Annotated in this window: 50 protein-coding genes (2 of these 50 cut by a window edge); 22 read left to right on the forward strand and 28 right to left on the reverse strand. The window is 40.7% G+C overall.

Annotated features, from left to right (window positions below; genetic code table 11):
- The 3 genes from WAE64_RS10605 to hemN all read left to right on the forward strand — a co-directional run.
- On the forward strand, positions 1–1,118 hold the 3' portion of the coding sequence (locus WAE64_RS10605) for a PAS domain-containing sensor histidine kinase (protein ID WP_340236346.1). It extends 118 nt beyond the left edge of the window; the window shows 1,118 of its 1,236 coding nt (coding positions 119–1,236); its start codon lies off the left edge, out of view; its stop codon occupies positions 1,116–1,118.
- Between the two features lie 12 nt (positions 1,119–1,130).
- On the forward strand, positions 1,131–2,171 hold the full coding sequence (locus WAE64_RS10610; RefSeq protein WP_340236347.1) for a response regulator: 1,041 nt from the start codon (positions 1,131–1,133) through the stop codon (positions 2,169–2,171).
- 67 nt (positions 2,172–2,238) lie between these two features.
- On the forward strand, positions 2,239–3,588 hold the full coding sequence (gene hemN / locus WAE64_RS10615) for an oxygen-independent coproporphyrinogen III oxidase (protein WP_340236348.1): 1,350 nt from the start codon (positions 2,239–2,241) through the stop codon (positions 3,586–3,588).
- A gap of 307 nt (positions 3,589–3,895) precedes the next feature.
- Here hemN and WAE64_RS10620 read toward each other — a convergent pair whose 3' ends face one another.
- The 8 genes from WAE64_RS10620 to WAE64_RS10655 all read right to left on the reverse strand — a co-directional run bounded on the left by WAE64_RS10620 (position 3,896) and on the right by WAE64_RS10655 (position 12,661).
- Positions 3,896–6,127, reverse strand: a complete 2,232-nt coding sequence (locus WAE64_RS10620; RefSeq protein WP_340236349.1) for a fibronectin type III domain-containing protein — start codon at positions 6,125–6,127, stop codon at positions 3,896–3,898.
- Positions 6,128–6,335: 208 nt separating this feature from the next.
- Positions 6,336–6,701: a Rid family detoxifying hydrolase gene (locus WAE64_RS10625; RefSeq protein WP_340236350.1), complete on the reverse strand. Its 366-nt coding sequence runs from the start codon at positions 6,699–6,701 to the stop codon at positions 6,336–6,338.
- Positions 6,702–6,715: 14 nt separating this feature from the next.
- On the reverse strand, positions 6,716–7,549 hold the full coding sequence (locus WAE64_RS10630) for a CvfB family protein (protein ID WP_340236351.1): 834 nt from the start codon (positions 7,547–7,549) through the stop codon (positions 6,716–6,718).
- A gap of 203 nt (positions 7,550–7,752) precedes the next feature.
- Positions 7,753–8,448 (reverse strand): zinc metalloprotease, encoded by a 696-nt coding sequence (locus WAE64_RS10635; protein WP_340236352.1) that lies wholly within the window; start codon positions 8,446–8,448, stop codon positions 7,753–7,755.
- A 3-nt stretch (positions 8,449–8,451) separates the two neighbouring features.
- Positions 8,452–8,736: a PH domain-containing protein gene (locus WAE64_RS10640; protein ID WP_340236353.1), complete on the reverse strand. Its 285-nt coding sequence runs from the start codon at positions 8,734–8,736 to the stop codon at positions 8,452–8,454.
- 49 nt (positions 8,737–8,785) lie between these two features.
- Complete coding sequence (gene rsmG, locus WAE64_RS10645) at positions 8,786–9,418, reverse strand: 16S rRNA (guanine(527)-N(7))-methyltransferase RsmG (protein ID WP_340236768.1); 633 nt, start codon at positions 9,416–9,418, stop codon at positions 8,786–8,788.
- A gap of 17 nt (positions 9,419–9,435) precedes the next feature.
- Entirely contained in the window at positions 9,436–10,650 is a 1,215-nt protein-coding gene (locus WAE64_RS10650) for a glycosyltransferase (RefSeq protein ID WP_340236354.1), read from the reverse strand.
- A 163-nt stretch (positions 10,651–10,813) separates the two neighbouring features.
- Complete coding sequence (locus WAE64_RS10655) at positions 10,814–12,661, reverse strand: putative porin (protein WP_340236355.1); 1,848 nt, start codon at positions 12,659–12,661, stop codon at positions 10,814–10,816.
- A 195-nt stretch (positions 12,662–12,856) separates the two neighbouring features.
- Here WAE64_RS10655 and WAE64_RS10660 point away from each other — a divergent pair, with 195 nt between their 5' ends.
- The 3 genes from WAE64_RS10660 to WAE64_RS10670 all read left to right on the forward strand — a co-directional run bounded on the left by WAE64_RS10660 (position 12,857) and on the right by WAE64_RS10670 (position 15,223).
- Positions 12,857–13,960 (forward strand): vWA domain-containing protein, encoded by a 1,104-nt coding sequence (locus WAE64_RS10660; RefSeq protein ID WP_340236356.1) that lies wholly within the window; start codon positions 12,857–12,859, stop codon positions 13,958–13,960.
- A gap of 84 nt (positions 13,961–14,044) precedes the next feature.
- Positions 14,045–14,704: an endonuclease III gene (gene nth, locus WAE64_RS10665; RefSeq protein WP_340236357.1), complete on the forward strand. Its 660-nt coding sequence runs from the start codon at positions 14,045–14,047 to the stop codon at positions 14,702–14,704.
- A 36-nt stretch (positions 14,705–14,740) separates the two neighbouring features.
- Positions 14,741–15,223 (forward strand): MOSC domain-containing protein, encoded by a 483-nt coding sequence (locus WAE64_RS10670; protein WP_340236358.1) that lies wholly within the window; start codon positions 14,741–14,743, stop codon positions 15,221–15,223.
- Between the two features lie 52 nt (positions 15,224–15,275).
- Here the strand turns inward: WAE64_RS10670 and WAE64_RS10675 are convergent, their stop codons facing one another.
- The 9 genes from WAE64_RS10675 to WAE64_RS10715 form a co-directional block, all read right to left on the reverse strand.
- Complete coding sequence (locus WAE64_RS10675; protein ID WP_340236359.1) at positions 15,276–15,716, reverse strand: hypothetical protein; 441 nt, start codon at positions 15,714–15,716, stop codon at positions 15,276–15,278.
- A 33-nt stretch (positions 15,717–15,749) separates the two neighbouring features.
- The gene (locus WAE64_RS10680; protein ID WP_340236360.1) at positions 15,750–16,823 is read right to left on the reverse strand and encodes an efflux RND transporter periplasmic adaptor subunit; all 1,074 of its coding nucleotides are present in this window, start codon (positions 16,821–16,823) and stop codon (positions 15,750–15,752) included.
- Positions 16,824–16,830: 7 nt separating this feature from the next.
- Positions 16,831–20,049 carry an efflux RND transporter permease subunit gene (locus WAE64_RS10685; RefSeq protein WP_340236361.1) on the reverse strand — a complete coding sequence of 1,073 codons (3,219 nt, stop codon included), beginning with the start codon at positions 20,047–20,049 and terminating at the stop codon, positions 16,831–16,833.
- 56 nt (positions 20,050–20,105) lie between these two features.
- Positions 20,106–21,503 carry a TolC family protein gene (locus tag WAE64_RS10690; RefSeq protein WP_340236362.1) on the reverse strand — a complete coding sequence of 466 codons (1,398 nt, stop codon included), beginning with the start codon at positions 21,501–21,503 and terminating at the stop codon, positions 20,106–20,108.
- A gap of 112 nt (positions 21,504–21,615) precedes the next feature.
- Entirely contained in the window at positions 21,616–22,989 is a 1,374-nt protein-coding gene (locus tag WAE64_RS10695) for a sensor histidine kinase (protein ID WP_340236363.1), read from the reverse strand.
- Between the two features lie 144 nt (positions 22,990–23,133).
- Positions 23,134–23,832: a response regulator transcription factor gene (locus tag WAE64_RS10700; RefSeq protein WP_340236771.1), complete on the reverse strand. Its 699-nt coding sequence runs from the start codon at positions 23,830–23,832 to the stop codon at positions 23,134–23,136.
- A 229-nt stretch (positions 23,833–24,061) separates the two neighbouring features.
- Entirely contained in the window at positions 24,062–24,400 is a 339-nt protein-coding gene (locus tag WAE64_RS10705) for a translation initiation factor (protein ID WP_340236364.1), read from the reverse strand.
- Entirely contained in the window at positions 24,397–25,266 is an 870-nt protein-coding gene (locus tag WAE64_RS10710; RefSeq protein WP_340236365.1) for a diacylglycerol/lipid kinase family protein, read from the reverse strand. The genes WAE64_RS10705 and WAE64_RS10710 overlap by 4 nt, the downstream gene beginning before the upstream one ends.
- A gap of 177 nt (positions 25,267–25,443) precedes the next feature.
- Positions 25,444–25,572: a hypothetical protein gene (locus WAE64_RS10715; protein ID WP_340236366.1), complete on the reverse strand. Its 129-nt coding sequence runs from the start codon at positions 25,570–25,572 to the stop codon at positions 25,444–25,446.
- A gap of 339 nt (positions 25,573–25,911) precedes the next feature.
- On the opposite strand from WAE64_RS10715, the gene WAE64_RS10720 reads away from it, so the two are divergent.
- Complete coding sequence (locus WAE64_RS10720) at positions 25,912–26,343, forward strand: YybH family protein (protein ID WP_340236367.1); 432 nt, start codon at positions 25,912–25,914, stop codon at positions 26,341–26,343.
- Here WAE64_RS10720 and WAE64_RS10725 read toward each other — a convergent pair whose 3' ends face one another.
- Both WAE64_RS10725 and WAE64_RS10730 read right to left on the reverse strand, forming a co-directional pair.
- A complete protein-coding gene (locus tag WAE64_RS10725; protein ID WP_340236368.1) occupies positions 26,344–26,694 on the reverse strand; it encodes a LytR/AlgR family response regulator transcription factor in 351 nt (116 codons plus the stop codon).
- Positions 26,695–26,890: 196 nt separating this feature from the next.
- Complete coding sequence (locus WAE64_RS10730; RefSeq protein ID WP_340236369.1) at positions 26,891–29,473, reverse strand: penicillin-binding protein 1A; 2,583 nt, start codon at positions 29,471–29,473, stop codon at positions 26,891–26,893.
- 200 nt (positions 29,474–29,673) lie between these two features.
- Between WAE64_RS10730 and WAE64_RS10735 the strand changes: the two genes are divergently transcribed.
- The 3 genes from WAE64_RS10735 (at position 29,674) to WAE64_RS10745 (ending at position 32,576) form a co-directional block, all read left to right on the forward strand.
- Complete coding sequence (locus WAE64_RS10735) at positions 29,674–30,102, forward strand: hypothetical protein (protein WP_340236370.1); 429 nt, start codon at positions 29,674–29,676, stop codon at positions 30,100–30,102.
- A 180-nt stretch (positions 30,103–30,282) separates the two neighbouring features.
- The gene (locus WAE64_RS10740; RefSeq protein WP_340236371.1) at positions 30,283–31,197 is read left to right on the forward strand and encodes an ABC transporter ATP-binding protein; all 915 of its coding nucleotides are present in this window, start codon (positions 30,283–30,285) and stop codon (positions 31,195–31,197) included.
- Positions 31,198–31,238: 41 nt separating this feature from the next.
- Positions 31,239–32,576, forward strand: coding sequence for an ABC transporter permease (locus WAE64_RS10745; protein ID WP_340236372.1), 1,338 nt, complete (start codon positions 31,239–31,241; stop codon positions 32,574–32,576).
- Positions 32,577–32,697: 121 nt separating this feature from the next.
- Here the strand turns inward: WAE64_RS10745 and WAE64_RS10750 are convergent, their stop codons facing one another.
- Positions 32,698–33,324, reverse strand: a complete 627-nt coding sequence (locus WAE64_RS10750; protein ID WP_340236373.1) for a peptidoglycan DD-metalloendopeptidase family protein — start codon at positions 33,322–33,324, stop codon at positions 32,698–32,700.
- Positions 33,325–33,465: 141 nt separating this feature from the next.
- Between WAE64_RS10750 and WAE64_RS10755 the strand changes: the two genes are divergently transcribed.
- The gene (locus WAE64_RS10755; protein WP_340236374.1) at positions 33,466–35,256 is read left to right on the forward strand and encodes an ABC transporter ATP-binding protein; all 1,791 of its coding nucleotides are present in this window, start codon (positions 33,466–33,468) and stop codon (positions 35,254–35,256) included.
- On the opposite strand, the gene WAE64_RS10760 is transcribed toward WAE64_RS10755, so the two are convergent.
- From WAE64_RS10760 to WAE64_RS10785, 6 genes are all read right to left on the reverse strand, one after another.
- Positions 35,253–37,106, reverse strand: a complete 1,854-nt coding sequence (locus WAE64_RS10760; protein ID WP_340236375.1) for a TonB family protein — start codon at positions 37,104–37,106, stop codon at positions 35,253–35,255. The two genes, WAE64_RS10755 and WAE64_RS10760, sit on opposite strands and share 4 nt — an antisense overlap.
- Positions 37,106–37,516 (reverse strand): energy transducer TonB, encoded by a 411-nt coding sequence (locus WAE64_RS10765; protein ID WP_340236376.1) that lies wholly within the window; start codon positions 37,514–37,516, stop codon positions 37,106–37,108. The genes WAE64_RS10760 and WAE64_RS10765 overlap by 1 nt, the downstream gene beginning before the upstream one ends.
- A 346-nt stretch (positions 37,517–37,862) precedes the next feature.
- Positions 37,863–39,470, reverse strand: coding sequence for a M56 family metallopeptidase (locus WAE64_RS10770; protein WP_340236377.1), 1,608 nt, complete (start codon positions 39,468–39,470; stop codon positions 37,863–37,865).
- Between the two features lie 80 nt (positions 39,471–39,550).
- Positions 39,551–39,922, reverse strand: a complete 372-nt coding sequence (locus WAE64_RS10775; RefSeq protein ID WP_340236378.1) for a BlaI/MecI/CopY family transcriptional regulator — start codon at positions 39,920–39,922, stop codon at positions 39,551–39,553.
- Positions 39,923–40,233: 311 nt separating this feature from the next.
- The gene (locus tag WAE64_RS10780) at positions 40,234–40,746 is read right to left on the reverse strand and encodes a photosynthetic reaction center cytochrome c subunit family protein (protein ID WP_340236379.1); all 513 of its coding nucleotides are present in this window, start codon (positions 40,744–40,746) and stop codon (positions 40,234–40,236) included.
- A gap of 238 nt (positions 40,747–40,984) precedes the next feature.
- Positions 40,985–41,851, reverse strand: a complete 867-nt coding sequence (locus WAE64_RS10785) for a dienelactone hydrolase family protein (RefSeq protein WP_340236380.1) — start codon at positions 41,849–41,851, stop codon at positions 40,985–40,987.
- A 603-nt stretch (positions 41,852–42,454) separates the two neighbouring features.
- Here WAE64_RS10785 and WAE64_RS10790 point away from each other — a divergent pair.
- From WAE64_RS10790 to WAE64_RS10830, 9 genes are all read left to right on the forward strand, one after another.
- Positions 42,455–43,933 carry a peptide MFS transporter gene (locus WAE64_RS10790; RefSeq protein ID WP_340236381.1) on the forward strand — a complete coding sequence of 493 codons (1,479 nt, stop codon included), beginning with the start codon at positions 42,455–42,457 and terminating at the stop codon, positions 43,931–43,933.
- 101 nt (positions 43,934–44,034) lie between these two features.
- The gene (locus tag WAE64_RS10795; protein ID WP_340236382.1) at positions 44,035–44,814 is read left to right on the forward strand and encodes a PASTA domain-containing protein; all 780 of its coding nucleotides are present in this window, start codon (positions 44,035–44,037) and stop codon (positions 44,812–44,814) included.
- Between the two features lie 61 nt (positions 44,815–44,875).
- The gene (locus WAE64_RS10800) at positions 44,876–46,696 is read left to right on the forward strand and encodes a T9SS type A sorting domain-containing protein (RefSeq protein ID WP_340236383.1); all 1,821 of its coding nucleotides are present in this window, start codon (positions 44,876–44,878) and stop codon (positions 46,694–46,696) included.
- Between the two features lie 49 nt (positions 46,697–46,745).
- Complete coding sequence (locus WAE64_RS10805; RefSeq protein WP_340236384.1) at positions 46,746–47,060, forward strand: rhodanese-like domain-containing protein; 315 nt, start codon at positions 46,746–46,748, stop codon at positions 47,058–47,060.
- A 1-nt stretch (position 47,061) separates the two neighbouring features.
- Positions 47,062–47,532 carry an NADH-quinone oxidoreductase subunit A gene (locus WAE64_RS10810; RefSeq protein ID WP_340236385.1) on the forward strand — a complete coding sequence of 157 codons (471 nt, stop codon included), beginning with the start codon at positions 47,062–47,064 and terminating at the stop codon, positions 47,530–47,532.
- Positions 47,529–48,038, forward strand: a complete 510-nt coding sequence (locus tag WAE64_RS10815) for an NADH-quinone oxidoreductase subunit B (protein ID WP_340236386.1) — start codon at positions 47,529–47,531, stop codon at positions 48,036–48,038. Before WAE64_RS10810 ends, WAE64_RS10815 begins: the two co-directional genes overlap by 4 nt.
- A gap of 140 nt (positions 48,039–48,178) precedes the next feature.
- The gene (locus tag WAE64_RS10820) at positions 48,179–49,339 is read left to right on the forward strand and encodes a hypothetical protein (protein WP_340236387.1); all 1,161 of its coding nucleotides are present in this window, start codon (positions 48,179–48,181) and stop codon (positions 49,337–49,339) included.
- Positions 49,340–49,571: 232 nt separating this feature from the next.
- Complete coding sequence (locus tag WAE64_RS10825) at positions 49,572–51,785, forward strand: TonB-dependent receptor (protein ID WP_340236388.1); 2,214 nt, start codon at positions 49,572–49,574, stop codon at positions 51,783–51,785.
- A gap of 309 nt (positions 51,786–52,094) precedes the next feature.
- Positions 52,095–52,964, forward strand: coding sequence for a glycoside hydrolase family 16 protein (locus tag WAE64_RS10830; RefSeq protein ID WP_340236389.1), 870 nt, complete (start codon positions 52,095–52,097; stop codon positions 52,962–52,964).
- Positions 52,965–53,202: 238 nt separating this feature from the next.
- On the opposite strand, the gene rodA is transcribed toward WAE64_RS10830, so the two are convergent.
- Positions 53,203–54,489, reverse strand: a complete 1,287-nt coding sequence (gene rodA, locus WAE64_RS10835) for a rod shape-determining protein RodA (protein WP_340236390.1) — start codon at positions 54,487–54,489, stop codon at positions 53,203–53,205.
- Position 54,490: 1 nt separating this feature from the next.
- Positions 54,491–56,467, reverse strand: a complete 1,977-nt coding sequence (locus WAE64_RS10840) for a penicillin-binding transpeptidase domain-containing protein (protein ID WP_340236391.1) — start codon at positions 56,465–56,467, stop codon at positions 54,491–54,493.
- Positions 56,468–56,678: 211 nt separating this feature from the next.
- Between WAE64_RS10840 and tsaE the strand changes: the two genes are divergently transcribed.
- Positions 56,679–57,083 (forward strand): tRNA (adenosine(37)-N6)-threonylcarbamoyltransferase complex ATPase subunit type 1 TsaE, encoded by a 405-nt coding sequence (gene tsaE, locus WAE64_RS10845; RefSeq protein WP_340236392.1) that lies wholly within the window; start codon positions 56,679–56,681, stop codon positions 57,081–57,083.
- A gap of 31 nt (positions 57,084–57,114) precedes the next feature.
- Positions 57,115–57,671 carry the 5' end (the start) of an alanine dehydrogenase gene (locus tag WAE64_RS10850; RefSeq protein WP_340236393.1) on the forward strand. Its footprint extends 661 nt past the window's final position, so only the first 557 of its 1,218 coding nucleotides appear in the window; it begins with the start codon at positions 57,115–57,117; the stop codon falls past the right edge of the window.

Raw genomic sequence — 57,671 nt, forward strand, 5'->3', positions numbered from 1 at the left:
TCGTGCGAGTGAACCCCAGTGGTGCCGCAATGTTTGGATATGAGCCCGAAGAGCTGCAAAATCTGAAGATAGAGGACCTGATTCCTAACCGCTTTCGACAGGTACATACCGAACATAGAAAAGGCTTTAACACGCACCCCCACGCAAGGTCGATGGGTGGTGGCATGGATTTATATGCGCTTCGTAAAGATAGCTCCGAATTTCCGGTAGAAATCAGCCTTAGCCCTTACCGCAACAGTAAAGGCTCTTATACAATAGCCTTCGTGATTGATATTACTGTAAGGAAAAAGGCTGAAAACCGCCTCGTAAGCTATAAGAATGAACTAGAGGTAGAGGTCGAAGAACGCACCCTGGTGCTTAAAGAAGCCATTCAAAAGCTTGAAAAAACCAAAGACGAACTCGATAGAGCCTTGAAACGTGAGCAGGAACTAAACCTCATGAAGTCAAGATTTATTACTATTGCCTCGCACGAGTTCCGAACACCACTGGCTACGGTTCTATCATCACTTTCGCTGGTCGAAAAATATGCCGACCTCGACGAAGACGAGAAGCGGGACAAGCACATCAACCGCATAAAATCGTCGGTACGAAACCTGACCGAAATTCTGAACGACTTCTTATCGTTGAACAAACTGGAAGAAGGGAAAGTGGTGGTTTCTTCCGAAGCCTTTGAAATAGACGACTTTTTTGACGAAATATGCCAGCAAATGCAGGGAATTACCAAAAAAGGGCAAAAGATTGCATATACCTGCAAAACCTCTGACAACTCTTGTGTAGTACGCCTTGACCCAAAGCTGGTAAAGAACATTATTATCAACCTTATCTCAAATGCAATCAAGTTTTCGCCCGAAAATGCTTCTATCCGAGTTAGTGGCACGCTGACCGATACGCAACTTGAAATACGCATAAAAGATGAAGGTATTGGTATTCCTAAGGCTGAACAAAAACATATGTTCGAGCGGTTCTACCGCATGAGCAATGCTGGCGAAATACAAGGCACAGGCTTAGGTCTCAGCATTGTAAACCAATATGTATTACTATTAAAAGGTAAAATTGAGTTTATAAGCGAAGAAAACCAAGGCACAGAGTTTATTATCACCTTACCTCGACATTTATAAAAAACCACAACAATGAAAAAAATCTTGTTAATTGAAGACAATCCGGAAATCAGAGAAAATACATCAGAAATCCTGGAGCTCGATGGCTATCAAGTACTTACCGCCGAAAACGGAAAAGTTGGCGTAGATATGGCCATCAGAGAACTACCCGACCTCATTATCTGTGATATTATGATGCCTGTCTTAGACGGCTATGGGGTATTACACTTGCTCTCGAAACAAGAAAAAACAGCTTCTATTCCGTTTATATTCTTAACAGCCAAAGCCGAACGCACCGATTTCAGAAAAGGAATGGATATGGGTGCCGATGATTATATAACCAAACCATTTGACGATGTTGAGCTACTGAGCGCCATCGAAAGTCGCCTGCGCAAAAAAGAAGTATCTAAAAAACAATATGCGCAAGACATCAGTGGGCTTGACCAACTGATTGCTGATGCCAACGGCGAACAGGAGTTAAAAAAGCTGACCGAAAACCGTGAAATCAGGTATTTCAAGAAAAAAACAGAAATCTATCGTGAGGGCGATTTCCCGCTCTATTTATATTATGTATTAAAAGGTAAACTAAAGGCTTTCAAGACCAACGACGACGGCAAAGAGTTTATCGTAAACCTATACACCCCCGGCGATTTTGTGGGCTATGTTGATTTAATACAAGAAACCAACTTTACCGATACCACCGAAACACTTGAAGACGCCGAGATTTGCCTGATACCCAAAAAAGACTTCAATAACCTATTGCACCAGAACCCGCAGGTGGCACAGAAATTTATTCAGTTGCTCTCTAAAAACATTAAAGACAACGAAGCAAATCTGCTAAAACTGGCCTATAACTCGGTCAGAAAGAGAGTTTCAGAAGCATTGATACGCTTCTATCAACAAAACCAGTCTTCAATGAAAATAAGCCGTGAAGACCTGGCCAGTGCTGCGGGCACTTCGCTCGAAACAGCCATTCGTACACTGTCTGACTTTAAAGACGAAAAAATGGTTGAAATAGAGTCGGGTCGAATCACAATTATCAATATGGATAAACTAAAAAAGCTAAGAAATTAGTAAATATGACATCCCTCATATTTCTTTTTTTATCGCAATACTACTTTTGATAAAAAATAAAGAGGAGATGACACATTCAGCACTTATTGATAAGTATAATACTTCTGTTCCTAGATATACCAGTTATCCGACTGTTCCATTCTGGGACAACGACAGTTTTACAGAAGCACAATGGAAAGACAGCTTCATAAAAACTTATAAAAAAGAAAAAAAACTTAGTCTTTATATACATCTCCCATTTTGTGAGAGTATGTGTACTTTTTGTGCTTGTCATAAACGCATCACGCTGAATCACCAGTTTGAAGTACCTTATATTGAAGCCGTACTAAGAGAGTGGAACCTGTACCGTAGTTTATTAAGAGAAGTTCCGGTAATTGAAGAAATACATCTAGGTGGCGGAACACCAAGCTTTTTTTCGCCCGAAAACCTTAGAGAATTAATTGAGGGAATTTTGTCAGGCTCAAAAGTAACACCAACGCATGAGTTTGGCTTTGAAGGCCACCCAAATAATACCAGCGAAGCGCACCTGAAAACATTATATGATTTAGGTTTCCGCCGAGTAAGTTTTGGCGTACAAGACTACGACCACACCGTGCAAGTAGCTATTAACCGCCTACAACCATTCGAGAACGTAAAGAAAGTAACCGAGCTAGCCCGTGCTATTGGCTATACTTCTATCAGCCACGATTTAGTTTATGGGTTACCGTTCCAGAATATTGAGCAGTTCGAAAAAACCATCAGAAAAACCATAGAGCTATCGCCCGATAGGCTGTCGCTTTACTCTTATGCGCACGTACCTTGGCTTAAAGGAAACGGCCAGAGAGGTTTTGATGAAAACAACCTGCCAAGTGCTGCTGTAAAAAGACAATTATATGAGCTAGGTAGAATGCTTTTTGAAGAAAGCGGCTATGTTGAAGTAGGTATGGACCACTTTGCTCGCCCGTCTGACTCATTATTTAAAGCCAGCTATAATGGCACACTTAACCGCAATTTTATGGGTTATACAACAACCCAATCGAAGAGCCTGCTTGGCTTGGGGGTTTCGGCTATTAGTGATTCATGGACGGCCTTGTCGCAGAATACAAAGAGTTTAGACGAGTACATACATCTTACCAAAAACCATATCTTCCCATTGTTACGTGGGCACATTCAGTCAGAGGCTGATATTGTGTGGCGGAACTACATTCAGAACCTTATGTGCAGGTTTGAAACTGAGTTCTCATACGATGATGTTACTCAGGAGCAGATTGAGCAATTACAAGCATTGCAGAACGATGGCATAGTGGTGTTGGAAGATAACAAAGTAAGCGTTACAGCAGAGGGGCGTGCATTTATCAGGAATGTTTGTGTTGTTTTTGACAAGTACATTCGTCCGACAGGCAATATGATACAAAATACTTTTTCAAAGGCTATTTGAGCAAAGTATTTTATTATTTAGCAAAAGTTATGTAGATTTTAAAAGGCGTCTCTTTGGGGCGCTTTTTATTTATATGCCTGTTAAAGCATGATTTGTAGCGACTACCTCTAATGAGTTTCCAACCCGACTTTATCAGCCTATCAAAACCAGATATTTGTCTATTTATTTTATCTATCAATTATCCCTTAATTCATCGACCCTTGAAGACGCAGGATAGAGCCTGTACAAAAACGCATTTTATAGACATATAAACAAAATAAGCGCCCTTTAGAGGCGCTTATTTATTATTACTATTTCACTGTTTCAATTAGTATTTGTACACACGCTTAGTGATTTGCTGTGTATTTGTACGGATACTGATAGTATAAGTACCTTCAGAGAAATTACTCAAATCGAAACGGTATTCTGATTGCGTTCCGTTCAGTTTAGTTCTTACAACTTCTCTGTTCATTCTGTCAATGATAGTTACAACACCAACTTCATTTTGCATGCTTTCAGGTAATTTAACTCTAACCGCATCAGCAGTTGGGTTAGGGTACACTTGCCAAGTATCGTTGCTAGTAGTTGCTAGTTCACCTGCAAAGCCGGTTGTTGCGGCAGCAGTTGTTATCTCAACAATATTTGAGAAATCAGAACTACCTTTAGGGTTTGTAGCTCTTACACGGTACCAGTATTTCGTATTAGCCGCCACAGTATTATCTACATAAGTAGTTACGTTACGGTTGGTTACAGTTACCTGACCAAAGTTAGTACCATCTGTTGAGCGTTCAAGTTCAAAACCTTCTTCTTTGTTCGAATCATCACCCCATTTCAAAGATACAGAACGTGCTGCTGCAGTTGCTTTTAAAGCAAATGGTTTGTTTGGAACTGCCGTGTAGAACGAAGTAATGCTTGTGAAATCTGAATACTCAGAAGAACCATGCTCGTTTACAGCTCTGATACGGAAGAAATAAGTAACACCTTCATCAAACGGAATACTTGTTGCTGATGTATAGTTTTTCACTAAGTTAGCAGTAAGCAAATTAGTTGTAAAGTTTACATCTGTAGCTCTTTCTAACACAAAGTAATCTTCATCATCAGAAGCGTCTGTCCAACGTGCTATAAGAATGTTGTTAAACAAACTATCCTGGCTTGCAATTACTTGAAGGTTCGTAGGGATTGAAGGAGGTCCTAAAGTTGTTGCCGTAGCTACGTTTGAATATGATGATTGACCAAACTCGTTAGCAGACAATAATCTATACCAGTATTTGGTTTTAGGTTTCCCTGTTGTATCGCTATAAGTATATTGCTCTGGTGAAAGAATAGCTATTTGCGTAAAGCCATCTGTTGCACTTGTTGACGAACGATAAATTTCAATAGATTTAGGAATATCGTATTCACCAAACATCTGGTTCGACCAGTTTAAATCAATTCTGTAAGGTGATATAGTTTTTGCAGCTAAATCGTAAGGTGCTGGTGGCGGTACTCTCTTTTTAGTAGAAACAGCCAATACATTTGTAGTACCACTTTGGCCTCCTCTGTTTACAGCTTTAATGCGGTAAAAATATTGTTGGCCTTCAATCAGGTTTGTTTCTTCAAAGAAATTGGTATAAGGGAACCAACTATCAGTAACAACAACCCAGTTTGAATTATCAACAGAACGCTCAATTACAAAGGCCGTTTGGTTAGTTGAATTGATTGTCCACTCAAGGCGAATTGTATTCAATGTCTGCCAAGGAGAGATTAACTCCGATGGCGCTTGTGGTGGGTCAGGCATTGTTTCAAACAAACCTGTTATTGCCGAACCGGCAGAAGCTCCTGAAACGTTGTAAGCTATTATTTTATATTTATAAAGAGTAGCAGGCTGAACGCTGTTATCAATATAAGTTCTACGGCCCGTTCCGGCAATACCGTTTATCTCTGCAATTTTCACAAATGCATCGCTACCATAATCAGCACGCTCAATAATAAATTTATCTTCGTTTGTAGAGTTATCAGTAAAATTTACTGTTACACTTCTCGGGCTAGCTGGCGTTGATTCAACGATGCTAGCACTTGATGGAGGATTCGGTGCATCTGGGCTTGTAGTTGCCACAAGAATTGAACTCCAGCAAGAATACAATTTAGTTGTATCGTTGGTTAAACCAACAATAGTAACCGGGCAAGAACCATAGTTATCAGTAGGACCAGCAGCATCTTTAACTGCTCTTACCGCAATTCTGTATGATTGACCCGCCGTAAGGCCTGTCAATTGTATGCCTGTAATACCGGTTGTTACCACTGCAGGTGCTGAAACATCTCTAAAATTTACGTTATCAGTTGTAATGGCAATCTGAAATGAAGTTTCTCCGGTTGCATTATCTGTCCAAGTTAAATTTAAGCGAGAATTTGTTCCGCCTACTGGTGTAAAACCAAGACCTGTTGGAGTAGGTAATGGTAATGCGGGAGCCATTGTGTTGGAAGTAGGCGCGTTTTCTTTTGAGATTTCTCTCTCTTTAGCCTCAACTTTCCAAAAAGCAATCATCAACAATAATAGAGATAGAAAATAATTTTTTCTCATAGCTAAACTATTTTAGTTTTAGTTACAAATGGGAGGAATTTCTTTTTTCGTAAATATATAAGATTTTCTTTATTAAAGACACATTCTTACTTACGAAAATTATTTTACGGTCAGGATTTATTTTAATTGTTAGAATAATCCTTTTTGCAAACACTTGATAATCAAGTTTAAGCAAATAATATTAAATTTTCGGCCTTCAGATTAAAATTTAATTAACTGCTATCACCGAAATTTCAACATTCACATCCTTTGGTAATCGGGCTACTTGTACTGTTTCTCTGGCTGGTGGAGCCTCCGTAAAATAGCTACCGTACACCTCATTAATTACTGCAAAATCGTCCATGTTTTTCAAGAAAATACTCGATTTTACAATGTTTGAGTAGTTCATTCCTGCCTCGGCCAGTATATGCCCAATGTTGTCCATAATCTTCTTTGCCTCAGCACGCACATCGCCCAGAGCAGCAACATCAAGCGCTATCTGCCCCGACATATAAAGCGTATTGCCGGCCAACACGGCCTGGCTATATGGGCCAATGGCAGCAGGTGCTTTTTCGGTAAAAATAATCTGTTTCATATTTCCTTTTTTTGTTATTCAGCTAAATAAATCCCGTCGTCTTCTATCCGTATAAGCCTTTGTTTATACAGGCCGCCAACGGCTTTTTTAAAGGTCTTTTTACTCATCTCCAACTGATACATAATGTAGTTGGCATCACTTTTATCTGTTACATCTAAAAAGCCATTATTTGCTTTCAGTTTTTCGAGTATTTTCTCGGCATTGGGTTCAATATTGGCATAGCCTTGCTTTTGCAGGCTCACATCAATGAGTTTATCTTCTCTTATGTTTTTGATGTAGCCCTTTGTGCGAGTTCCGAGTTTTATGCGCTGAAAAATCTCGTTTTCGTATATCAAGCCCTTGTATTTATTGTTAATAACTACATTGAGGCCAAGGTTTGTTTCTTCAAATACCAACAAATCTACCTCCTGCCCTATTTCAAGCTGAATGTCTTCTTTTTCAAAAAACTTATTCACTTTACAAGAGCCTACCAATCGGTCGGTTTCTTCGTCCAGATACACATATACTGCGCACCAGTCGCCCGTAGCCAGTTTTTTGTTTTGCTCTTTAAAGGGCACAAAAAGGTCTTTTTCAAGCCCCCAGTCCAGAAACGCTCCTATACCTGTAACAGCCATAACCTGCAAATAGGCAAAGCCATCGAGCTGTACTTTAGGCTCTAGTGTGGTGGCAATAATGCGGTCTTCAGAGTCTCGGTAAATAAATACTTCAATATCGTCTCCTACAATCACATCGTCGGGAATATACTTTTTGGGCAGCAAAACATCGTTGCCTTCGTCGTCGCCCAGGTACATACCCACGCTGGTTCCCCTTAGTATTCTTAAAGTATTTTTGACTCCTAAATTAAACATGAGAATCTATTTAGTGAATTAGTGAATGAGCGAATTAGTGATTGATGATTTAAGAAATTCTATTCTATAGAGTGCCTAATTCTGAAAATACAGGGCATTGCCCTGTCTCTACTTTGCGCACCTTTAAGAGCCTTAATTATTTCTTAAACCACTAATCAATTCTTCAACTAATCTCAATTAATTTTTATTTATTAAATGCTGTATTACTCAATAAAATAATACGGATTTCCGATTTCGTCATAGACCAGATTCGTAAGTATGCCCAGATTCAGTGTTCCATCGGCAGAAAAAACTTTTCCTGTAAAAATCGTTTGCACTTCTTCGGCACATACTTTCCGGTAAATCGGCTTTAATGTTCCGCCAAATTCACCGGCATTCACTGTCGGGTTCCACTGAAACCGCTGTTTTACCAGCGTTCCTCTTGGAGCCATCATTGGCGGTGGCAGTTCTCTATCTCTTAAATCGCAATCATCGGGGTGGTCGAGCCCTAAAGAATGACCAAATTCGTGCGCAGCAGTGGTAGATTCTCCCAGATTATCGCTTATCAGCCAATGCCCTATGTTACTGCCCAGTTGAGCACCCATAAACGAGCGTTGTACAATGTTCTGCTGCTCTATTCTGATAAAATTGTTGCGGTAATCGGTGTTGTTGTGTACTAAATCAAAGGCTTTGTCAAGCGTAAACACAGCGGCATCTATCTCAAACTTTATCAGGTATGCCGCTGTGCTTCCGTTGGCTTCTTGTATGTTTATTTTGCCTTGCGCTTGGTTGTATTGTGTGTTTATTTCATCAATAATTTTGTTGGCCAGTTCTTGTGTTGCAAAATCGCCATAGAGCCAGAGTTTTGCCGAAACAATAATCTCTTTAGCATCAGGCTTTATGATAGCTACGGCCGACATACATTAATGAAAAGCACGCTCAAGTATCAGTTCTTTTACTTTTCTGGCATCATTTTTCGTAAAGTTCTCAATCACAATCTCGTGCTCTCTTGCTCTTGCTTTAATGCGTATTGTCGAAAAAAACATACCAGAATCTATCTCAACACCTGCTATATCGTTATAAAAAACAAAGTTTTCAGAGCTTCTAAAAACCTTTCTTTCTTTAAAAGTAACACCCTTTTCACTGAAAATAACTTCGTCAGGCAGCAGAGGGTTTTTTAGGGTGCTAGCCGCAAATCTTTCGTTCATTGTTTGATTATTTAGTGGGTTTTGTCAAAATCCTAAACAACTTCACCATTTAAAATGGCACATACACTACTTTTTTGGTTTCAAAAAATTCTTCCGAAAAGTAATCTGATAGATTATATAACTTGTATTTTTTACCAAACTCGTCAAGCTCTTCTTGCAAATCGCCACCTTTCAGGTACAAAATACCGTTTTTCATGTCGTTAAACTGGTTTTTGGTAACCTTGTTTTGTACCCAGCCATAAAATGGCTTTAGCCTCGTTACGGCACGGCTTACAATAAAATCAAAATCGCTGGCTACGTTTTCGGCTCTTTCGTGTTGGGCTGTCAGGTTTTTTAAACCTAATGCTTGCGCCACTTCTGTAACTACTTTTATTTTTTTACCTATTGAGTCTACCAGATGAAACTGGCACTCAGGAAACAAAATAGCCAACGGAATACCCGGAAAACCGCCGCCTGTGCCAACATCTAAAATTTCTGTGCCATGCTTAAAGTTAAGCACTTTGGCTATGCCAAGCGAATGCAAAATGTGTTTCTCGTACAGATTTTCGATGTCTTGCCTCGAAATTACATTAATCTGGTTATTCCAAAAACTATATAGTTCTTGTAATTGTTCGAATTGCTCACGCTGTTTTTCGGTGAGTTTCGGAAAATACTTGGTAAGTATGGCTATATCGGCAGGCATAATCAATGAAATTTTTCTTATCTCCACTTAATTTTTTTAGGATTCGAGAAAATCGTAATAACTCCGAAAACTAAATAATATCCGGCATAAAGTAAATCGTAATACGGGATTTTAATCGAACTAACAGTACTGCTTAGTTTCTTATTGGCTTTTGCAAGCACTATCCATCTGATAAACAACCAGCCGAAAAATACACCTGTTATGAGCCTCATCCAATCGTTATACAGGTAAAAATCCTGAAAATTATGGGCATCCATCCAATCAGCCGGAATCCTCGACCACTCTGGGGCTTCAAACCATTCAGGCTTAATAAAAAACGTTGGTAATAATATAAACCAGCACAACAATTGGCTTAAAGCAAGGCTACCCAATAAAAATTTATCTCTGAACTTATAGCGTTTCCCTACCGATAGGTGTCGACGCTTTTGTGTAATCCACTCGCCCCATGTCTTTTTAGGTTCCGAATACATCTGTGCTTCTTCGCTAATACAAATCGCTACATTTCTTTTGTTCGATACCTCATTCACAAACAGGTCGTCGTCTCCGCCCAATAATTCCTGATGATTCAGAAAGCCATTACCAACCCAGAACAATTCACGGCGATACATCAGGTTACGCCCAACACCCATATAAGGTGTGTTTGCTTTGGCAAAAGAAAAGTATTGCAGGGCTGTCTGAAAGGTTTCATAACGAATCAGAGAGTTTAGTCTTGAGTCTTCAAAACTGTAAGGCGAATAACCTAAAACAATGTCTTTACCGCCTTCGAGTTGAGCCACCATTGTGTCAATCCAGTGCTCGCTTGTTGGCCTGCAATCGGCATCGGTCAACAAAATAATTTCTTTTGTTGCCTTTTTTATACCCATTGTTACGGCAAATTTCTTAGCTGTAAAATGCGCAGGTAATGATTCTATTCTTACAAAATTAACTTTTGAATAGCCTCCCTCGTTGAACAACAGATAATCGTAAGTACCATCGTGCGAGCGGTCGTCGGCTACAACTATCTCAAAATCGGGGTACTGTTGCGCTTCTAGTATCGGCAGTAATTCTTTCAGATTCTCGAGCTCGTTCCAGGCTGCAATAACAACCGACACACCGGGTTTCGGGTTTGAAACCTCTTCTCGTGGATTGTCTTCGTGTGATAATAGAGCCGGGAAAAAACCCAAAATGAAAATGAGTTGAACAAAGACAGCAGTAAAAAAAAGAATCGGTAGTAAATAGTGCCAAAACACCATGTATCAAGAGTTTAGGTTTAAAAGTGTGCAAAGATACAAATTCTTTAATTGAACAATTTCTACAAACCTAAATAATTAAATCAATAAAATTACGTTTAGCAGCAATTTGTGGTACGTTTTAATAAAAAATTTATTTTTTAGCGCCTATTCAAACAGGCTCTTGTCAATCGAACAACGGCCAGTTTGCACCTATCATAAAAGTACGGCGCATACCCGGATACACCGAGCCTACAAAATAACCTGTATCAGGGAAGCCTTGATTTACGTGGGCAAATTTAAGGAAGATACGCACTTTGCTGATTTTCATATTGGCAAAAATATCTACCACAGGGTAGCCCCAGGCTTTTCTGTCGTTCTGCAAATAAAACTGGCGGGTAAGTGGCATATAATTGTCAGCATAGTAAGCCGTGCGGTAATAAATCTCGGCTCCGGCATTAATGTGCAGCCGCTTGGCATACACAAACTCGTAAGAGATAGTAGTATTATTGGCGATAGTCGGCATTCTGACAATATTCTTTTCGGGAGTATGTGCCAGATGAATCTGATTTGCTAATAACAAGCGCTTCCAGCGGTATTCAATCCCAAGGCTGGCTCTTAATATATTAACCGGAAATGATGATTGCTGAACTTGTGCCTCTGAATCGTAATAAATATAGTTATCAATAAAAGAGTAATAAGCACTAGGTAAAAACCTGAACCTGTTTAGCTGTATAGCAGTTGATGCATAAAAAGTATTTGAAAACTGGTTTTTGAAAGTATTACGCCAATTATATGCAGCACTCATAAATCGCTCATCAAGAATATAAGCAGGGGTTGAGAGTTGTATTAATCCCCCGTTCAGTCGAGGCCCGATATACTCGGCTTTTAGTTTATAATTTCCGCTGGTACCAATCTCAAATTCGGCATAGGCACGCTTTGCGCTATCTGGGAAAAAGTAATTGGCCCAAGCCCCAGCCAACACTTCGTTTTGAAACTTAAGCCTGAAATCATCCCCAAAATTAGTATTCAGATTATACAGACGATGGCGTAAATGAAGCCTGTAAGCAAAACCTCTGTAAATACCTTTTATCCCAAATTTATTCTCAATCAGGCGGTATCTGTAAGCCAATGAAAGCGTATCTGGTAGTAAAGTATCTTTAGGTGTTACTAGCTGCCCGTAGAAATTCTTTCCATCTATTGTTGTATCAGTCTTGAAGGTATTGTGCTGATAATAGTCTGTACGCTTCTGGAAATCGAGTATATGATATACCTGAAAACCATTACTTAACTGGTATTGCTGATAAATATGAAATTCATGCCGCCAATCACGCGAGGTGGCACTACTTAATCTCGACAACAGATTTCTGTAATTGCCCAGGTCTTCGGCTTCAACAAAGCGAAGGCTGTCAATCAGGGGTTTTATTCCACCCTGCTCTACTGGTGCATGATTAAAATGATTGTAAGTACCCAAAATAGTATATCTACCGTCTTTCGATTCATAATTGCTACCGGCCAGCAAAGCCCAGCTATCTATCAGGCGTTCTTCACGGGTTTGTGGTGCGCCATATTGTTTTGACGATGTGAGTCGGCGTACTTCAAACGTGGCATTTAATCGGGGTTTGATATTCTGCGAATGCGTAAAATCAAGAAACAACATACCACCGCCCGACTGTGCATAGTGCATATTGGTATACGGCGACTTTGTGTTGTAATATTTTACTTTTTTTGAATCGAAAGCATAAAAACCGTAGGTAGTAAAGCCCAGTTGCTTGCTCACCTCTTCGTTTGGCTGAAAATACAAGGGTTTCACGGCTGTGCCTATCAGTCCTAAGTCTTGATACAACCAGCCACTTTTCATATTTCTATCAAACGACCATTGGAAGTCCTGTATGAGTGAGTCAGGATTATAATAGATTTTACGGTTATTCAGAATATCATCTTCAAGTATATAGCGGGTAGTTTTAAGGCCATAAACTTGCTTGGTAGAATCGTCAAGTATTTGAGCATGGCATAAACCGTAAAAAAATGACAATAAGAGTGTAAAGATTATTTTTTTTATGCTCATGTTCCGCCTGTTACTATAAAAACGCCGCAATTTACGGCAAATCTTCGGATTTCAGACAAGCTAAGTCTTAATAGTTCTTAAAAAGTAGTGTTTGTTAACACAGCCAAACTTTAAGCGCACAAAAAGCGTTAATATTATTAGAGTCTAAATCATTTTATTTTCATGACTGGTTTTCGTTTTTCAGAATTTAAGCCCGAAATGAAGGGCAACAACAAGTTTGAGCAATTGCTCAACATTTTTCAGCAATTATTGCTTATCACAGCCGGAGACGTGAGCCAGGCACTAAGCTATATGAGCGACCTCGACCGCCAGTATCAACTTACTGACGATACCTATGGCATGGCCGACTTTATTGACGATTTAAAAAAGAAAGGCTACATTACAGAAGAAAATCAGGAAGGGCAGCAGTACCGTATGACTGCCAAAAGTGAGCAAAGCATCAGAAAACAATCGCTCGACGAAATATTTGGTAAGCTGAAACGCACTAAATCTAGCGGTAGCCATCATACGCCTTACACAGGTGTTGGTGATGAAATGAGTAGCGACGTGAGGGCTTTTCAGTTTGGTGATTCTTTAGAGCAGATTTCGATGACGGAATCGTTGAAAAACGCCCAGATTAATAGCGGAATAGATGATTTTATGTTGCTCGAAAGCGACCTTGAGGTGATTGACCGTGAATCGAAAATACAAACTTCAACCGTATTGATGATTGATATTTCGCACTCTATGATTCTTTATGGTGAAGACCGCATTACGCCTGCTAAAAAAGTAGCTTTGGCTCTAGCCGAGCTTATCAGAACCAAGTACCCGAAAGATACACTCGATATACTGGTGTTTGGCAATGATGCCTGGCAGATACAGCTCAAGGATATTCCATATCTGGAAGTCGGACCTTACCACACCAATACTGTTGCAGGGCTCGAACTGGCAATGGATTTATTGCGCAGACGAAAAACCAAAAACAAACAGGTATTTATGATTACCGACGGCAAGCCTACTTGCTTGAAAGAGGGTATTAAATACTATAAGAACAGTTTTGGCCTCGACCGTAAGATTGTGAACAAAACCCTTACGATTGCAGCACAGGCCCGCAGGCTTGATATTCCGATTACAACGTTTATGATTGCCACAGACCCTTATCTGAAACAGTTTGTGCAACAGTTTACCGAGGTAAATAATGGTAGGGCTTATTACAGCAATCTGAATGGTCTGGGTGGCTTTGTTCTGGAAGATTTTCAGCGGAATCGCCGCAAAAATATTAAGTGAGTTTGCCGGAGTGATACTCCGGCTTTCTTCCGAATGATTAGTTTTTACTATCTTCGGGATACGTTTTAAAATTTACGACCGACAATGAATAAAAAAGAACGCTATAAAGCTTTAGTTACCTATTTTACCGAACATTATCCACAAGCCGAAACCGAACTTAATTATAGCAATCCTTACGAACTACTCGTAGCCGTTATACTGTCGGCGCAATGTACCGACAAACGCATAAATATGGTAACACCAAGGTTATTCGACCGTTACCCAATCCCCGAAAGTCTGGCAGCGTCTACTGCTGAAGAAGTTTTTGAATACATTAAAACCGTAAGTTATCCTAACAATAAGAGTAAAAGCCTTGTTGGCATGGCTCGTATGTTGGTCAATGATTTTAACTCAGAAGTACCCAATACGATTGAAGACCTGCAAAAAATGCCGGGCGTTGGCCGCAAAACTGCCAACGTGATTGTATCGGTTATCTACAACCAACCAGCTATGGCCGTAGATACGCACGTGTTTCGTACTTCTCACCGCTTGGGATTAGTACCTAAAACGGCTAAAAACCCGCTATTAGTTGAAAGAGAACTAATAAAGCATCTGCCAAAAGACAAAATAGCAGTGGCGCATCATTGGCTTATTCTGCATGGCCGCTATATATGCATAGCACGCACCCCCAAATGCCCTGAATGTGAACTAAAACCCTTTTGCAAGGCTTACGAAACTGGCGATTTTAAAACACCTGCACTCTGAAATGGGTTATTGTTTAGTAAAACAGAATCTGCATAGATGGAAATCAAACAATTAATGAAAACCTTTGCCTTTGATGGCAAGGTTGAATGGCTGAGTTATCGCCCCGGCCCTACGTCGAAAGGAGATATACGTATAACAGATACCATTGAAGTAACTGAAAAGAAAGGCATAGTAGGCGACCGCTACAAGGGTACTTCGCGCAAGCGACAAGTAACCATTATTCAGGCTGAACATATAGAAGCAGTAGCCAAAATGCTTCGTAAAGATAGTATCGACCCTGCCCTACTACGGCGCAACATTGTGGTTTCGGGTATTAATCTATTAGCTTTCAACGATTCTACTTTTCAAATCGGCGACGTTATTCTGCAAATGACAGGCTACTGCCACCCATGCAGCCGCATGGAAGATAACCTCGGCACAGGTGGCTACAATGCCATGCGTGGGCACGGGGGCATCACTTGCATGGTTGTAAAAGGCGGCACAATAAAAATCGGCGATACAGTGAGTTTTTTGAGCTGATAGCACTGCTATAAGCGTATCAGCTACTCGTATGCCTTAAAAAATTATTGATTCAATGGGCATATATAATAAAACTACCAATAATGGTTCTGTGCTCAATACCATTAAATTCGTCTTCGAGGGTAACCTTGAAACTTCCTCCTACGTGCGAATAATCAAATTCTGTTATGTCAATATCACCACTCTCTACTCTGAACGGAGAAAAATCTACTCCATCAGAATAAAAGATATTTCTGATACTCAGGTCAGGATACTTGCCCGTTCTGGTCAGAGCGGGCAAGTCAATCGTTAACCTTTCATTTTTAAACCCATAAGCTGTCAGGTGGGCCTCTTTTTCGTTGAAGTTCCAGCTTGCTTCAATGTGCTCCATTAACACATACTCTTCGTCTTCCACAAACTTTACACTCAGGTAAGCATAAGGTTTTAGCGGTTCGGTTTTGTCGCAAGCCACACAACAGGCACTCATCCATATAAAAAACAATAGTCTACTCATATCATTTTCAGCCTATATACCCCTCAACTATTATTATTTAATGCTCTCTTTTATTTCTTCGCTGGCGTTGCTTATTACTTGTTCGCCAACCTGCAGTTCGCCATACACCTCTACCTTATCTAAGGTCTGGTTGCCTGTGCTTACATCTATTTTTCTGATGTTTCCGTTATCCGAAACCAATACGTATTTGCGCTCGGTTGAGGTAACTACTGCCGATTTTGGCACAATCAGGGCATTTTTATTTCCTTTCGAATAAATAAGCACATCGGCATACATACCCGAGGCCAGTTGTCCGCCTGTATTAGCCACATCTACCTCTATTCTTTCGCTTCTGTAATGGCTATTGATGTTTCTTGATTTACGGCTGATTTTCCCTCTCAACTTTTTGCCTTGTAGCGCACTTACATAAAACGATAGCGTATCTCGCTCATGCAGATTTACCGCCAGATGCTCGGGCACATCAACCTGCAAACGCAGATTAGCTATCTGTTTTAACTCAAGCATAGGTTTGTCTTTTGCCACGGCGCTCACCAAAGCCCCCGGGTGAATATTACGTTCGGTGATTACACCGCTAAACGGTGCCACAACTTTCAGATACCCCAGCATAGCTTTTTGCATTTCCCAATTGGCTTTTTCGGCATTTACTAATGCTGTATCGGCATTCATTTTGGCTTTGATAGTCGACAAATCCATTAGCGAAACCGCCCCTTTCGTTTTTGATGCTTCAAGCAAACGCTGATAATGCTCTTTATTGATAGAAAAGTCGGCATTGGCTTTGGCATATTTTTCTTTAGCCAGCAATACGGCCTGCTCAAGCTCGGGCGCTTCAAGCTCCATTAACAAGCTACCTTTGCTTACGTATGAGCCTAAATCAACCAGCACATTTTTTACATACCCGTTTACTTTCGGAAAAAGGCTTACTTCCTGATACGCACTCAATTGTGCCGGAAGTTTTAGTGTTGAAGGCACGCCGCCACTTTCAACAGTAGCTAGCTCATACGCCGGAGCGACAGCTTTTACGGCCTCTGTTTTCTTTTCTTCGGCTCGATTTTCGGCACAAGCGCTCAATAATACACTTGCCAGCAGGCTTATGAGGCAGTATTTCATATAGGTATTAAATGGTTGTTTTTTCATTGTCGGGTAATAAGGAAACTGATTTAAAAGATGCTTTTTGCTGAATCCAGCCATAAACCAAGGGTACTATCAGAAGCGAAGCAAACGTAGAGAAGATTAGCCCACCAATAACGGCTCTGCCCAAAGGTGCCGACTGGTCGCCGGCTTCACCAAGGCCGCTGGCCATTGGTATCATACCGGCAATCATGGCAAGGCTGGTCATGATAATAGGTCTGAAACGCACACTTGCTGCTGTAATAGCTGCTTTAAACGGATTTTTATAACTCAACCTCAACGATTCGGCATTGGTAACTATCAGAATGGCATTAGCCACAGATACCCCGATACTCATGATAATACCCATATAAGATTGTAGGTTGAGTGTTGCACCCGTAGCCATCAGCAACAATAACGACCCCAGCAATACGGCTGGCACCGTAGATAATACCGAAAATGCCACACCAAACGATTGATAATTGGCCGCCAGCAAGAGTAATACTACAATAATGGCTACAGTTAAGCCTGTTTGAAGCGAGTCGAGCGTTTCGGTTAGTAAAGACGACATCCCCTTTACTTCAACCAACATACCTTTGGGTGGAGCACCTAGCTTGTCGATTGTTTTCTGTACAGTATTTGTAGCCGTTCCAAGGTCTTTTTTAGAGATATTGGCACTTACAGTCAGAAACCTTCTTGGCCCTGTTCTGTCATATTGCCCCGGCAGGGTATCAATCGACATCTGCGCCACATCAGAAAGCACAGGGCGTGCCTTGCCTTTTACGAGCGATATAGACTGTAATTGCTCCATTGAGTTCATGAGATACTCGGGCACTTGTACCTGCACCTGATAAGTATAGGAAACTTTCTGGTCGAGCCATTGTATTTTTTCGGTAAATCGACTCGACGAAGTGGCATCGGTTATACTACGGGTTACTTCGTTCAGGTTGAGCCCCATTTGTGCAAGCCTGAAACGGTCGATATTGATTTTAATAACCGGAAACTTCAGAGGCTGGGCTATCTGCACATCTCGCAGGAAACTCACCTGTCGCAGGCTATCTGTCAGGCGGCGGGCATACGATTTTATCTCTTCAAAATTCTTTCCGATTACCCGGACCTCAATAGGTGTGGCAGCTCCCTGAGCCATAATTTTTTCGGTTAACTCAATGGGCTCAAACGATATATTTATTTTCGGATAAGCTTTCTTGATATTGGCACGTAACTGGTCTTTAAGTTCGTCGAGATTACCCTCAAAATGCTCGCCTACATTGGCTTGCATAATGGCCTCATGCGTACCGCTATTAAATACATATAAATTGCTTGAGCCATAGCTACTCGGAATAACACCAACATACACCGAGGTCATATCAACGCCACCTTTCACCGTTGAGTCCATTATAGCCAATATTCCTTTCACATCTCTTTCGGTTTTTTCCAGGCGTGTTCCTTCGGGTTCTTTTATGCGTAATTGTAGCTGGCCGTTGTTATTTTTAGGCAAAAGGTCTTTTCCGATAAGGTAAAAGCACAGCCCCGAAGCAGCCAGCGTAAACAACATATAAAAGCTCACAATCAGCTTACGGCTCCGCATCCATCGTTCCAGCAGGTTACTTAGCCTTACTTTTATTCGTTGAAAAAACGAGTTTTCATCGCCATGCGTAGTTTCTTGTCTGTTATGCTCTTCTATTTCTTCTATTTCGCCGCTATCGAGCGCCAATCCGGCATGGGCATGAAACTTTGTGTGATGAGACTGAAACATTTCTTGTTTCAATAACCAGTTCGAAATAACAGGCACCAATGTTTGTGCTGCCACAAACGATACAATCATTGAAAACCCGATTGATAAGGACAAAGGCAAAAACATAGCCTTGGGTACGCCTGTCATTACAAAAGATGGCGCAAACACAGCCAGAATACAAAGCAGAATCAGCAAGAGCGGAAACGAGATTTCCTCACAGGCATCGAGTATTGCCTGTTTTTTTGTCTTGCCCATTTCCAGATGCTGGTGAATGTTTTCGATAGTTACTGTGGCTTGGTCAACCAATACCCCAATGGCTAGTGCCAGCCCGCTCAGGGTCATGATATTAATGGTTTGCCCTGCCATTTTCAGGCACAATAAACCAATAAGAATAGATACCGGAATGGTAATAATCACAACAAGGCTACTGCGCCAGTCTTTCAGAAAGAGTAATACCATAAGCCCTGTAAGCACCGCCCCCAGAATACCCTCGGTCATAAGGCTTTTTACGGCATTAATCACAAACACCGACTGGTCGAACTCGTAACTCAGTTCAACGTCGTCGGGCAAGAGGTTTTTCATTTCGGGTAGTTTGGCTTTCAGCCCTTGCACCACCGCCCATGTTGAGGCATCGGCAGTTTTTACAATTGGTATGTAAATAGAGCGTTTGCCGTTTACCAGTGCGTAGTCAACGGTTACGTCTGAGGCATCAGTTACGGTAGCAATATCATGAATAAACAGGGCCGTTGAGCCATTGGTTACAAGCGGAATATCTCCAAAATGTTGTACTTTTTCTTCGAGCGAGTTAACACTCGTTATATACATCAGGTCGTCGACCCGCAAGTTGCCCGACGGGGTCATCGAATTGTTTTTGGCAATCGCCTCTACTACCTGGTCGGGCGAGAGGTTATAGCGGCGGAGTTTCTCGGGGTCTACATTTACTACCACAGTTCTTGAGTTGGCACCCATAGCGTGTGGTGCCGTAAGACCGGGCACAGTAGAAAACATGGGGCGGATATACGTAGAAGCCAAGTCATACATTTCTTTAAGCGACTTGGTTTTGCTATCAAATACCAACTGCCCAACAGGCATAGACGAGGCGTCGAACCGCACTACTTGCGGCGGCAAAGCCCCGGGTGGGAAAAACTTCGCAGCTCTATTTACCTGCAAGGCAACCTGCGCCGAGGCTTCGGCCATATCGGTATTTTCATAAAAGGCAAGTTTGATAAACGTTAGCCCTTGTATATTTTTACTTTCAATGCTTTTAATGCCGTTTACATACAAAAACTGGTCCTGCATACGGGTGGCAAAAAAGCCTTCCATCTGCTGAGGAGACATACCCCCGTACGACTCAATAACATAAATTGTAGGTAGATTGAGCTGAGGGAAAATATCGACAGGAATTTTTCTGATTGCCAGTATGCCAAACAAAATTAATCCTGCAAATAGCACTACTATTGTAATAGGTCTTTTTAATGCGAGCCGTACCATATCAAAGATTTAATTAAGACTTACTTGGTGTTAAATTTGTTTATCTGAAGCAAAAACTATTGACCATTTACCTGATTGAGGAAAACAGACAGGTTGCCAACCGAGGCAGCTTTTAGCAGCAAGGCCCGCCATACATTATTAATGGCAATAGACTGGTCGACCTCAGCCCTGTTGAGTAGCAAAAAAGCTTGCGAAACCTCAAGCAAAGTAGCCAATCCTGAATCATATCGGGCGGTGGCTTGCATGTAAGCGCCACGGGCAGCATTGGTTTGAATAGGTGCTTCCAGTGCTTGCTCCATAGCAAGTTTAATCTGCACATTGGCGTTTGCACTCTGGCTGCTTAGCCTGAGCTCTTGCTCCTGCAACAAATGCTGAAACTGCTGGGCTCTTTGTAACTCGGCCGAAACCTGGTGGCGGATTCTGAAAATAGGTGTGATGTTCCAGCTTATACCTGCACCAAGCAGATAATTCCCTATCTGATACCCCACGCCATCGAAAAAATTTGAGCTGTAAGAATCAGAAGAATTGCTTACCCCCGAGCCACGAGCCCAAGCCGAAGCACTGAGCACAATGCGTGGATTAAGTGATTTTTTGATGGCAACCGAGCGAGACTTTATTAAATCAATCTGTGAATTGAAAACTTTCAGGAGTGGATTCTGTGTTACATCAGGATATTCACGCAGAAGCGTGGGTAGTTTCTGATAAAACTGCATAGAGTCGGCAGCCATATTGCCTGCGGCATTTCCGAGTAGTTCGCCTAAGCGAATACGCTGCGAACGCTCATTCTGCTGGCTCTGTAAAAGCAAGAGTTTTGCTTTTGATACTTCAGCACCTGCAAACGAGCTATCGATACCGGCACGCAAACCTGAAATAACTTTGGCATTGGTAACATCACGAAAAGTAGTAGCTCTTTGCAGGTTTACCTCTTGTATCCGAACGGTTTTCTGAAATACCAATAGGGCCAGATAAGCATCTATGACTTTTATCTGGTGCTGAAAAACCTCGTTTTCGTAATCGAACTGCTGCCTTACTGTGGCTTTTTGTGCCACATCAATATTGGCTTTGATTCGACCAAAGGTGTAAGCCTGCCAGTTTACCTGCAAACTAGTGAAACTGCCCCAAACTGGTTGATAGATATTATTGGGGCGGATTCCGCCCGAAACAGAAGGCACCGGCCCCTCGACAGGAAACGTAGCCCCTACAAGACTATTGTTTGTAGCAAACTGGTATTGGTCTTGTACTATTAAATCGGGTAAGCGCTCTTTCTGTACTGCTTTCAGGTTAAATTCGGCAATACTTTTTTCGGCTTTTTTAGCTTTAATAGAGGGATAATTGCGGGCAGCTAAATCAATAGCGTCTGACAAACTTATTTTGTGTGGCTCTGGTTCTACCTGCTGGCCAAAGGCTAGGCCCCTAATCAGCAAACAACTCACAAACAAATACTTTTTCTTCATTTAATAAGGACATTTAAGGCAGGTGTTAAGAATAAACACATAATGGCGCATGTGCAAAAACAAAAGTCTTTGCACATCCTTAGAAAGTCCTTAGTACAAAATTAAAAAAACATTAAAGAGTAAGGTGTGGTAAAGCCACCGTAAACGTAGAACCGTGCATAGGTTGGCTTTTTATGCTGATACGGCCATTGTGAATATCAATAATTTTGTGGCATATCGATAAGCCAACGCCAAAGCCCTGCACATCGAAAGCGTTTTCGCCTCTGTAGAAAGGTTCAAATATATTGGGCAGGTCTTCTTGTGATATACCTATGCCTTTGTCGCTTATATGAACAATACATTCTTTTTCATCAAAATCTATCAGCACCTCTACTGGCTGGGTATTACTGTATTTTATGGCGTTATCGAGCAGGTTCAGAAATGCATTCTTCAGTAAAGATTCATTGCCTTTTACAATTGTCAGGTGTTCGTCTGGGGGAATATTCTCAAAATTTACCCTTACAATTGCATCGGGTTTATTGTTTTTTACATCGTTTTGTAAGGCAAGAATCAGTTCTTCAATCCTGATGTTTTCGATTTTCGATAGATTAAAGCTATCAATAGGCCGTGCCATTTGCAGCAGGCTGTTTGAAAGCAGAATGAGCTTATCGGTATCTTCCAGAATATTCTGTAGTATTTTTTCATACTCGGGTGCTCGCAGGCGTTCTTCAAGCCCTAGCTGCACCTCCGACTTAATCGCTGCCAGCGGTGTGCGTAATTCGTGCGATGCATGCGAAACAAAACTACGCTGCTGCTCAAAACCCAGTTCAAGCCGGTTCAACATCCGATTGAATTTGTGTGCCAGCTCGGCTATTTCATCTTTACTTTTGCCCTCGTCAACCCTTTTTCTTAGATTCTGGGCCGTAATCTGGTCTATCTGGTGGTTTATTGTTTTAATTGGCTGCAAGGCCTGGCCTGCAAAAAACATCCCGCTTATAATAACAACCAGTATTATGAGCAAAAAACTGATGAGTAAAGTCTGGCGCAGACTTTTAAGATTGGCCTCGCCGTCTACATCAATCCCCGATTCTATTACAATAAAATTATCGAACTTCCCTTCAAACAACAAGCCCAGATTCTCTCGTTCGTTGATTCTGAACTCCACACTATTTTCTGTTTTTATGCGGTCGAGCAAAGCCGTATCAAGTTCTTTAGGCACGCTTTCGGCATTAGAGAAAACCAATTGATTTTTGGTATTGAAAATATAAACTTCTTCCCCAATCAAGCGGTTTACCGAGGTTTTATCCATAATCCGAATCAACTCCGGCGAAAACCCACTTACATCAAATAGTAACCTGGCCGTTGTAATAGCCCTTTTGCTCAATCGCCCCCTGAAAGTCTCGTGGCGTTTCTGGTCTTCTCGGTAATAAATAAAACCCGAAAACATCAGAAGATTAAATGCCACTATCAAAGAAAACTGCAAAACAATTTTATACCTGATTTTCATACAATTGCTGTAAATTCAAATCTATGTTTCGATTACAATTTCTACTCCACTTTAACACTCAAAACTTATACCCTACGATATACTCTTTCCCCATGCCCAAAACCCTTTGCTATTCCCCTCTGCCCCACGCCCTCTGCCCTTTGCTCATTCCTCTCTCAACACATAGCCAAGCCCCGATTTTGTATGAATCAGCTTTGGCTCATAGTCTTTATCAATTTTTTTGCGCAAATAATTAATATATACTTCAATGATATTTGTACCCGAGTCGAAGTTCAAATCCCATACATTTTCGGCTATATCCATTTTAGATAGCACCCTGCCTCGGTTTCGTATCAGATACTCCAACAAAGCAAATTCACGGGCAGTCAGGTCTATTATTTTACCCGAGCGAACCGCCACTTTTTTATCCAGGTGAATCTCAAGATCGGCTACCCTCAATATCTCTTTAAGCTCATTTACAGGCGCGTGCAAAGAGCGTCTCAACAAAGCATTGATACGGGCAAATAATTCCCGAAAATCGAAGGGTTTTACAATGTAATCGTCAGCGCCATTGTCTAAACCCTCTACCTTGTCATCAACTTCTCCCATAGCTGTCAGCATTAAAACAGGTAAACCGGGCTTTTGCTCTCTGATGGCAAAACAAACATCAAAACCATTCATCAATGGCAGGTTTATATCAAGTATGATTAAATCGAATGAGTAAGAAATGGCCTTTTTCAGTCCTGCGTGTCCATCAAAAGCGACATCGGTCTCAAAGCCTTTTTTCGATAAGCCTTTCACCAGGTTATCAGAAATCCGACGGTCGTCTTCAATTATAAGTATCTTCTTCTTTTCCAAAAGTATCAGGGCGGTTCAAAATATAAGTTCGCAAGGTGCTTTTGTAAACTTAGAACGCCATTAATCTTGTATTAAATTTACCTTAAAAGTTGGTGGCTTTGGGCAGAGAGCACGGAACAGAGGGCATGGAGCAGAGGGTATGGGGCAGAGGGTATGGGGCAGAGGGCATGGGGCAGAGGGGAATAATTAGCAGAGGGTATTAGAATAGGGTAGAAAATGAAGAAAGCAGGGGGAATCAACCGCCTGCTTTCTTTGCTTTGTAGCCTTCTTTCAACAAAAAGGCCAGTATTTTATCCCGATGGTCGCCTTGAAGCAGGATTTCACCGTCTTTGGCTGTGCCGCCGCTTCCGCATAGATTTTGAAGTTTTTTTCTTAACGCTTGCAGGTCGTCGTCTTTGGCAATAATGCCTTCTACCCTACTCACAACCTTGTTGCCGCCTTTGCGGTCAAGCCATATTTTCAAGTTTTGCTGCTGAGGCGCAAGGGTTTCAACTTCTAAATCATCGCCGAAATTAAATTCAAAATCAGGGTTGGTTGAGTACACAACTCCTTCACGTTGTTTTTTATTTTTCATATCATTACACGCAGGCTTTTTTCACGAATACTTATCTTTAGCTCGTCGGTATCTAGTCTTAGCGGCTCGCCATCATAGTGTATCAACAGTTTTTCTGAACCTTTTAGTTTAAACTGCGTACTTCTGTACACCTCGGCATACGACGACTCATGAATAGTTTTATTGAATAATTTAGTAATCACAAAGGGTACTTCCCAAAGCGGCATTGGGTTTAGCAAAGTACAATCTATAAAGCCATCGGTTATGCTGGCAATTGGGGTAATAAAAGCATTGTTACCAAACTGGCGTGCATTACCAAAAGTAATACTGAATGCCTCATAATTATTGCCCCCAAAACTACATTTTAAAGGCTTATAAGCCCAGAATTCCTGCAAACCTACCCGCACATAATTAAGCAGTCCTCGACCTTTTAGCTTCGAAAAAACATCGGCACAATGGGCATCAAAGCCTACACCTGCTGTACAAAAAAACGGAATATCGTTTACATAACAAGTATCTATCTGTTGTACGCTGGCCGTATTCAGTTTCTCTATTACCTCTTTGGGCTTCATCGGAATCCCTAATTCTCGGGCCAAGCCATTGCCTGAGCCCATCGGCATAATACCCAAAGCGGTTTTGCTGCCAATCAGAGCCTTGGCGATTTCGTTTACGGTGCCGTCGCCTCCCATGGCTACTATATAAGGCACTTTTTTTTCCGATGCCTCATAAGCTAGTTCGGTGGCGTGGCCTGCGGCTTTGGTCGGAATAACTCTGGCCTGATATTTCTTTTTATCTAATCTGGCCTCAATCAGGTCAACAATTGCCTGATGATTTTTCTTTCTGCCCGAAAAAGGATTAACTACAAACCAGATTTCTTGCTTGCTCACAAATAATATAAATTCGTAATGAATAATTTCCCAAAAGTAGTTGATAGAAACAAGATTTCGAGATTTAAGGCAGAGGTTTTCGGAAAAATTGAATTAGTGCTTGTTAAAGGAAGTCCTTGTGTTAAATAAATTCATTTCTATTTGTGCAGAATATCATCTTGTTGGTATCCCTCACTCTCAATCCTTAGCAGAAGAAAAATATGAATAATGATACCTGAGCGTATCGGCTTGTGCCGGAGAATCATACAGCAAATCACTCATTATCAGGGTTCTTGTGTTATTATCGGGTAGAATTTCTATTTTCACTAGCTTAATGCCCATGTTTACCTAAAAATAGATTCTACCTTTTTTATCGATTTCGTTGCGTGTTCTGCCAAAAGCATATTTGCTTTCGAGTTTTCTATCTTTAAAAACATAAAAATTAACGGTGCGCCGTTGCGATCGCCGCCTAAGATAACAAAGGTATTTTTCTTACATAAGCGGGCTTAAGTCCGCTTTAAAATACTAAAAATGTTCCATTGTTACTTTAGTCACCGAATTCATTCGGTGAAAACAATCGAAAACCAAAAAATTACAATATCTTTATTTTTCTAAGGCAAACCGCACATTTCAGAATCACTAAACTTTATAATAAAAACAACCAGAATGAGAACCTTAATTATTGCAGTATTTTGTTTATCAGTATTCACACAGACATTTGCTCAGAAAGCCAACGACCGCCAGGAAGTATTAAAAGTATTAGCTCGCCAGAATGAGAACTGGAATAAAGGCGATATTAAAGCCTTTATGGAAGACTACTGGAAATCTGACTCGTTGATGTTTATTGGCAAGAACGGGGTTATTTATGGTTGGAAAGCTACGCTCGAAAGATACAATAAAACCTACCCTGACCTTGCCACGATGGGTACATTAAAGTTTGATATTCAGAAAACAGACTTTCATTCGCCTACTACTTGTTGGGTCTTGGGTAAATGGCATCTGACTCGTCCGGAAAAGGGAGATGCTGGTGGATTCTTTACACTTATATTGAAAAAAATTGGTGGCAAATGGCTCATCGTTTCTGACCACACAAGTTAATTAGCTTGCTTTCATATATTTAGATACAGTATCCAGAAAAACCTCTTTTCTGCGGCGCGAAAGGCTTACATGGTGCTCGTCTTGTACTTTTACCAGTAGGCCTTCGTGTATCTGATACCCCGTTACGTATTTCAGATTTACCATGTACGACTTATGCGTGCGGAAGAAATTATAGTTCACAAATCTTTTTTCGAGCTCTTTCAAAGTTTTCGAAACAATCAATCGTTCGCCGTCTTGTAAAAATACTTCTGTATAGTTTACATCAGCTTTCATAAAAAGCACCTCAGCAGGGTTTACTTTCTTTTTTCCGGCTAATTTAATCGGTCCGTTTTTAAATAGTTTTGCTTCCATTAGAATTGAGAGTTTTAGTCATTTAAAAGTATTGACTCCCAATTGCATATAATAGTTGTAATGGTTTGATTTTTTTTATAAGATTTTTTACAAACTTTTCAGAAGCCTTTAGAATTACCCCCCCGCAAATAAGAAATGGCGTTTTTGAGGCTAAATAAACTTCAAAAACGCCATTTTTATTTATTCAATGCTTTCTTTAACGATTGTTTTTCCCGGTCGTATCTTTGTTAGATTGCTCTTTCGGTGGGAAAGAGATAATTTCTTGCTGAATAGTATTAGACGAATCTAAGCTCGTGGTGGTTGTATCGGCAGCCATAATTCCGCCTATGTCGCCACCGCAATTCTGATAATTTTTCTTGATTGGCACACCTGGCTTGGGGAATGGTCCCGGCTTATAGCCCAGCGTTTTATCGGTATATACACTTTGCATAAACTTACCAAAAATAGGCAATGCCGAGCGAGAGCCCTCTCCCATACGTGTACGGAAGTGAATACTGCGGTCGTCGCCGCCTACCCATACGCCACACACCAGGTCTTTGGTAAAGCCCATATACCATGCATCAGAGTAATTAGAGGTTGTACCTGTTTTGCCCCCTGCTTGCCCGCCATTGCCAAACAAAGCACTGGCGTATTCCCACAAGCCTTGCGAAGTGCCGCCCGCTTCTTCAACCCCACCACGCAACATATACTGCATCAAAAAGGCCGACTCAGGGCTGATTGCCTGTCGTTTTTTTACTTCGGCCTCATATATTACTTTTCCTTTGGCATCTTCAATTTTTGATACCAATATGGGTTCTACGTGCTCGCCGCCATTGGCAAATACACCATAAGCACTTACTAATTCATACAACGAAACATCAGACGACCCTAAACCTATCGACAAAACAGGATCGAGCGGTGTGGTAATTCCTAGCTTACGGCCATATTCTACTACAGTGGCTGGTCTCACTTCGTCAGATAATTGAGCTGCAATAGAGTTGATAGAGCGAGCCATAGCCCTGCGGAGTGTCATGCTGGCATAAGTAAATACACCATCGGCGTTTTTAGGTTCCCATACTTTAGGCTCACCTTTTTCTATCCATTCTTTTTTAAATGGCTGGTCGGTGCGTCTGTCGCATGGCGAAAGATTCAGCGGCCCATCAATAGCAGCACAATACAAAATAGGCTTAAAGGTTGAGCCCGGCTGGCGGCGTCCCTGGCGCACGTGGTCATATTTGAAATAATCGTAGTCTATACCCCCTACCCATGTTTTGATATAACCCGTATATGGGTCCATGGCCATCATACCGGTTTGTAATATCTTTTTGTAATGAATTATCGAATCAATCGGGCTCATCAAAACTTCTTCCGACGATGCCCCGTCTTTACCCCAAACAAACACCTTTGTCATTTTCTTTTTTTCGTACATATAATAATGTATCGAGTCAGGGTTGTTTTTAAACTTCTGGGCTAGTTTTTTATAAATGGGTGTACGTTTGGCTACGGTATCAATATAGCCTATTATCTCTTGGCCGTTTTCATAAATCCAGGGGTTACGGCCTTTCCATTCCTGGTCAAAAATCTTTTGTAGGCGTCTCATGTGCCCCGACACGGCCTTTTCGCCATAATCCTGCATTTTCGAGTCGATGGTTGTATATATCTTCAAGCCATCTTTATAAAGATTTATATCTATTTCGTTGGTTTCGGCCCATTTCTGAACAAAACGTGCCAATGCCGTTTTGAAATAGTTTCCTCTGCTATCTTCGTCAACTTCTGTATTTACATCAAGTTTTATATCGGTTTTGCTTAGTTCGTCGGCCTGTTGTTGCGTAAGATCGCCATTTTTAGCCATCAATTGCAAAACAGTATTGCGGCGCTTAAGCGCATTTTTCGGATTTCGGATAGGGTTATAAAGCGTAGTACCTTTTTGTAGGCCCACCAACACCGCTGCTTCTTCGGGGTTTAGCTTATCAGGCTCTTTGCTGAAATACGTAAGCGAGGCTGTACGGATACCATAAGCATTATTCCCGTAATCAACCGTATTCAGATACATAGTCAGAATCTCGCCTTTAGTAAAGCGTTGCTCGAGTCTTATTGCGGTAAGCCATTCTTTTGTCTTATAAATAATGGTGCTTACAACCGGAATATAATAAAGCAAACCCTTCATTTCGCTACGGCGGGTATTATACAGGTTTTTGGCCAACTGCTGCGAAATAGTGCTTCCACCGCCACGGTCGCCGCCTTTAAAAATACCTACGGCCACACCAACCATCGATTGCAAATCGATGCCTGAATGCTCAAAGAAGCGTTTATCTTCTGTTGAAATAAGTGCTTTAAATAGCCAGGGCGACATCTGGGCGCTATCAATAGTTTGTCTGTTTTCTGTGAAGAATTTGCCCAGCTCAACGCCATCGTTCGAATAAATGGTTGATGACTGCGCAATTTTAGGGTTTGTGAGTTGCTCGATACTCGGCATGCCACCACATAACCACAAAAAATTGGTTTCGATACAAAACCAATAGAAGAAAACAAAAATTAACACCCTGACACCGAATCGGTAGATACCCCTGATAATAGTGAAGTATTCGCCCTCGGTGTCAAACCTGGCTCTGAAGGCCCCCGTTATTTTGTCAATGACCTTATAGAAAGATATGAATACCAGCTCCACTCTTTTTGCACCAAATATCTTACATAAAATCAGATAAATCTGGTCTAAAAACCACCCCCATGCGTCGCTTATCTTTGTTGTAGCGTTATTCCAGAATTGTTTGATAGAACTTATGCTGTTTTTTTCTTCCATATTTAAATTTTTCGCCGAAAACCCAACAAATAACTCGATTCTGTAGCAAATAATCAAAAAAAGTTGAAAGGTTTTTTAGGCTAATTACCATTTAGTAAAAAAACTGGCTTTAATTGGTAAACAAAACCCCCTACAATTGCTTTAAGTATATATATTTATACCGAAACTATTATTTACATTACCAATCCCAATTAATTTTCATGAACTTAATACCTGCTGACAAACCATTAGAAAAAGAGATACTACCTCTTTTTACAAAAACCATTCCGTTTCAATTACCTACCGAGTGGAAAGACTTTATTGTTAAGATAACTCCCTGGATTATTGTGCTGCTAGTGCCTTTATACATTTTTGCTATTGGGCTAACGGCATTTGGCACCTTATTTACAGCCTTTACCGCGCACCCGCTATGGTCGGTTGGTATGCTCTTAACAACAGCAGGCTTAATTTGCAGCTTACTTTCTATCAAAGGGCTCTTTGACCGCAAACGTGAGGGCTGGGTATGGGCTTATTATGCTTTTTTATTATTCTTACTGGCCGATATTCTATACCTCAATTTCATCGATGCCATCATTACTTTTCTTATCTCGGGCTATTTTCTGTTTCAGATAAGAGAATACTATAAATAAAAATTAATTAAAATTATATTCTGAATCGGGAGCTGGCAGCTCCCGATTTTTTTGTATCTTCTAATAAGATTTCTCAAGTTTTCTGCCTTTCATGCATCTATAAGGCCATTTATATAGATTTCTTTAGTACTTTTGATAAGACCATTTAATTTGAAGCACTAAACCAACTAACGAACAACCGTGAATAACATTCTTGAAGTACACAATGTTGTGAAACGCTATGCCCAGCATACGGCTCTCAACGATGTAAGTATCAATGTTCCCAAAGGCGTAATCTTTGGTCTGCTTGGGCCAAATGGTGCCGGGAAAACCTCCCTCATTCGTATCATCAATCAGATTACAGGGCCTGATGAAGGTTATGTTTTACTTGATGGACAAAAACTGCAACCCGATCACATCAGAGAAATTGGTTACCTGCCTGAAGAGCGTGGACTTTATAAAAAAATGAAAGTCGGTGAGCAATTGCTGTATCTGGCACAGCTAAAGGGGCTATCAGAAAAACAGGCAATGGAAAAACTAAAAGAATGGTTTATTAAGTTTGACATAAAAACCTGGTGGACCAAAAACGTTGAAGACCTTTCGAAAGGTATGCAGCAGAAGATTCAGTTTGTAGCTACTGTATTGCACGAGCCACAACTGATAATTCTTGATGAGCCCTTCTCTGGTTTTGACCCTATCAATGCCAATCTGATAAAAGACGAGATTCTGGAACTAAAGAAAAAAGGCACAACAATCATTTTCTCAACCCACCGCATGGAATCGGTTGAAGAACTGTGCGATAACGTTGCGCTTATTAACAAGTCTCGTAAAGTGCTTGATGGCCCCAAGAAACAAATCAAAGAGCAATTTAAAACGCATACCTACAAAGTAGAGTATCTGGGCGATTTAAGCGGCGAATTTGAAGATTTCGACATTGTAAAAACCGAAACTATTGAAGATAATTATAAGAAATCGACAATTAAACTGAAACCGGAAGTACATGCCAATCAGTTAATAAAACAATTGATTGATAAAGTAGAAGTGCGCACTTTCGGAGAGAATATCCCGAGTATGAACGATATTTTCATTGCAGCAGTCAATGAAATTCCACAGTAAAAGATTTAGATTTCCATTCTTCTAAACAAGCATAGATTATAATGAAAAATATTTTCCTTGTTCTAAAAAGAGAGTACCTCACCAGAGTCCGCAAAAAATCATTCATCGTAATGACAATCCTCGGGCCACTCTTGATTGGCGCCTTTTATGGCTTCATCGGCTGGACGGCCATGTCTTCAACCAGCCTGAAAAAGGTGGAAGTAATAGATGAAAGTAATTTATTTAAAGATAAATTCAAGAATACGGCTGAACTAGCCTACAGTTTCTCGGGTCAGTCGTTAAATGATGCCAAAAAGGATTTTGCAAAGAGCGGTAACGACGCCCTTGTTTACATTCCGAACGACATCATGGATAATCCGAAAGGTGTAAAGATATTTTCACAAAAAAGTCTTTCGCTTGAGTTGCAAAGAGGTATAGAAAAAAACATAGAAAGCGAGATTGAAACCATTAAACTGACCGAAGCCGGTATTACACAAAAGGTATTAGAAGATGCCAAAATGAATGTAAACAGCGAAACCATCAGTTTGAGCGACGAAGGCGAAAAAAGCAACAGCTCGGTGGCTGCTACCGTAATAGGCTACATTTGTGCGTTTCTTATCTACATGACCGTGTTCATTTTTGGTGTGCAGGTAATGCGTAGCGTAATGGAAGAGAAAACAAACCGTATTGTAGAGGTAATTATCTCGTCTATCAAGCCATTTGAGTTAATGATGGGTAAAATAATTGGTGTTGCTTTAGTTGGCTTAACACAATTTGCACTCTGGATTGTACTCTCTTTTGCCATTACTACTGCCGCAACTGCGGTGTTTGGCGAAAAATTTGCCGGCTCACCAGAACAACGCCTTGAGCAGGTAAAAAATATGCCACAAGCACAAGAAATAGAAAAACAGGTAAGTAAAGAAACAAAAAGTGGCGGCGGCGTATATGGCAAAATAATGAAAGCCGTAGACACTTTGCCTTGGGTTACAATTATTGCTTGTTTTATGTTCTATTTTTTGGGTGGATACTTGCTTTATAGTGCCCTGTTTGGCGCCATTGGCTCGGCCGTAGATAGCGAAACCGACGTGCAGCAGTTTATGCTCCCCATAACGCTGCCCATTATTTTCTCTATTGCCATTGCCCAGTTTGTGATTCGTGAACCAGATGGCCCACTGGCATTCTGGACATCAATGATTCCATTGACTTCTCCGGTTATCATGATGGTGCGTATTCCGTTTGGTGTACCAACCTGGCAAATCATCTTGTCGATGGTGCTTCTTACAGGCGGTTTCATAGGCACAACCTGGATAGCAGCCCGTATTTATCGTGTAGGTATCTTGATGTTTGGTAAAAAACCAACCCTAAAAGAAATCGGTAAATGGATTTTTTATAAGGGGTAAGATATTGAAAACCCCACACCCCAACCCCTCTCCCCAACAGTGGGGAGAGGGACTTTAAGCTCCCTTCCCCACTGTTGGGGAAGGGTCGGGGATGGGGTCTTTATTTACTAAGCTTCTTCCTTCACAACCCCAACAAAAAATCAGGATTCAAACATATCTTGGCAAACTTCTCTTTGTCCGACTCCGCACAGACACCGGGAAAATCGCCATGCATACCAAGCATATCGGTCATTACCTGAAAATGCAGGTGCGGTGGCCAATCTCCATTAACGGGATAATCTCCTATTTCAGCAATTTTCTCTCCGGCTTTTATAATTTTCCCTTCATAAAGCCCATCTAAAGAGCCCAAAGATAAATGCCCGTAAAGCGTATAAAGAGGCTTGCCCTCATAGCTATGTTCCAGAATAATCGTTGGGCCATAATCGCCAAAGTTGGCATTATTCCTAAAACTATGCACCTTGCCAGCAAGTGGCGCATAAACAGGCGTACCTGCCACCGCCCATAAATCAATACCTAGATGAATGTTTCTTTTTACTTCATTGTCTACTGAAAAATGCTCGCTTCGGCGATAAATAACCCTATTTTCCATATAGCCGCCTATGCCCATCTTTGCTCCAGCCGCATAAATCTTATTAAATACATAGGTCGAAAAACTGGCAGTATCTACCAAGTCGAGCGCTTCTAATTCCTGATTGTTGGCTGTGAAATCAAGTTTTATAAATTTATCAATATCTACTACTCTGGACATTTTTTCAAAGCGGGTTTATCATACTATTTTATTCATTATTCAAGAATAAGCCAAGCAAGCTTATTTCACACAATTATAATAGCATTTCTGGAAAAATATGCTAAAAAATAGCGTCCTTTGCATAGTTTTTTGCATTAACCTATGAACAATCCTTACATTTCGCTACTCCGCACTGCCTGGAAATACGCTCGTCAAGAAAAAAGTAAATATGTCTTCATTTATGGGCTTTTCATTATGGCCAACGTTGCGGCGGCGCTTAATCCGCTTTTGTATGGCTGGTTTGTAGACAGTATTCAGCGTGATAGCTCACAAATATGGAATAGCGTTTTACTCTATGCGGGTTTATTTTTATTGCTGAAACTGCTCGAATGGGCATTTCATGGCCCTGCCCGTATCATGGAGCGAGATTTAGCTTTTAATCTAAGCCGAAACTTTCTTGACGAATTATATCATCAGACACTCCATTTACCTATTCGCTGGCATCAGGATAACCACAGTGGTTCAACCATAAACCGTATCCGCAAGGCTTACGAAGCCCTAAAACATTTCTTTCAGGATGGTTTCATGTTTTTGCATGCTATTTCAAAATTTGTGTTTTCGTTTGGCGCCATGCTCTATTTTTCGCCTTTGTTTGGCGGTATTGGCATTTTGCTGGGTTTACTTACTATATGGGTGATTTTCAGATTCGATAAACCTTTTATTAAAGCCCTTGATGAAACCAATGAAAAAGAACACGTAGTTTCATCGACACTTTTTGATAGCCTCTCGAACATCATCACTGTAATTACACTGCGTCTGGAGAAAAGAATGGAGTCAAGCCTGATGCAAAAAGTAAAAGAAGTGCTACCGCCTTTCCGCCGCAATGTGCGCATCAACGAATGGAAATGGTTTGTGGCTGATACCCTCGTAACTATTATTTACTGTGTAATTGCTATTGGCTATGTGTACCAGAACTGGAAACCCGACCAACCCTTTTATATAGGTGGTTTAATTACGCTCTTAGGCTATGTTATTCAGTTTACCAGCGTGTTTCATGATGTAGCGTGGCAGTACACAAATATTGTACAATACAATACAGACGTACAAACTGCCAGAAGCATTGGCGATGCATACAGAGAAAACCACCGCCCTGATGCCGTAACAGAACTGCCCGAAAACTGGAAGAAAATTTCAATTTCTGGGCTTAATTTTTCTCATAATGCTATTTATGAAGAAGGCAAAACTGCCCATAGTCTGCACAACCTGAGTATAATGATTGAAAAGGGTAAGAAAATAGCCTTTATCGGTGAAAGTGGTAGTGGCAAAAGTACCTTATTGGCTCTTTTACGAGGCTTGTACGATGCCCAACCAAACGTAAAGGTTTCGATTGATGGAGAAGCCTATGACTCGTTGGATATTATCTCTGAAACCATCACGCTTTTTCCGCAAGAACCCGAAATATTTGAGAATACAATTGCCTACAATATTACACTCGGCTTGCCTTTTGAAGACGAAGAAATAATAAAGGTGAGCGAAACTGCCCACTTTAAAGATGTAATAAGCCATTTGCCGAAAGGTCTGGAATCAAATATTCAAGAAAAAGGTGTGAATTTATCAGGCGGGCAAAAGCAACGTCTGGCATTAGCAAGGGGTGTATTAGCTGCACGCCTTAGCGAAATTGTATTACTCGACGAACCAACCAGCAGCGTTGACCCTAAAACCGAAGTACAGATTTACAACAAGCTATTTAAGGAATTTAAAGATAAAGCTGTGCTATCGACCTTGCACCGCCTGCACTTACTCACAAAATTCGACTATGTGTATATTCTGCAAGACGGCCGGATTATAGACGAGGGCACATTCAAGCATCTGAAAGAAAACAGTGCTGTTTTTCAGGAACTATGGAAGCATCAGGAACACCTGATACCAAAAAACGAAACGCCAGATTCTTAATCTTTACTCTGTAATAATTTAAGCTCTGTGTTGGAAGATTTTTCGGTGGTAATCAGTACAACACCATTAAGGGCCTTTGTGCCATATAATCTGGTTGCGGCTTCGCCTTTCAATACATCAATCTTTTCTATATCCTTTGCTGAGATTTCTTTGATTGAGGCCAATTGAACCTCAGTTCCATCAAGAATCACCAATGGGTCGTTTATCCCTCTGAATCTGATTTCGGTATTTTGAGGCGGGTTTATCTTTGCCAATAAGTTAGCAGGTGCCTTCGCTTGCCTGGCGTGCTCTTCAATCACAAAATTGACAGGCATTGTAAAGTACACATTCACAGGCTTTCCGTTTTGTTTGCCGGGGTTCCATTTGGGCATTTGTGCAATTACACGCACGGTTTCTTCATCACAGCCAAAACCGATACCTTGCAATACCTTTATGTCGCTAACTGCCCCGTCTTTCCGCACAACAAATTTCACAAATACTTTACCAGACACATTGGCTTCTTGTGCCGCAATAGGGTATTTCAGGTTTCTACCTACAAAGGCAAAAAGTGCCTTTACTCCTCCCGGAAAACTCGGGTTTTCTTCCACAGTCGTAAATACTTCCTGATTATCTACTTCTTTTTCCTGCGCTACTGGCTCAGCCATAACCATTCCCAACACATTATCCGGTTTTGGTGTTAATACCAGCGTTGGCGTCTTTTTCAGGCTGACGTTAATCAGGCTTTTATCTGCTACTACCACACTAGCATTTTCATATCCTTCGGCATAAAACCTCAGAGTATCTCCTTTCAAGGCATTTATTTCGTACTGCCCGTCGGTATCGGTGGTAGATACATTATTGCCAGCCTCAACTACGGCCCGCAACAATGGTTTTCCACCTTCGGCTGTTACTTTGCCGTGTATATAAATGCCTGTTTGTGCTTTAATTTCATCGAGAGTGCGGGTATCTAACTTTGTTGTAAAATCTACAGGCCCATCTTTTAAGCCTGCTAACTTCCCTTCTACTAATTCGAGCACATCGTTTTTAGCAATGGTGGCCGACGAGAGCACAAGCATGAGTATAAACAAAGGCACCGATAAGCCGTATTTCAGCAACATAATTTTATTTGAACGAGGCTTGCTAAGCATCTGAATACGGCGCTTTAGCGTTGAATGCGTAAAGAAGCGATTGGTTAGCTGGTCAGGTTGCAGGCCAAATTCTTGCGTAAAGAGCAACATAGCGTAGTCTACCTTTGAGCTTTCATTTTTTGAGGCAATATCGTCGGCAATAAATTCGTGTATGTGTTTAATATCTTTTTTGTACAGATACACTACCGGATTAAACCAGTTCAGAATGGCTATTACCTCAAAAATCATTACATCGGCCGAGTGCAATTGTTGAATATGCACGTGCTCATGTGCCAGAATAGTATCTCTTTTCTTGAGCGTTTCGTCAACAAAACTGTAGCCAAAAAATGAAAAGGCCGTAAACTTCTCGAAATCTTTGTTTTTTAGTACCAGTATCAGTTGTGATAGTGTGATGATCAAACGAATTGTACAGATACTGATACCAATAATGTATAGCCCTTCTAAAATATCTGCCCAGGTAAAACTGGTACCCTTTGTTGGCCGAATCAGAATCAATGAGGGGTTGTAGAGTGTATAAAACACCTCGTTGATTTCCTGTGTAATAAACCATGACTGTACATACTCGGAATACCATAAGGGTATACCGAACGACAATAAGGCTGATACAACCAAATAGACTCTATTCAGATTGTGAAAAGTTTCGCCAAAAAGTACGAGTCTGTAAAAAGAGTAAAAGAGTAATAAGTACAGATTTACCTGAACGAGATAAAATAAAAAGTCCATTATTTTGATGATTTCCTATCCAACGCAAACATAATCGGCAATACGAACGACGTACGTACCAGCTGATTATCTTTTCTGCCCGGCGACCACTTAGGCATAGCTTTCACAACCCGAGTTACCTCTTCGTCGCAGCCATAGCCCAGGCTTTTCGCAATAGCAGTTTCGCTGATACTTCCGTCTTCTTCAATAATCAATTTAATAAGTACCTTACCCTGAATATTCTTCTTAACAGCTTCTTTAGGGTATTTAAGGTTTTTACCTATAAAATCAAACATAGCAGGCATACCACCCGGAAACTCCGGCACAACGTCTACCTGCTCAAACACATCTTTACTTTTATCGGTCTTTTGAGCAAAAGAAATAGTCACAGCAAACAAAGAAATTGTTAGAATACAAAATAGCTTTTTCATAATGTTTTTAAAGTTTAAGTTTTAAGTCAATTTTTTAAGTAAGTTGAACATTTACGTTTTTTTTCAGTAAAAGCTTTTTCAATAAAGTAATGGTATAAAATTGTATTTTTTGTAGAGCCGTATTGCAATCGCGCGGCGAACCGTACGGCTCAAGGGTATATCTAGCTTCTTGAACGAAATACGTGTTAAATGTCTTGAAACTTTAGATATTTATCTATTTTATGGCGCAAAACATATCATACGACAGGAGACGTACGGTTCGCCGCGCGATCGCAATACGTCTCTACGTAATTTGCGTTTTTTTGTTATTCCCAAAAACTCTTAACCTTTGAAACTCAGTAATTACTCAGTAATTATTGCTTATAACAATAGCACCGTTTTTGCCCTTTTCACCATATTTCTTCTTTGCTTCCCGTGGTGCTAATATTTCAATTGTAGCATCGTCTACCCTAAAGCTGGTTGCCATATTTTCAGTTACTTGTTCTTCCTGATTAAATATAAATAGCATAGGCTTTTCGGTCATCCAGAAATCAACGCCAAACTTGGCTTGCTTTCCATATTTATCAATTAATGCCTGATTTTCTCCTCTCAGACTTACGCTGCTACTTATGTTATTTTTTAATGATTGGGTATTCTCTAAAAGTTGGTAATATTCATCACGATAAAGGCTTTTATCCGAGTTTATCACATTTCCATCAACTACCAGTACTCCCTTAAAGGCAGGGTCTATCTCGCTCTGGTTAGCAATAATTCCGTAAGATTTGCCCAGTGTTATTCTCAGAAAAACCCTTGACTCAACAGGTTTCTTTCTTCTTTCAGCAGGTGTCCAGTAAGGCATATCCCATAAAACATTGGCCACTTTGCTGTTATAATCAGGGCGTAAACCTTTATCTATCGACATCTCGGTTAGTTCACCATCTGTATTCACCACAAACGAAGCATAAATATCGCCTTCTAGTCTTTCTCCGGCAGGATACTGAAAATGCCCGGCAAAATATTCTTCAAAAGCCCTCATACCACCTTTAAATTCGGCAGGTAGCAAATCGGCATCTTGTATTCGTCTTACATCTTGTGCCATTACAAAGTAGCCCATGCACACCACCAATGGCACAATAAATATGTATTTGCTAATCATCCACAGCGGGCTCCGTTTTTTCATCATCATCTGAATCCGCTCTTTCAGCAATGAGTCTTTAAAGAAATCGCTACCGAGTGGCGTAGCATTTGCTTTGAAATTATACGCAAACAAAAACTGCGCATAAGGCACTTTTTCGTCACCTTCTATTATGCTATCAGCAATAAACTCGTGCAGGCGTGTAAGTGCAGTTTTATACAAACTGAGTATCGGGTTAAACCAGCAGAAAATACTTACAATCTCAAGCAGAAATATATCCCAGCTATGCCCTTGGCTTATGTGTACCTCTTCGTGGTCAGTAATCATATTCCGGTTATAGAATATATCTTCTTTATTGAGAATCAGAAAATTAAAGAACGAGTACGACGAAAACGCCTTATTGGTGCGTAACAACCAATACTCTCGCCCCGAACGTGTTTCTGATTTATCGATTGGTTCGCTGTTGCGTAATAAGACATAAATTTTTACAAGCGCAATCACAAACTTAAGGCTAAATACAACTACCCCTGCAAGGTAAATAGCTGCTACAACGTCCATCCAGTTAAAGGCTAGCTCAGAGCTGTTTTGTAAAACAGGCTGAAAAACCGTTTCCTTTATGGTTTCGCTAGGTATCTCATTCAGCGTTACCGGAAGTGGCTGCAAGAATGTGTAATTGTGTCTTATTTTCATGAGAGGCATCAGAAATGACACCACCACCGATAGCAGCAAATAGAAACGGTTTGCTTGAAAAAAAGTATTTTTACGTAGAAACACCCAGTAAAAAGCGTAGAAAGCAAGCAATATAAGATTTACTTTCAGAAGGTAGAATAGTACACTCATATAACCACAGACATTAAAAGTTATTCATGAACAATACTTGTTTAAAATTACCTGTAATAAGCTGTTTATACAGCCTCAAACTATTGCTTTTTCATTTTTTCAATCAGTTTCAGAATCTCGTCAGCTTCTTGTACATCAATTTTCTTTTCTCTTACAAAAAACGAAAACATTTCTTCAACCGAATTCTCAAAATACCCTTCCATGAGTTTTCCGGTAGCAAAAGATTTATATTCTTCTTTACTCACAAGCGAGAAATATTCATGCGTTTTACCATAGGCTTTGTGCCCAATAAAACCTTTCTGCTCCAGAATACGCACAATAGTTGAAACCGTATTGTAAGCAGGGCGAGGCTCTGGAAATTCTTCAAGAATATCTTTTACAAAGGCGGGTTCACGATTCCATAATATTTGCATTACTTCCTCTTCCGCACGGGTCAATTCTCTGAGTTCCATGTATTTTTTTCGATTAAATGAATTTATGTATAGGCCTAATATGAAACAAATGTATAACTAAATTTTTAGTTTCAAAACTATTCGCATAGTTTTTTTTGTACAAAAGCAAAAAAAAATGGTATGGGTTAAAGAAGCTAAAACAACAAATTGCATAAAACCAAGAAAACCCCACTCCCTAAATCCCTCTCCCCAACAGTAGGGAGAGAGACTTTTGCCCCCTTCCCCATTGTTGGGGAAGGGTTGGGGATGGGGTCTATAAAGACTATTTATATAAAGAAAACTTTAAATAGGTCTTCTTTTCAAATACAAACTTAATTCCTCGGTCTAGGGCGTGCGCCATTGCCTTGTACTTTCGGGCCATCGTGCGGTGGCTCTTTCATTTCGTTGTGGCAAGAGATACAACCCATTACTACAGGCTGGCGGAAAGTTTTCAGATTTGCCAGTATTTCTCTGTTCAATTGGTTTGTCATATCAAACATTTCACGGGTCTGGTTGAAATGGCGGGGCTTTTCTGAGGCAAAATCGTTCAAGTCGTGGCAAAACTTACAGGTTACACCCAAGGCGTGCCCCCAGCTATTCATTATGCTCAACACCTGCTCTGTCGATTTCCCTTTCAGTACCTTGATATTCTTGAAAACCGCTTCGGCTGGCTCGTTCTCTTTACCGCTGATTGAGTCACGATAAAGTTTAAGATACTTTTCACGGTCGGCCATCATTGTATCTTTCCAGGCAATAACCGTGTTGTCTTTTTTAGTGTTCGAACTGATAGACACAAACGAAGAAATGCCAATAATGACAAATAAAACAGGAATTAGTAATTTCATAGATGTAAATAATATTTAGAGTCGTAGTATAGAGTATGTCTGAACTTATTATTCGACCTACAAAGACATCTTTTTTGTCTATACTTCGTTGCCTTTTTTCGATGTAGCTGCTGGCTACATCTGCAAAATGCGTCTTGTATAATCAAAAAATCTGTTCTTTTCGGTCAGAAGAATAAATTCAGACATACTCTTAGGCTGAAAGTTATATAAAAAATCAGATTTTAACTGATAACCCGAATTAAAATTTCTTTTTCAGGTAAGCCAGCGACATAGCATAAGCCTCTTTTGCCAGTGCTTCATCATATTTCGGATTGCTCGGATTCGCAAAACCGTGCACGCCATCAAATATCTTATAGGTAAGTTTTTTTCCTGCTGCTTTCATATTTGCATCAAATTCTTCAATCACTTCTTTCGAAATACGTGTTTCTGTGGCAAATAAGCCTAATACATCGCTGTTCAGTTTTTTCAATTGTTCTACGTCTCGCACAGGCATACCATAATACATTACCGAGCCTATTGTTTGCGTGCCACCCAACAAAGCAGAGCGCAACGACCACCCACCACCAAAACACCAGCCAACGTTGGCAATTTTTGCATTTTTGCCTGCATAAGCCATGCCACCTTTTACGATGTTCTCAAGGCGGGCATCGTTGGTTTCCGACATAATCTTACCTGCTTCTTGTGGGTTGCTGGTTACTTTGCCGTCATACATATCTAGTGCCAATACGTTTACGTTTTCGCCCAAATCTTTGTAGTAAGTGTCGGCTTCACGTTTGATGTAGTCGTTTAGCCCCCACCATTCCTGATACACAAACAACCATTTGTTGCTATTGCCTTTGGCCTTAATAAAATAGCCTTTGGCATCGGTGCCATCAGGTGTTTTAAAAGTGATGTCTTTCCCTGTGGCGGCATAGCTCAATGGCAGTGGCGCAGGGTGCAGGGCCTGAAAGGCAGGGTCGAGGGCAAATTGTTTCATGCCATCGGCAGGCAAAGTGTGACAAACCGTAATGTTTGATACCGAAGTAGTTTCGCTGGCTTTGTTTACCGACACAAAAGCCCAGATACTCAATAAGAATGCCTGAAACGTGATAATTGATTTAATCATTGCTAGAATATTGTTAAGAGTTCAACAGATAAAACACAAAAGCAGTTGTTTTGTTAAAGATTTTAATGTGGATTGAGTTAAATACGGCACCAATATACGAAATCTACATAGTAATCAACCAGATGCCTTTAAATTATATGTTACTACACATATAAAAAACAAGCCCCACTAAAAGCGGGGCCTTTCTATTTTTTATTCTAAGCAAAATTAAACCTTAAAACATATGCCTTTTGGGCTTGTGCATACTGCGCCCTTGTTATAAATATCTTTTCTCAATGGCAAAATCACTAAATGGCTAACGTATTAACAAGGAGTATGATGTCACAAAAGTACAGATTCAAATAATGCGAAACAAGCAATTTCAGCGAAACTTCGCTAAAAATTTTCAACATTTCTTATACGCTCTTATCTATCTGCTAAACCGACTTATTTATGTTATGTTTTGGGGGATTTTAAATGGCTTTTGGTCTACAATTAGGCCCAGAATTGAAGTTTTTTGCTCACTATTACATAAATTTGCGCAAATTATGCGTTACTTACGATAAATTTCTGATTACTAAGGTCAAATTTATCTGTTGTAGATTCATCTAAACTCTAAACCTAATGAGCGACAAAACATTGTTTGGACACCCAAGGGGGCTGTTTGTATTATTTTTTACCGAAATGTGGGAGCGTTTTTCGTACTACGGAATGCGTGCCATCTTACTACTCTTTTTACTAGATAAAACCAAAGGAGGCTTAGGATTAAACGAGGGCGAAGGCGGTGCTACCTATGGTTTATACACTTTTTCGGTTTATTTATTATCCTTACCCGGTGGGTGGCTTGCCGATAATGTTTTAGGGCAACGCAAAGCAATTTGGTATGGCGGCATAACCATTATGGTGGGGCACATTGTGCTGGCGTTTCCGTCTACACAGGCCGTATTCTTCTTAGGTTTAGCACTGGTAGCTATCGGCACAGGCTTACTAAAGCCAAACATCAGCTCAATTGTAAGTGAACTATATCCTGAAGGTGGCGCCGTACGTGATGCCGCCTTTTCTATTTTTTATATGGGTATCAACCTTGGTTCTTTTCTGGGTATTACTATTGTAGGTTATCTGGGTCAAAAAGTTGGCTGGCACTACGGTTTCGGGGCAGCAGCAATAGCCATGTTTCTGGGGCTTATCAATTACCGCATTTTTGCAACACCATACCTGAAAGATAAAGGATTATACCCGAAAGCCAAACAAGCAAAGAAAGAAAGCAGCGTTCCAACCAAAGTGCAACCACTTACCTGGATACTCCTAGCGGCCCTAATCATATTCTTTGTTGTAATGCAAGTAAATGGCACTTTTGCCTGGGATAGCAAAAAAGCTGTAGCAACATCAATGGGTGTTATATGTGTGGCGGTTGTATTAATCTACTTTGCCAACTTGTTGTTTGCGTCGGGCTTATCTAAAATCGAAATGAAAAGAGTGGCTATTCTGTTTATTCTTTTCTGGGGAGCAGTATTGTTCTGGGCAGGTTTTGAGCAACAAGGTTCATCTTTACAAATCTTTGCCGACCGCCACTCTGAACTTCCGTTTGGTATGCCTTCAACATGGTTTCAGAACTACAACGCCTTCTTTATCCTGCTTTTTGCCCCTATGGTTGGTGGTGTGTGGGTATTTCTTGAAAAACGTAAAATAAACCCGCCTTTGCTCGTAAAATTTGGCATTGCCTTGTTTTTTGTAGCATTGGGCTATTATATAATGGTAATAGGTGCAAAAGTAGCCGTGCAAGGTTTAAAAGCCTCAGCTTTTGTGCTTACATTTACTTATATTTTCCATACCATTGGCGAGTTATGCCTTAGCCCGGTAGGCCTGAGTGCATATACCAAATTGGCACCAAAACAATACCTGAGCCAGCTAATGGGTGTATGGTTTGTGGCTACGGCCTTAGGCAACTTGTTTGCAGGCTTGTTTGCAGGTGGTTTTGATGAAGAAAGCATTCAACAAATGCCTGATATGTTTATGAGCATTGTGTGGTTCTGTCTTATTGTAGGTGCAATTCTGTTGATACTTCAGAAGCCATTGAAAAACTGGACAGGCGGTATAAAATAAAAAGTCTTTGTAATTTCCAATAAATCCCTTTTTTTTGCATTGATTCTATAATAAATCAAGCCTTGCTTGTGTTATAGAATTCTGAATGCAAACCTATACAAATGGCAAAATTTAGTACAAGTTCACGCGCCGATATTTTTACGCATATTGGTATCATTTTAGCTATCTTTCTGATACTATTCTTTAGCTTTTTCTTTCTTTATCTTCCATGGAGCACTAATCATGGACAATCGATTACCGTTCCTGAACTGAAAGGGATGAGTATGGAAGAAATGGAAAAAGCACTCGACGACCGTGACCTTGACTACGAAGTGAGCGATTGTACGTTTGTAGCAGGTGCAAGGCCACTCACTATTCTTACGCAGTTTCCGAAAGCAGGCTCTAGCGTAAAAGAAGGCCGCAAGGTTTACCTTACTATTGTGTCAGAAACCGCACCGATGGTAAAGATTCCTGATATTCTGAAACGCTCGCTATCAAGTGCTAAAAATCAGTTGCTAAGCAATGGGCTTGTAGCCGGCGACCCTGAGTATATTCCGGCAATTGAAGACAACTCTGTATTAAAAATAAAGGTTGATGGACGGGAGGTTACGCCGGGCTCGAGTGTACCAAAGGGCTCGAAAGTAACGCTTGTGTTAGGTGATGGCCTGGGCGACCAGATGATTGAAGTGCCGAATCTGGTAGGAATGGCTTCTGATGAAGCCGAAATTCTGACCTCTGGGCAAAATCTTTCCATAACGCTGCATTATGTTGGCCCAATAGATGGCACTCCAGACGGTACAATTGTAAGACAAAGACCGGCAGCACAAGGAAATAAAATACGTGTCGGCGACGTTATCGATGTAGACGTAGCAGGTACCGACCCTAACGCTTCTGATAATTAGACTTCTATTTTTATGCCAAAGCTTTAATAGCCAAACAACAGTGCAAAAGACTTTTTTTTATATGAATTTTATTTCAGACAACAGACCTGTAATCATTTGCAGGTCTGTTATTTTATTGCTGTTTCTTTCAATAAAAATTGCTAGTGGCCAAACAGTTCAACTACCTTTTTTTGAAGACTTCTCAACTACCATAGGCACTAATCCTGACCCCAAACTCTGGATTAACGGCGGTACTATCGTCAACAATTCGTTTCCGATAAATCAGCCCAGTAAATTTGTGGCTACTTTTGATGGCCGCAGTTCATTGGGGATTCCATATAATGGTGTTAATCAGTTAGCTTATGGTGGTACAGATACCCTTACCTCACAACCTATGAGCCTGGCTACGCTGCAACCTGCTGATTCGCTCTACCTGAGTTTTTTCTGGCAAGCCAGAGGCTTAGGCGATTTACCTGACGACGACGACACCCTGATGGTATCTTTTCTGAACAGTCAAAAGAGATGGATACCTGTCTGGAAACAACACGGCAGTATATTAAGCGATAACTTCAAGCAAGAAATGCTTGCTATTAAAGATACCTCTTTTTTTCATGCCAATTTTCAGTTCAGATTCGAAGCCAAAGGCCGACAATCAGGAGCGTTTGATACATGGCACATCGATTATATTTATCTGAACAAAAACCGTAATCAGAACGATATTCATTCTAAAGACATAGCCTGTACCAAGTTTACCTCGGCATATCTGCGGCGTTATACAGCTATGCCAATGCGCCAATATCTGGTAAATCCGGCTACAGAAGTAAATGAGACACTTAAAGCCGAAATATTTAACTTGCAGAACGATGGTGATTTTACACCCTATGCCTGGAAAGTAAGCGATATTGTATCGGGCAGAGTTTACTACGATGCCCCCGCTCCTTCGTTTGGTAATTTACCGCCACGCATTACGGGTATAAGGCAGTTTACACCTCCGGTAATTACCGATTTCGGCGCCGATAAAGCCATTCTTAAGTTTCAGCTTAATATTACTACTTCCGACAATGTTCAGCCAAATTTACCCGGCTACGACCTGAGCGTAAATGACTCAATTTCGACTTACACAATTCTGGACGATTTTTATGCTTATGATGATGGAACTGCCGAAGTAGGCGCCGATTTCGACCAGACGCTAGGCAAAGTAGCGGTTCAGTACATACTAAGCAAGCCTGACAGCATTGGGGCAGTAAGATTCAATTTCAGCCCGTATTTCAACAATCCATATCTGAAAGATACCTTATCCTCAGGAGGGCAGTACTTTTTATTACAGATTCTGGAGAGTGATAAAGGCAAACCCGGCAAAACACTACATCAACAATCAATAAGAGTAAAATATGGCACAGAAGTAAATCATTTTGAAGAGTATCTGTTAAACCAGAATATCGCTGTAAAGGATACTTTTTATGTAGCCTGGACCAAAGTTACACAAGAAGTAATTGCCGTAGGTGTCGATAAAAACACCCCTCAATTTGCCGACAGGATATTTTATAATAACGGCACCGAATGGATGCCTAATACTTCGGTGAAAGGCAGCCTGATGGTGCGACCCGTAATAGCCACCAAGCCGGCAGGCGGCAGCACAGAAGGCCCCGGCGACCCACTGGCAAACGAAGAGCCATTCGGCCAGAAACTGGTGGTGTACCCTAACCCTACCTCAGGAATGCTTAAATGGAATGTAGTTGGTATAAAACATATCAGTATTTTTGATGTAAGGGGCCATGAAGTTTTATCAAAGAATGTTGACGGACAGGAACTGAATATTGCACATTTGCCTACTAATACGTATTTTGTAAACTTTTCTGACGGTAGAAAGAATTTAATTCATAAGATTGTGGTTGTGAATTAGAGAAATAGTACCGCTATTGTTATTACACATTTGAAAAACTAATATACTAATGGACAAGAATTATGATATTACCGTAGAGCAATTGAAAGAAATGCTCGAAAGCGAAAAGCCTATTAATCTGATAGATGTACGTGAAGATTATGAGTATGAAGACGATAATCTTGGCGCAAAACTTATACCCCTGGGCGAAGTACCTGAAAGACTCGACGAACTTGAAGAGCTGAAAGGCCAACCTATTTATATACATTGCCGTAGTGGTGCACGCAGTGGCAAAGCCAAAGCATTTCTTATTTCGCAAGGCTTTGAAGACGTACACAATGTTTTAGGTGGCATACTGGCCTACCGTGAATTAGAAAATCAATAATATGTTATCTGACTTTGGTATAGTTTTATTGGCGCTGATTTTTGCAGCAGTAGCTTTGATGCTGGTATTTGGTATTTCGTGGTTATTGCGCCCTAAAAAGCCAACCGAAGAAAAACTAAGCACCTATGAGTCTGGCGAAGCTCCTATTGGTAATGCCAATATACGGTTCAATGTCAGGTTTTATATTGTTGCGTTGGTTTTCATCTTGTTTGATGTAGAGCTGGTTTTTATGTTTCCGTGGTCTACAGTATTTGGCAACAAAGAGTTTATAGAACAAACCAACGGGCAATGGGGCTGGTTTACACTGGCCGAAATGCTGATATTTATTGTGGTACTGGCTTTAGGACTAGCCTATGTATGGGCCAAAGGGCATCTTGAGTGGGTAAAACCAGAAGTAAAAGGGCCTAAATTCAAAAGCAAGGTGCCGATGAATATGTACGAAAATGTGAATAAAAAGTACGCAGAAAAATGAATTTCGACTCTCTTGAAAAAGACGTACATATAAAAACAGGCGAAAGCGAAGTAATTCTCACCTCGCTCGACGAACTCGCCAATTGGGCAAGAGCCAATTCTATCTGGCCTATGGGTTTTGGTCTGGCTTGCTGCGCCATTGAAATGATGGCCACCTATGCCTCTGGTTATGATTTAGAGCGTTTTGGGGTTTTTCCAAGAAACTCTCCGAGACATTCCGACCTGATGATAATTTCCGGTACAGTTACCTTTAAAATGGCCGACAGAATCAGCCGTTTGTACGAACAAATGCCCGACCCGAAATACGTTATTTCAATGGGGAGTTGCTCTAATTGTGGCGGCCCCTACTGGGAACACGGCTATCATGTAGTAAAAGGTGTTGACAGGGTAATTCCTGTTGATGTATATGTACCAGGCTGCCCCCCACGCCCCGAGGCACTAATTGGTGGTATTCTGAAATTACAGGAAAAAATCAAAACCCAGAAACTGGCTGATTTGAAAAACTAAAACAAAACTAAATAAATTTAAAGCGTGGTGTAAGGTCTTCCTGCATCACGCTTTTGTTTTATAAATAGCTCTACACTAAAACACCTGGAAAAATAGTATATTGCGAAATAATTTGTAACACTATCTGATTAATAACTTACATGCGTACTATTATTTATTCTTTTACAATTATTGCGCTCGTTTATCTTTCTTCATGTTCAAAAAGTGGTACCAAAGCACTAGAGCAAGGCAATTACTATGAGGCCGTTTTACAATCGGCTGAAAAACTCGCCAAAGATTCTGACAACAGCAAAGCATCTGCTGTATTACCAGATGCCTACCGTAATGCAGAGAAAGAGTTTCTGAGAGACATAGAGCGCACAAAAAACGCCAATCAGCAGTTTCGTTGGGAAACCGTGATGGACTATTACAGCAAGCTCAACAATATGCAAAGAGTTATTGATAAATGCACCGCTTGCCGCAGAATGGTAACACCACAGAGCTATTTCAGAGAAGAAGACGAAGCCCGTGAAAACGCCGCCGCTGAGCGCTACGCACTGGCAACTGACTTAATGAGACCTCGCACTGGCTCAATGCCAAGCCGTGAGTCGGCCCGTGCCGCTTATAACCACCTTGAGCGAATCTCTACCTTTGCTCCTAATTACCGCGATTTGCCAAATTTTATGGAAGATGCCCTTAATGCCGGCTCTTTTCATGTGGTGCTCGAGCAACCTAAAATCAACTCTCGTTTATATCAATACAGCAACGAATATTTTCAAGGCCGCATAGATGAATTTCTGCGCACCAATCGCCGCATGAATAAATTCATACGTTTCTACTCGCCCGAAGAAGCCAAATCTGTAAAATTGAAACCTGACCAGATTGTGAGATTAGAGTTCATCGATTTTGTAGTGGGCGAAACCAATGTTACCAACGACCGCCAGACTGTAACCAGCAAAGACAGTGTAAAAACAGGCGAGGCAACTATCAATGGCAAAAAAGTGCCTGTATATGGCAAAGTAAAAGCGCAACTCACTCGCTCTCGTAAAGCGGTGCGTTCGAGAGGAATTTTATCATTAGAAATCTTCGATTTTCAGACTAATAAAGTACTTTCGAGAGAAGAGATTCCCGGCGAATATACATGGGTAAATGAATGGGCTACTTATAATGGCGACGAACGTGCGCTTACCTCAGCCGACAGAGCTTTAGCCCAACGCCGTGAGCAATTGCCACCACCACCGCAACAATTGTTTATTGAGTTTACCAAGCCTATTTATGACCAGGTAACAAGCCGAATCAAACGCTTTTATGACAGGTATTAAATCTTGATAAATCTCCTACAGCAGCATACAGTACTTTACACAAAAGCCACCTCAATCGGGTGGCTTTTGTTATTGATAGCATCTATCTCAACACTAAAAACCCTTATTTCATTTTTGCAACATTGTAACATATTTAGTTTTATCTAAAAATATGTTTAGTAATATTTTGAAAATTAATTTTATAATTCTAATTTTGAATCATAAAGCCAGAAAACAATTAAATTAGGGTAATATGAGAAAATTATTTATTACTATTATTTATATAGCTATTTACGGAATACTCCCTGCTTTTGCAGGAGAAATAAGAGGTACTGTTGTCTCCAAAGATAAGCCTGTCAGTTTTGCAAGTATCCAAGTCGTAAATACCACAATTGGCACACAAGCCAATGAAGAAGGCAAGTTTATTATTGCCAATGCCCCAAATGGCCTGCAAACAATTCAGATAACTAGCGTAGGGTATAAAACCAAAAGCCTTACCGTAAATGTATCGGCCGAAAAATCGAACAATGTATTGATTGAGATAGAAGAAGAAAACGCACAGCTAAACGAGGTGGTTGTTACGGGCACCATGAAAGAAACCACCATTAACGAGTCGCCAGCACCTATTCAGATACTAAATCCGACGTTTTTCAGAAAAAACCCAACGCCCAACCTTTTCGAATCACTTTCGATGGTGAATGGTGTGCGTCCACAGCTTAATTGTAATGTATGTAGCACAGGCGATATTCACATAAATGGCATGGAAGGCCCCTATACAATGGTACTGATTGATGGTATGCCTATAGTATCGGCATTGTCTACGGTTTATGGCCTGAGCGGTATTCCGAACTCAATGGTTGAGCGTATTGAAGTAATGAAAGGCCCTGCTTCTACCCTTTATGGCTCTGAGGCTGTGGGTGGTCTGATTAACGTAATTACCAAAAGCCCGGGAAAAGCCCCGAAATTCAATTTCGACTGGAATACAACTTCTTATCTTGAAAATAATTTTGATGCCAGCATAAAAGCCAAAGTCGGCAAAGCTACTGCGCTGTTTTCGGGAAATTACTTTCTGTTCAACAACAGAGTTGATATAAACAACGACAATTTTACTGACATCACCCTACAAAATCGGGTTTCATTGTTTAATAAATGGTCTTTTCAACGCCCACAAAATCGGATTTTCAATCTGGCGGCCCGCTATGTGTACGAAGACCGTTTCGGCGGACAAATGCAATGGCAACGAAGTGACCGGGGCGGTGATAAAGTATATGGCGAATCTATTTTTACCAAACGCTGGGAGTTATTAGGTAATTACCAATTACCTTTTGAGAACGAAAAAGTAACTTTCAATTTCTCGATTAACCAACACGACCAGAATTCTGTTTATGGCGTAACCCGCTATCTGGCCTTGCAACGCATTGCTTTCGGGCAGCTATTGTGGGATAAAAAGCTGGCTAAAAACCACGATGCGCTCTTCGGTGCAACTATCCGCAATACCTATTATGACGATAACACGCTTATCACCCAAACCCCAGACTACAAAAATGCGCCTGACCGTATCTGGCTACCGGGTGTATTCATTCAAGACGAAATAAGTGCAGGTTCTAAAAACAAGTTTCTGTTAGGTGTGCGCTATGATTATAACTCTAAACATGGCGGTATATTTACACCCCGCTTCAACTGGAAATTCTCGCCTGATAAAGACAATATCTTCCGTCTGAGCCTCGGTAATGGGTATCGGGTAGTAAATCTATTCTCCGAAGACCACGCCGCCCTTACAGGCTCACGAAAAGTATTGATTAAAAGCGAGCTAAAACCAGAGCGTTCGTACAACGCCAATCTCGACTACCAGAAGTTTTTCAGTTTTGCAAAAGGCTATGGCAATATTCAGTTCAATGCTTTTTATACGTATTTCTCAAACAAAATCATTGCCGACTACGACCAAGACCCTGAGCTAGTGGTGTACGATAACCTGAATGGATACGGGATTTCGAAAGGGGTAGCTTTCAATACCGAGTTTGCTTTTACCTCCGGCTTGAAGGCTTTTATAGGTGGCACTTTAATGGAAGTTTATAGAGTTGAAAGCCGGGAATTGAAGATAAACCAGATACAGACGCCTAACTTTACGGGTAATTATGCCATCAGTTATTCATTTGAAAAAGCACAGCTAAGTTTCGATCTGACAGGCAATCTTTACAGCCCTATGCGCTTGCCCATAGTACGTGAATACGGCGATACCCGCCCTGAATATTCGCCTTGGTTTGGTATTCATAATATACAGGCTACCAAGCGTTTTAAAAATGGCTTGCAGATTTATGGAGGTTTAAAAAACTTTACGAATTTTCTGCCTAAATATCCCATTTTCAGAGCTGATGCACCATTCAGCGAAGAATTTGACCCTAGCTACAATTACGCACCCATGCAACGCATCAGAGGTTTTGTAGGCGCAAGGTTGAATATCTTCTGATCGGGAAATTCATAACAAATATCATGTAAGGGAAATCGAAATATATTATCCCTACGGGATATAGATACTCAAAAAGCATAATTTTTCTACCAATATAGCATTCCTACGGAATATAAAATTTGTCATTTTTCAAGTTCCAGAGGAACGGTATATCGGTAGAAAACATACACTGAAAATTTTGTATCCCGTAGGGATGTCATATCTCAATTTCATTCACTATGTTAAAGAATAATATTATTTTATTGGCATCTGTCTACTTTTCTGAATAAAAGGTGAGAACTTTACCCCAAAACTCACCTATCAATCTCTATGAAGAAAAGTATCATTGTGGCAATAGCTTTGCTGGCTTGTCAGCATACTTATGCGCAGAAATCGAATGTCTTTGAGCCCGACTACTCTAAACCCAAAGCCATAAAAGGCATGAAGCTCATCTGGAACGATGAATTTAACACCAATGGCAAGCCCGACCCAAACTACTGGCGTTACGAAAAGGGCTTTGTCAGAAATCAGGAGTTACAGTGGTACCAGCCCGATAACGCTGTTTGTAAAGATGGCGTTCTGCTCATTGAAGGTCGCAAAGAAAGCATCAAAAATCCAAATTATGTAGCCGATAGTAAAGATTGGCGCACCAACCGAGAATATGCCGAATATACCTCAAGCAGTATCCAGACCCGAGGCTTGAAACAATGGAAATTTGGCCGTGTAGAAGTCCGTGCCCGTATTGATACAACAATGGGTTCTTGGCCTGCTATCTGGACATTAGGCATAAACAAACCCTGGCCATCAAATGGTGAGATTGATATTATGGAGTTTTATCGTGTAAAAGGTGTAGCTACTATTCTGGCTAATGTTGCCTGGGGAACAGATAAACAATATGTAGCTAAATGGGACGAAGCAAAAATACCTTTAGCTAAGTTTCTGGCAAAAGACAAAGACTGGTCTAAGAAATTCCATATCTGGCGCATGGACTGGGATAAAGATGCCATTAAGCTATATCTGGACGATGAACTCTTGAACACAACACCTCTCAGCGAAACCATTAATGCCGATGGCAGCAACCCATTTGTAGAAGAACAATATCTTTTGTTAAACCTTGCCTTGGGTGGCAACGGAGGCAAACCCGCCAGCGATTTGATAAAATACGAAGTAGATTATGTAAGAATCTATCAGAAAAAATAGAAAAGAGTTTAATAAAACGCCTCCGACAGATGGTCTTCAAAGTCTCCCTCTCTTGATTAGAATTCAAGAAATAAACGTTCTTTAATTTTTTACAAAATGATTTTCCAGAGTGTGCAAAGTAGAGACAGGGCAGTGCCCTGTCTCTACAAAACTACGCATTCCAGAGAACGTTTATTTCTTAAATCTTAATCGATAGAAGGCGATTTAGAGGGTGAGGTATTCTATGATTTCAATACAATTACACTTTATAACTTCTATGAGCGTCGAGTTTCAGGAAGATAAATAACAAGATGGTAAACGACCATAAGGACGAACCACCGTAGCTCAGGAATGGTAAAGGAATACCAATAACGGGCATCAGACCGATGGTCATACCGATGTTTACCAGCAAGTGGAAAAACAGAATGGAGGCCACGCAGTAGCCATAGATACGAGAGAACTTGCTCCGCTGTTTTTCTGCCAGATTAATGATTCTATTAAGTAAGGCAGCAAAAATCAATATCACAATTAAGCTACCCAAGAAGCCCCACTCCTCGCCTACTGTACAGAAAATAAAGTCGGTCGATTGCTCAGGCACGAAGTCAAACTTGGTTTGCGTACCTTGCAGATAACCCTTACCAATAACACCTCCCGAACTGATGGCAATTCTGGACTGGGTTACGTTCCACCCTGCGCCAAGCGGGTCGGAGTCAGGATTCACCAATACCTGAATACGCTTTTGCTGATGCGGTTGTAATACTTTATTGATAAAGAAATCTGTACCAAATACAAAAAGAGAAGCAATAACAAATACCCCAATAAGCCTGAACAAGTTCTGCTGGGTTCGTTCATAGCGTTTCAGGAACAAATACCAGAACAAAGCACAGAGCACAACAATGCCTATAATGATATACCACTGCGGGAAAAACAAGGTAAATATAAACAAGATAACCAGGGCAATACCCAATGCAGGATAGATACCCGGTAAACCTTCACGATAAAACACCGCTACAAAAGCAGCAAAAGTAAGTGCCGACCCTGTTTCTTTCTGCATAATAATAATAACCGGAGGCAGAAATACCATTACACCAGCCACAAAGGCATCACGAAATTTAGTGATACTTACCCCTTGCGTACTCAGGTATTTTGATAAAGCCAATGCCGTAATTACTTTTGACACCTCGGCAGGCTGAAACGAAAACGTTCCGATTTTAATCCATGAGCGTGAGCCTTTAATTTCGGTAGCCAGAAATATGGTTCCTATGAGCACTAGTATTATAATCCCATAAAAAATATAGGCAAACGAATCGTACACCTTGTAGTCAACGAAAAGAATAATCAGTATCAGAAAAAACGATGCTACAATAAACATAAACTGTCTTCCGGCATTGTGCGAAAGAGAGATAATGTCTGAAAAACTATGGGTCGATGCCTCGGGGTTATAAACCGCTGCATAAATGTTTAACCAACCAAAAAACACCAAGGCTCCATAAAGCCAAACGGTAGTCCAGTCAATTCCTTCTCTAATATCAATGTCACGTGCCATATTACTTTGTGTTCTTTGGTGCTATAAGTTTTTCTTTTGGTATTGTTAAATCTATTTTTACTGATTTTGGTGCCTCTTTCTGCGGGGTTTCTGGTTCTTTGGCAGGTTTTGGCTTTTCTGATGGCTTGTTGATCGGAAGTACCTCTCCTTTGGCGGCCATTGCTTCTACTGTTCTTATACTGGTGTTCATCATTCGCTCTTTCAGGGCAATCCGTTCTACTTTGCGTTTCAGGTATTGCTCAATCATCAAAGTAGCAATAGGTGCGGCATAACTACCACCAAAGCCCGCATTCTGTACCATCACGGCTACAGCTATCCTGGGGTTATCACGAGGCGCAAAAGCGATAAATACTGAATTATCTTTCCCTTTTTTGTTTTGCGATGTACCCGTTTTACCACAAATGGCAATACCCGGTACAATTCCGGCGCCTCCACTTACAGTGCCTCTTTCAACTGCATCTTGCATGCCGGCTATAACAGCTTCATAATGCACACGGTCTATGTCTGTCTGGTGTACTTCTTTTAATGATGCATCAATCCCCTTCGAGTTCTGGCCGATACCTTTTACCAGATGCGGGGTTATCCAGTAGCCTCTGTTGGCAATAGTTGCTGCTAAATTAGCCATTTTCAACATATTTACCGAAACTTCTCCTTCACCAATGCTCAAAGAGTAGATATTAGAAAACTTCCATTGGTGTTTTCCGTAACGTTTGTCGTAATACTTCACACTTGGCAATAGCCCTGCCGACTCTGATGGTAAATCAATGCCTAGTTTTTGTCCGTAACCAAACTTCGAGGTCATTTCATGCCATTTGGTAAGCATAATGGGTGCTTCTTTAAAAGGATTGGTTTCATTACCAAACGCCATTGTTTTACGGAAAACATGATAAAAATAAGGATTACATGAAAACCGAACAGCATTATGCAAATCGTTTGGTGAACCCGGATGCGGGTGGCATTTCACCGGAGCACCACCTAGTGCAAAAGCCGTTGAGTGGTCAATAGCTCCTAATTGCAGCGCAACCAAAGCCTGCACCAGTTTAAAAGTAGACCCCGGACGGAAAAACCCTGTTGCAACCCTATCATTCAGCGGCTTATCGGGGTTCTTATATAATTCCTTAAAGTTTTTAGCAAATTCTTTACCCGACAAAATGTTAGGGTCATAGTACGGATACGAACCCATAGCCAGAATCTCTCCTGTTTTAGGCTCAATTGCCACAGCACACCCCGTTTTGCCTTGAAATAGGCTATCGGCTAGTTGTTGTACTTCTACGTCAACCGTTGTGTAAAGGTTTTTACCAATTACCGCAAGCGTATCATATTCTCCTTCGGCATAAGAGCCTTTGTCTTCGGCTTTTACATTAAACATTCTGAACTTTACTCCACGCTTGCCTCTCAACTCTGCTTCATATTGTTTTTCGAGGCCCGTAATACCCACGTAGTCGCCTCTTCTATAATATTCTTCTTTCTGTTCTTCGTAATCTTTTTTGCTTATCTCGCCTATATAACCCAGGGCATTAGCCATTGTACGAGCCGGATAAGTACGAAAAAACGATAGTTCAAACGAAAAACCCGGAAAGTGCATCATGGCGTCAGACACCCGTGCGTAATCTTCTTTAGATAATTGTCTTAAAAACAAAGATGGCCTGTTACGAGAATAAGTTTTGGCAACAGCCATTGTGCTATCAAAATATTTTTTGCTAACGCCAAACAAACCACAAAACATAGCAGTATCAATATTTTTTACTTTGTAAGGGGTTACGTACATATCGTAAACATCAACATTAGCAACCAGAAGTTTGCCATTGCGGTCGTAGATTTGCCCTCGTAGCGGTACCTGCACCTGCTTTTTTATGGCTGTTGAGCCAATTGTAAGGTATCTATCATCGATTACCTGTAAATACAGTAATCGACTGAGATAAACTCCGCAAATGATAAAGAAAAAGCTTAGGATGATTTGCTTACGGTCCTGAAACATACAATTACGTCAAAAAACTTTTAGGATAACACGAGGATTAATTCCATATAATTAAATCGCCTAACAAAGTTCTCTAAAAAACAAGACAAAAACATATTTATTGCCAAGAAAAAGATGAATTTTTTATGAAAACTTTTTTATTGGAGTAAGATTGGAAATTTTCTAAGGATTTATACGATTTTTGCAATAAAATCAGAAAATCACAGGCAAAATGATTTACAATATCACAGATTTAGAAGAGATTGCAAAACAAATTATCGGGCAGGCAGGCGATAAAACCATCTGGATATTTGAAGGAGAAATGGGCGCGGGCAAAACAACCCTCATTAAGGCTATCTGTAAACAATTAGGTGTGCTGAGTGCCGTGCAAAGCCCTACTTTCTCGATTGTGAACGAATACCTGACAGCCGAAGGCAATATTATTTATCATTTTGATTTTTATCGATTAAAACGTGAATCAGAAGCGCTCGACTTTGGTATTGAAGAATATTTTGACTCGGGCGATATATGCCTGCTAGAATGGGCCGAAAAAGTAGAATCTCTTCTGCCCGAAAATTGTTATACTATTCAGATAACGGTTATTGACGAAAATAGCCGAAATTTGCAATTGAATTAATTCAAAGCTAAGTAATTAAACGTAATAACCTATGACAGGTCAATCTGTTTCCGAACTGGCGCGCCAATCTGTACTTTATACGCAAGAATCACCGGCACTTATCAAAAAAGGCAAAAAAAGCCTTTTTATAGGTTTGCCAAAAGAGGTTTCGCTGCAAGAAAGCCGGATTGCCCTCACGCCTGAGGCTGTAAGCTTATTGGTAAAAAATGGCCATGAAGTAACCCTTGAAACAGGAGCCGGAGATAGTGCCAAGTTTTCGGACAATGAGTATAGCGAGGCCGGAGCCCGCATTGTGTACTCGCCGGAAGAGGTTTTTGAGGCTGATTTAATTTTGAAGATTGAACCACTAACAGAAAAAGAAATCAGCTATCTGAAAAGCGACCAGACGGTTATCTCCACACTTAAAATTACTAACCTTGAAAGAAAATATTTTGAGAGGCTCAACGAAAAAAAGGTTACTGGCATTGCCTTTGAACTGATACAAGATAAAGTAGGTGGCTTACCCATTATAAGAGCCATGAGCGAAATAGCCGGAAATACAGTAATGCTGGTAGCAGCCGAATTACTAAGCAGTGTGCACAACGGCCG

The organism is Emticicia soli (genome assembly GCF_037860775.1).
GTDB lineage: Bacteria > Bacteroidota > Bacteroidia > Cytophagales > Spirosomataceae > Emticicia > Emticicia soli.

Excerpts from the sequence above, each read along its gene's own strand:
- WAE64_RS10610 (WP_340236347.1), top strand. The coding sequence starts at position 1,131 with ATGAAAAAAATCTTGTTAATTGAAGACAATCCGGAAATCAGAGAAAAT.
- hemN (WP_340236348.1), top strand. The coding sequence starts at position 2,239 with ATGACACATTCAGCACTTATTGATAAGTATAATACTTCTGTTCCTAGA.
- WAE64_RS10620 (WP_340236349.1), bottom strand. The coding sequence starts at position 6,127 with ATGAGAAAAAATTATTTTCTATCTCTATTATTGTTGATGATTGCTTTT.
- WAE64_RS10625 (WP_340236350.1), bottom strand. The coding sequence starts at position 6,701 with ATGAAACAGATTATTTTTACCGAAAAAGCACCTGCTGCCATTGGCCCA.
- WAE64_RS10630 (WP_340236351.1), bottom strand. The coding sequence starts at position 7,549 with ATGTTTAATTTAGGAGTCAAAAATACTTTAAGAATACTAAGGGGAACC.
- WAE64_RS10635 (WP_340236352.1), bottom strand. The coding sequence starts at position 8,448 with ATGTCGGCCGTAGCTATCATAAAGCCTGATGCTAAAGAGATTATTGTT.
- WAE64_RS10640 (WP_340236353.1), bottom strand. The coding sequence starts at position 8,736 with ATGAACGAAAGATTTGCGGCTAGCACCCTAAAAAACCCTCTGCTGCCT.
- rsmG (WP_340236768.1), bottom strand. The coding sequence starts at position 9,418 with ATGCCTGCCGATATAGCCATACTTACCAAGTATTTTCCGAAACTCACC.
- WAE64_RS10650 (WP_340236354.1), bottom strand. The coding sequence starts at position 10,650 with ATGGTGTTTTGGCACTATTTACTACCGATTCTTTTTTTTACTGCTGTC.
- WAE64_RS10660 (WP_340236356.1), top strand. The coding sequence starts at position 12,857 with ATGACTGGTTTTCGTTTTTCAGAATTTAAGCCCGAAATGAAGGGCAAC.
- nth (WP_340236357.1), top strand. The coding sequence starts at position 14,045 with ATGAATAAAAAAGAACGCTATAAAGCTTTAGTTACCTATTTTACCGAA.
- WAE64_RS10670 (WP_340236358.1), top strand. The coding sequence starts at position 14,741 with ATGGAAATCAAACAATTAATGAAAACCTTTGCCTTTGATGGCAAGGTT.
- WAE64_RS10675 (WP_340236359.1), bottom strand. The coding sequence starts at position 15,716 with ATGAGTAGACTATTGTTTTTTATATGGATGAGTGCCTGTTGTGTGGCT.
- WAE64_RS10680 (WP_340236360.1), bottom strand. The coding sequence starts at position 16,823 with ATGAAATACTGCCTCATAAGCCTGCTGGCAAGTGTATTATTGAGCGCT.
- WAE64_RS10685 (WP_340236361.1), bottom strand. The coding sequence starts at position 20,049 with ATGGTACGGCTCGCATTAAAAAGACCTATTACAATAGTAGTGCTATTT.
- WAE64_RS10690 (WP_340236362.1), bottom strand. The coding sequence starts at position 21,503 with ATGAAGAAAAAGTATTTGTTTGTGAGTTGTTTGCTGATTAGGGGCCTA.
- WAE64_RS10695 (WP_340236363.1), bottom strand. The coding sequence starts at position 22,989 with ATGAAAATCAGGTATAAAATTGTTTTGCAGTTTTCTTTGATAGTGGCA.
- WAE64_RS10705 (WP_340236364.1), bottom strand. The coding sequence starts at position 24,400 with ATGAAAAATAAAAAACAACGTGAAGGAGTTGTGTACTCAACCAACCCT.
- WAE64_RS10720 (WP_340236367.1), top strand. The coding sequence starts at position 25,912 with ATGAGAACCTTAATTATTGCAGTATTTTGTTTATCAGTATTCACACAG.
- WAE64_RS10725 (WP_340236368.1), bottom strand. The coding sequence starts at position 26,694 with ATGGAAGCAAAACTATTTAAAAACGGACCGATTAAATTAGCCGGAAAA.
- WAE64_RS10730 (WP_340236369.1), bottom strand. The coding sequence starts at position 29,473 with ATGGAAGAAAAAAACAGCATAAGTTCTATCAAACAATTCTGGAATAAC.
- WAE64_RS10735 (WP_340236370.1), top strand. The coding sequence starts at position 29,674 with ATGAACTTAATACCTGCTGACAAACCATTAGAAAAAGAGATACTACCT.
- WAE64_RS10745 (WP_340236372.1), top strand. The coding sequence starts at position 31,239 with ATGAAAAATATTTTCCTTGTTCTAAAAAGAGAGTACCTCACCAGAGTC.
- WAE64_RS10750 (WP_340236373.1), bottom strand. The coding sequence starts at position 33,324 with ATGTCCAGAGTAGTAGATATTGATAAATTTATAAAACTTGATTTCACA.
- WAE64_RS10755 (WP_340236374.1), top strand. The coding sequence starts at position 33,466 with ATGAACAATCCTTACATTTCGCTACTCCGCACTGCCTGGAAATACGCT.
- WAE64_RS10760 (WP_340236375.1), bottom strand. The coding sequence starts at position 37,106 with ATGGACTTTTTATTTTATCTCGTTCAGGTAAATCTGTACTTATTACTC.
- WAE64_RS10765 (WP_340236376.1), bottom strand. The coding sequence starts at position 37,516 with ATGAAAAAGCTATTTTGTATTCTAACAATTTCTTTGTTTGCTGTGACT.
- WAE64_RS10770 (WP_340236377.1), bottom strand. The coding sequence starts at position 39,470 with ATGAGTGTACTATTCTACCTTCTGAAAGTAAATCTTATATTGCTTGCT.
- WAE64_RS10775 (WP_340236378.1), bottom strand. The coding sequence starts at position 39,922 with ATGGAACTCAGAGAATTGACCCGTGCGGAAGAGGAAGTAATGCAAATA.
- WAE64_RS10780 (WP_340236379.1), bottom strand. The coding sequence starts at position 40,746 with ATGAAATTACTAATTCCTGTTTTATTTGTCATTATTGGCATTTCTTCG.
- WAE64_RS10785 (WP_340236380.1), bottom strand. The coding sequence starts at position 41,851 with ATGATTAAATCAATTATCACGTTTCAGGCATTCTTATTGAGTATCTGG.
- WAE64_RS10790 (WP_340236381.1), top strand. The coding sequence starts at position 42,455 with ATGAGCGACAAAACATTGTTTGGACACCCAAGGGGGCTGTTTGTATTA.
- WAE64_RS10795 (WP_340236382.1), top strand. The coding sequence starts at position 44,035 with ATGGCAAAATTTAGTACAAGTTCACGCGCCGATATTTTTACGCATATT.
- WAE64_RS10800 (WP_340236383.1), top strand. The coding sequence starts at position 44,876 with ATGAATTTTATTTCAGACAACAGACCTGTAATCATTTGCAGGTCTGTT.
- WAE64_RS10805 (WP_340236384.1), top strand. The coding sequence starts at position 46,746 with ATGGACAAGAATTATGATATTACCGTAGAGCAATTGAAAGAAATGCTC.
- WAE64_RS10810 (WP_340236385.1), top strand. The coding sequence starts at position 47,062 with ATGTTATCTGACTTTGGTATAGTTTTATTGGCGCTGATTTTTGCAGCA.
- WAE64_RS10815 (WP_340236386.1), top strand. The coding sequence starts at position 47,529 with ATGAATTTCGACTCTCTTGAAAAAGACGTACATATAAAAACAGGCGAA.
- WAE64_RS10820 (WP_340236387.1), top strand. The coding sequence starts at position 48,179 with ATGCGTACTATTATTTATTCTTTTACAATTATTGCGCTCGTTTATCTT.
- WAE64_RS10825 (WP_340236388.1), top strand. The coding sequence starts at position 49,572 with ATGAGAAAATTATTTATTACTATTATTTATATAGCTATTTACGGAATA.
- WAE64_RS10830 (WP_340236389.1), top strand. The coding sequence starts at position 52,095 with ATGAAGAAAAGTATCATTGTGGCAATAGCTTTGCTGGCTTGTCAGCAT.
- rodA (WP_340236390.1), bottom strand. The coding sequence starts at position 54,489 with ATGGCACGTGACATTGATATTAGAGAAGGAATTGACTGGACTACCGTT.
- WAE64_RS10840 (WP_340236391.1), bottom strand. The coding sequence starts at position 56,467 with ATGTTTCAGGACCGTAAGCAAATCATCCTAAGCTTTTTCTTTATCATT.
- tsaE (WP_340236392.1), top strand. The coding sequence starts at position 56,679 with ATGATTTACAATATCACAGATTTAGAAGAGATTGCAAAACAAATTATC.